Source organism: Pseudomonas sp. NPDC087336, from assembly GCF_044744285.1.
Taxonomy (GTDB): Bacteria; Pseudomonadota; Gammaproteobacteria; order Pseudomonadales; family Pseudomonadaceae; genus Aquipseudomonas.
The window spans coordinates 1-57,671 of sequence record NZ_JBIUYA010000008.1 but is presented as its reverse complement, the minus strand read 5'-3'; the positions used below and the strand labels follow the sequence as shown (position 1 = coordinate 57,671).

Genomic DNA, 57,671 nt, shown 5'->3' with positions numbered 1-57,671 from the left:
GCTCATCGAGCAACTGCCGGGCCGCCGCGCTGACCAGAGCATCAGTGAAGGCCAGTGGTGCCTGCGTCCGCGCGCAGCATTCCAGTAGCCGACCAAACACATCGTCACTGCGCTCGGGAATGTAGAACACCGCGAAATCCACGCTTCCCGAGTAGCGCCAATGAGTCGCGCAGTGGGCCGGGATCAGCATCGACATGCTGGGCAAGGTGCTCAGGCGCGACGTCTCGTCCGTGCCTTCCATTACCCGCGATCCACCCAATTGAGTGAGTAAGGTCATGCCCCCCACCGGGGCAATGTCGTTGTCCGTTTCGTGCAGGAAATAGCGCTCGGCATACAGCGGCATCTGGTTGCACACCAGGCCGCCGACCATGGGCAGGCCCAACACTTCATGGACTTTCTGTTGCGGTGTCACCGGACTCTTCCTGATGAGCAGATTTCGACAAATATGCCCACTTTTCCAGTGAGTTGTCGACCCTGGGAAAAACAATCATGGCACCCGTGTTACAGGCACTGTGCGGTCGATCGCAGGTCGCAGAAACGGCCCCGGTCCCACACCTGGAAAAGCAACCTTTCAAAAACAAGAGAGACACGAAAATGGCTAAATATCCCGTCGTTGTTTATGGCGCCAGCGGCTACACCGGCATGCTGACCATGGACTGGCTGATCGACCAGAACATCCCCTTCACCGCCGTGGCACGCAATGCCGGACGGGTGCACGAGATGATGGCCCAGCGCGTGGTGCGCCTGGAGTCGGCCACCTATGAAGTGATCGAAGCCGAGCACACGGTCGAGGCGCTGACCGAGGCGTTTCGTGGCGCCAAAGTGGTGTGCAACACCGTCGGCCCGTTCGTCAAATTCGGCCTGACCACCGTCGAAGCCGCGCTCAAGGCCGGCTGCCATCACCTGGATACCACCGGTGAGCAGAGCTACATGCGCGAAGTGCGGGAGAAGTTCGGCCATCTCTATGCCCAGGCCGGCCTGCTGGTCTCGCCTTCGTTGTCCTACATGTTTACCTACGCGGAAATCGCCGCCGAACTGGCCCTGGAAACCCCAGGCATCGACGCCCTGGAAACCTCGACCCTGTGCCGTGGTCCGCGCGATGTCGGTGCGGGTGTGACCGTGGGTTCGACAGCCTCCATCTTCGAGATGTATCGCGCCGAGCAATGCTACCTGTGGGAGAAGAAACTGGTTCCGCACGCCGTCGGCACCTCTTTCAGCATTCCTTCGCCTGACTTCCTGCAACCGGTCTTTGCCCTGCCATGGGGCGGCACCTCATTGCCGGTGTATTTCGAGAACGATCCGCGCGTGCGCTCCTGTGTTTCCTGCGTCGGTTTCTACGACAACGAGGTCATGAAGATGGTGCACGGCCTGGGGCAGAAGTGGGACGCCGAATACAAACACCTGCCGGCCGAGCATCAGGATGAAGTGCTCAAGCAGATCGTTCAATCGACCACACCCAGCATGCCGCCGCGCGAGCGCACCACCACCGTGCGCATGGTCGACACCGCCATCGGCCGCGGCCAGCTGTCGGCCGTGCGCGCCAACGTGCATGGCACCACTGCCTACATCGCCACCGGGGCCTTGCAGGTTGCCGCCGCGATCAAGTTGATCGATGGCGACACCGCCAAGGTCGGCTTCGCTTCCGGTTCCAAGGCGTTCGGGCACCGCTACCTGCTGGGCTTCCTGGAAGAGCGCGGCCTGGCACGCGCCACGGTCACCCAGCTCTGATCGACGGCACGGGAGTCCTTCATGGCCATCATTGATTTCTACGACCGCGGCTGGGGCCTGAACCCGCAAGGCATCGCCTACATCCAGGGCGGGCGGTCATACACCTTCGACGAAGTCGGCGCGTTGTCCTGTCGCATCGCCAACACCCTGCTGGCCTTGGGCTTGCCCAAGGAAACCAAGGGCGCGGTGTGGTCGGCCAACGACGTCACCGCATGGGCCTGCACCCTGGGCCTGTGGCGCGCCAACATGACCTGGATACCGGTCAATGCACGCAACTCGGCGCAAGAGAACCACTACATCCTTGATGCCTTCGATTGCGAGGTGATGTTCTACCAGGACGAGTTCGCCACGATCATCGACGACCTGCGTCCGTCGCTGCCGAAGATTCGGCACTGGGTCTGCATCGATGCCGAAGGTCGCGATGCGCCGTTGCTGCAACACTGGAGTGCGGAGCAACCCTCGACCCGTCCTGAAGTCAGCTACGACATGGACGACGTGATCCTGCTCTCGCCCACGGGCGGCACCACCGGCATGCCCAAGGGGGTGATGAATACCCACCGCAGTACGCAGACCTTCATCGCCCACTTCATGCTGGCCTGCGCTTACCGCGATGGCGAAACACCGGTGAACCTGGCCGCCGCGCCCATGACCCACACCGCAGGCTTGTTGGCCGTGCCGTGCACGGCCCAGGGCGGCACCGTGGTGGTACTGACCAAGCCTGAACCGGCGGTCATGCTCGGCGCCATTGTGCAGCACAGGGTCACGGAGTTTTTCCTGCCGCCGACCGTGATCTACAAGCTGCTGGAGATTCCCGGCATCGAAAGGCTGGACCTGTCCTCGGTCAAGTACCTGATGTACGGCGCGGCGCCCATGTCGGTGCAGAAGCTGAAAAAGGCCATCGAAGTGTTCGGCCCGATCATGGCCGGCGGTTACGGCCAGACCGAAGCCCCGGCCAGCATCTCCTTCCTGCGCCCCGACGAGCACCTGGTCGACGGTCAACTGGCCGGCGATGAGCGCCTGTCCTCGGTCGGCCGTCCGTATCCGCTGATCCGCGTGGAAGTGATGGACGATGACCAGCGGATCCTGCCACGCGGTGCCACCGGCGAGATCTGCGTGCGCGGGGACCTGGTCATGAAGGGTTACTACAAGCAGCCGGACAAGACTGCTGAAACCCTCATCGACGGCTGGCTGCACACCGGCGACATCGGCCACATCGATGCCGAAGGCTACTTGCACCTGACCGACCGCAAGAAGGACATGATCATTTCCGGCGGCTTCAACGTGTACCCCAGCGAAGTCGAGCAAGTGCTGTGGAGCCACCCGGCGGTACAGGACTGCGCAGTGATCGGCGTACCGGACGAGAAATGGGGCGAAGCGGTCAAGGCCGTGGTCGAGCTTAACCCCGGGCAGAGCGTCAGCGCCCAGGCACTGATCGATTTGTGCAAGGAACGGCTAGGCGGCGTCATGGCGCCCAAGTCGGTCGACTTCGTCGACAGCCTGCCGCGCAGCCCTGTGGGCAAGGTGCTGAAGAAAGACCTGCGCCAGCCCTATTGGCAAAACCTGGATCGCAAGATCTGACGTAACCGGCCCAGGCCTGCGCCGTCGATTTCGTCCGGTGCCGGGCCCGAGCCCCCCGATTGCTTGACCCTTCCCACCACAAGGAATTCTCATGAGCACCGTCTATATCGCCGGCATCGCCATGACCGTCTTCGGCCGACACCTCGAACGCAGCCTCGATGACCTGGCGCGCGAAGCGCTCAATGGCGCATTGCAGGATGCCGGGTGCCGCACCGAAGACCTCGGCATCGCCTTTTACGCCGGCATGACCAATGGCCCGTTGCAAGGCCAGATAGCCATTCCCGGGCAAGTTGTATTGAGCAAGGTCGGCATCGAAGGCATTCCGATCTACAACATCGAAAACGCCTGCGCCTCAGGCAGTGCCGCCTTCAATCTGGCCGTGCAGAGCCTGAAGGCCGGCACCACCGACGTGGCGCTGGCGATCGGTGCGGAGAAGATGAACATCGCCGACAAGCTCAAGGCCCTGTCGATTTTCGAGGCGGGCTGGGACATCTCCCGCGCCGAGCAGAACTACCAGACCCTGGTGCAAATGGGTGAAGGGGTCGATGTGCCCGAAGGCAGCGAATCGAACAAACCCTACAGCAAGTTCATGGCCATCTACGCAGCGATGTGCCGACACCACATGCGTACTTATGGCACCACGCAACGGCAGATTGCCGCGGTGTCGGCGAAGAACCACACCCACTCGGTACACAACCCTTACTCGCAGTTCCGCCAGCCTTTGAGTATCGAAGAGATCCTGGCCGCGCCACCCATTACTTACCCGATTACCCTGCCGATGTGTGCCCCTCTGTCCGACGGCGCTGCGGCCGCCATTCTGTGCACCGAGGAAGGCCTCAAGCGCATCGGTGCCGACAAGAGCCGTTGCATCAAGGTCGCGGCCAGCGTCATGCGCAGTTTCAGCAACCGCCGCCTCGACCAGCCCGAACGCCACGTCGGGCGCCTGGCCGCCAACCTCGCCTATGAGCAGGCCGGCCTGGGGCCGCGCGATATGCACGTGGCGGAAGTGCACGACGCCTCGGCCATGGGCGAGATCATCCAGGTGGAAAACCTCGGCTTCGTCGCCCCCGGCGAAGGCGGCCCGGCTGCCGAGCGTGGCGAGTTCACCCTGGGCGGGCGCCTGCCGGTCAACACGTCCGGCGGTCTCGAATCGAAGGGCCACCCTTTGGGCGCTACCGGCATCGGCCAGCTCTATGAGCTGGTGACGCAGTTACGCGGTGAAGCCGGTAAGCGCCAGGTCGAAGGCGCGCGGCATGCCATTCAGGAAAACGGCGGCGGTCTGCAGGGCGTCGAAGAAGCCGCCGTGGCGATTCACATCCTCAGTAAATAACCGAGTCCCTACTCAACCTGACTGCCCCTTCGAGGAATACTCCATGTCCAATGCCAACGCCCGTACCCTGTTCAGTACCGCCGCCGGCTTCAACATCCTGGCGGGCCTGCCCCTACTGGTGGCCACACAACCTGTGGCCCGATTGATGGGCTTGCAGACCACCCCGACCGCCGCCTTGTTCATCCAGATCAGCATGATCGTGGTGCTGGTTTTCGGTTGGGCCTACTGGATGATCAGCCGCGATCCCGTGCGCTATCGCCCCTTCATCGTGCTGGGGATCATCCTGAAGATCCTCGTGGTTGCGGTCATCGGCAGCCACTGGCTGGTGGGCAATGTCGCCTGGCCGTTGCCGACGCTGGTGGCGAGCGACATCGTCTTCGCGCTGCTGTTCTGGCGCTATTTGAGCAGCACCCGCTCGGCACAGGCCCTCACGCAATTGCACTGATTCAAGGTCACGCGCATTGCCCACCCCCCTCGCCGCCGGGGGGGTAATTTCTGCCCACTCCCGCACGATGCCACCCAGAGCATCCACCTGCCGCCAACGGCCCCATCCGAGGAGTACCACCATGCTGTACGAAAGCATCGATACCGCTGCAATCAACGCCGACGACCTGCCCTGGGTGCCTTTCGCGCCTTACAACGATGACGTGTTCATCAAGTACATCAAGTGCGATCCGGTGCGTGGCGAAGTCATTACCCTGCTCAAGGCCCCCGCCAGCATGACCCTGCCCAAGCACCACCACTCCGGCACCGTGATCGTCTACACCATCAAGGGTGGCTGGAAATACCTCGAACACGACTGGATCTCCACCGAAGGTGGCGTGGTGTTCGAAACCGCTGCCACCAGCCATACGCCCGTCGGTCTGCCCGAGTTCGGCGATGAGGTGATCACCTTCAACGTCACGCTGGGCGACCTGATGTACATGGACGAGAACGACAACATCGTCGCCATCGAGAACTGGAAGACCAGCGTGCAGCGCTACCTGGCCTACTGCGAAGCCAATGACATCCAGCCCAGGGACATCACCAGCTTCTCGGTCTGACGACGCCTGGCGCCCCTCCCCGAGAGGGGCGCTCCACCCACTGCGCCAATAACAAGAACAGGAGTCATCCATGATTCAGAAGCTTCCGCGCGCCGGGCATTTCACGCTGAAGGTGAGCATGCTGCTGGCAAGCTCCGTCGCCTGCGCCCAGGACACCCTGCCCTTCGCACCGACGCCTTCGGCCAGCACCGCCGGGCCGACCTTGCAGGATTCCCATCATCAGAAGCGCCAGGCTCAGTCCCACGTGCCGGCCAATGCCCCGAACATTCTGGTGATCATGCTCGATGACGCCGGCTTCGCCCAGGCCGACACCGTTGGCGGCGCCATCCACACCCCGACCTTGAGCCGGGTGGCCGACAGCGGTGTGCGCTACAACGCCTTCCATACCACGGCCATCAGCTCGGCCACCCGCGCCGCCCTGTTGACCGGACGCAATCACCACCGGGTCGGCAATGGCGTGATCGCCGAGCTGGCCACCGATTGGGACGGCTACACCGGCAAGATTCCCAAGAGTTCGGCGACCATGGCCGAAGTGCTCAAGCAATACGGCTACAGCACCGCCGCCTTCGGCAAGTGGCACAACACGCCGACTGCGGAAACCACCGCCGCCGGACCTTTCGATAACTGGCCGACCGGCTATGGTTTCGAACATTTCTATGGCTTCATGGCCGGGGAAACCTCCCAGTACGAGCCGCGCCTGTACCGCAACACCACGCCGATCGAACCGCCTCACGATCCCAAGTACCATCTTAGCGAAGACCTGGCCAACCGCGCGGTGAACTGGCTGCAGGACCACAAGACCTACGCCCCGGACAAACCCTTCTTCATGTACTGGGCTCCGGGTGCCGTGCATGGCCCGCATCAAGTCAACGCACAATGGGCCGACAAGTACAAGGGCAAGTTCGACGCTGGCTGGGATGTGTATCGCGAGCAGACCTTCGCCCGCCAGAAAGCCATGGGCTTCATCCCCAAGGACGCCAAGCTGACCCCGCGCCCCGCCGAACTGCCGGCCTGGGACAGCCTCGACGCCGGGCAAAAGCAATACCAGGCGCGCCTGATGGAGGTTTACGCGGGCTTCCTCGAGCATGCCGACACCCAGGCCGGGAAGATCCTCGACGAGCTGGAACTGGAGGGTAAACGCGACAACACCCTGATTTTCTACGTGCTCGGCGACAACGGCGCCTCGGCAGAAGGTATGGAAGGCACCATCAACGAACTGCTGGCGCAGAACGGCATTCCGGTGCCCAAGGAGCAGCAGCTCAAGGTACTCAATGGCAGCTACGGTGGCCTGTCAGCCCTCGGCGGTCCGAAACTTGAAAGCATGTATAACGCCGCTTGGGCCTGGGCGGGTTCAGGCCCTTTTATAGGGACCAAACTGGTGGCGGGCTACTTCGGCGGCACGCGCACGCCGATGGCGGTCTCCTGGCCCAAACAGATCAAGGCCGATGTCAAGGTCCGCGGACAGTTTCACCACGTCAACGACATTGTCCCGACCGTCTACGACATCCTCGATATCAGCGCCCCCAAGGTGGTCAACGGAATCGAACAGGACCCACTGGACGGCGTCAGCCTGCGCTACACCTTTGCCGATGCCGATGCCAAGTCGCGCAAGCCCCCGCAGTACTTCGAAGTGCTCGGCAGCCGTGGCATCTACAAGGACGGCTGGATCGCCTCGGTGTTCGGCCCGCGCAAACCCTGGGTGCAAGGCTTTGCCCAGTTCATGGGCTGGAACCCGGACAACGATCAATGGGCGCTGTATGACCTTGGCAACGACTATTCGCAAGCCACGGACGTGGCCGCCAGCCACCCGGAAAAACTGGCTGAGCTGAAGGCCGAGTTCGATGCGCAGGCCAAGGCCAACCACGTCTACCCGATCGGTGCAGGCCTGTACCCCTTCATGACGCCTGACGCACGCCCGGCGAATGACCTGCGTGAATGGCATTTCAGCGACCGCACCCAGCGTCTTCCGGAGTTCACCGCCCCCAATCTGCGTAACCGCAACAGCAAGGTAGTGGTGACCGCTGAAGTCCCGGCCAACGCCAATGGCGTGTTGTATGCGGTGGGCGGAATCGGCGGTGGTGTCAGCCTGTATCTGGACGATGGCTTCCTGGTCTACGAGTACAACGCCCTGGCCATTGCCCGGGTCAAGTTGCGCTCTGCCGAACGCGTGCCGGCCGGCAAGGCCAGCATCGAAGTGTTGACGCAAATGAGCACCGGCAAACTGGCCGCACCGGCCAACCTCAGTCTGCGCCTCAATGGCCATGAAGTCGCCAGCGGCGTGACGCCATTCACCCCGGCATTCACCTTCACCGCCAGCGAGACCTTTGACGTGGCCCAGGACCTCGGCTCGCCGGTTGCCCTGGATTACTTCGACCGCGCGCCATTCGCTTTCAACGGCAAGGTCGATGACGTGCATGTTGCTTATTTGCCCTAAACCGTTGCCTCGCTCAGGAGATTTCCATGGCCACCACCGAACTCAAGAACAAGAAAGTCCTGATCACCGGCGCCGCTTCCGGCATCGGTCGCGCAGCGGCGCTGGCATTCGCCCGTCGTGGCGCACGGATCATTGCCACCGACATCAATCTCGATGCACTGCAGCAGGTGAAGCTGGAGGTCGAAGCCCTCGGCACCCGCTGCATCATCCATCAACTTGACGTCTCCAGCAGCGAAGCCGTGCGGGAGCTGGCCGAGCAGCTCCATACCTCCGTCGGGGCGCTCGATGTGCTGATCAACAACGCCGGCATCGGTTACCTTGGCCAGTTCCTGCAAAGCGATCTGGCCCACTGGCAACGGGTGCTGGACATCAACGTGATGGGGGTGGTGCATGGCTGCTATCACTTCATTCCGCAGATGATCAAGGCCGGCGGGGCGCGCCATGTGCTCAACGTGGCGTCGGCGGCCGGTCTGTATCCGTCGCCGACGATGGCGGCCTATGCCGCCTCCAAGCATGCGGTGTTCGGGTTCAATGAAGTACTGAAGATGGAGTTGGCCGACAGTGATATCTGCGTGACTACCGTCTGCCCCGGCATCATCAATACACCGATCACCCATGCCCGCAACAACGTCTCGCCCTCGGTCGACGAAGCCCAGCTCACGCGACTGCACAAGTACTATCAGACCAAGGGCTGCGGGCCTGAGGTGGTCGCCGAAGGCATGGTCCGTGCCGTGCAAAGAAACCAGGACCTGTTGCTGGTCGGGCCCTTTGCGAAGGTGCTGTTTCACCTCCGTCGGCTATCCCTGGGACTATTGCGTCGTTTCGTGCTGAGCGACGCGCGCAAGGTCGGATTTCTCTGATGGCGAGCGCTTCTCCCGTGGTGCAGGGGTTGCACCTGATGGCCAAGCCGGTCGGGCCCATCTGCAACCTCGATTGCAGCTACTGCTTCTACCTGGAAAAGGAGCAGTTGTACCCGCCAAGAGAACGCTTTCGCATGTCCGACGAGGTGTTGCGCGCGTACATCCAGGGTTACATCGCCGCGCAACCCAGCCCCGAAGTGGAGTTCACCTGGCAAGGCGGCGAGCCGACCTTGCTGGGCCTGGATTTTTTCCGGCGGGCGGTGGCCTGCCAGCGCGAGTTTGGCGCTGGCAAGGTCATCCGCAATACCCTGCAAACCAACGGCACCGTGCTCGATGACGAGTGGTGTGCCTTTCTTGCCCGTGAGGATTTCATGGTTGGCCTGAGTCTCGACGGGCCGCGTGAGGTCCACGACCTTTACCGTCCGGACAAGCGTGGTCGCTCCAGTTTCGATGCGGTGATGGCTGGCCTGGATCTGCTGAAGAAACATGGGGTGCAGTTCAACGTGCTGGTCACTGTGGCCCGCGATGTGGCGAACCATCCGCTGGAAATCTATGGTTTTCTCAAGGCTCAGGGCGTGCGGCATATCCAGTTCAACCCGGTGGTCGAACGCCTTCCGGGGGCAGCGGACGTCAAGCAGGGCCTGAGCTTCGCGACACCGCCGGAGCTACGCCTGCATGCCGTGGGCGAACCTGGCGTCGTCACGACGCAGAGTGTCGAGCCCGATCGCTATGGCGATTTTCTCATTGCCATCTTCAATGAATGGGTACGCCATGACGTCGGCGACATCCATGTGATGAACTTCGAATGGGCGCTGGCGGCCTGGTGTCAGTTGGCCCCTTCGGTCTGCCTGTTCAGCCCGCGCTGCGGCAAGGCAGCGATCGTCGAACATGATGGCAGCGTCTATTCCTGCGACCACTTCGTGTACCCGGAGTATCGCCTGGGCAACCTCCAGGAGGACGCGCCGGCCGCCCTGCTCGCCTCCCCGGCACAGCAGGCCTTCGGTGCGGCCAAGGAAACGACGTTGCCGACTTTGTGCCGGCAATGCGACTACCGCTTCGCCTGCCACGGCGAATGCCCGAAAAACCGGTTCATGACCGCGCCCAACGGTGAGCCCGGGCTGAACTACCTGTGCCCCGCCTACAAGAAATACTTCCGCCACCTGACGCCCTACATGAACGCCATGGCCCAGCTGATCAGCCATGGCCAGCCCGCTTCGCTGATCATGCAGGCCTTCGACGGCCCGCTGATCGTGCCGCTCAAGCCTGCGCGATAAAGGATTGGGCTTCTCTGGTAGCGGGCTTGCCCGCGAAGGCAGCCTGACAGGCGACCCGGGATGTATTGCCTGAGTGCCTATCCATTTCTGCGGCAATAGCCACAGGCGGTTACCGCAGGAATGGATATGTACACCCTCAAAATATTTGTCGCCTGACACTCAACCATCGCTGGCAAGCCAGCTCCCACAGGGTCCTGATACATCCGCCAAAATCAGATCGCCTGGCAGACCTCCTCGTTTTGGCTTTGGCTTTTGATCTTCTTGCCCCCCGTGAGGCTTCGTGCCGGTTCTGCGTAGTGTGGTTAGCCGCCGCTGGCCATGGATGGCCGAGGGCGGCGGGCTCTGTAGGAGCGAGCTTGCTCGCGAAAAACCTGAGAGCACCGCGGGGTGTCAGGCTCCCCGCATGATCGTTGATCTCCATCGCGAAGCAAGCTCGCTCCTACAGGAGATCGCAGGCAGATTAGCGAGCCTTCCTGAGCAGGAAGTGCGACAGCGCCGGTATCAGCACCAGCGCACCAATCATGTTCCAGATGAACATGAAGGTCAGCAGGATGCCCATATCCGCCTGGAACTTGATCGGCGACCAGGCCCAGGTGATGACGCCCGCCGCCAGGGTGATGCCCACCAGAGCGACCACCTTGCCGGTGAACGCCACCGAGTTCTTGTAAGCCTCGGTCAACGACAGGCCGGCACGCTGCTGCGCCAGTTGCACACTGAGCAGGTACAGCGCGTAATCCACACCGATCCCCACGCCCAGGGCGATCACCGGCAAGGTGGCCACTTTCACGCCCATGCCAAGACAGACCATCAACGCCTCACAGAGCACTGACGTCAGCATCAACGGCACCACCGCCACCACGACCGCGCGCCAGCTGCGAAAGGTGATGAAGCACAGCACGATCACCGCACCATACACGTACACCAGCATGGTGCGGTTGGCCTCGCGGACCACGATGTTGGTCGCCGCTTCGATCCCCGCGCTGCCGGCCGCGAGCATGAACTGGCGTTCACCGTTGCTATGCTCGCGAGCGAAGGCCCCGGCGACACTGACCACATGTTCGAGGGTCTGTGCCTTGTGGTCGGCCAGGTAGGCCACCACCGGCATCATCGAGCAGTCGCTGTTGAACAGTTCGGGGTTGTTCACCGAAGCCTGCTGCGCGCCATAGTTGAGCACGTCCTGATTGCGCGCGATGGTCAGCATCTTCGGGTTACCTTCATAGGAACCCGCGGTGATCTGCCGTACCGCGTTGACCAGCGACACGGTGGTCTGCACGCCCGGTTGCTGTTGCAGCAGCCAGCCGAGACGGTCGGCCTCGACCAGGGTCTCGTACTTCAGGCAACCCTCGCTCGCGGTCTTGACCATCACGGCGAACTGGTCGCTGGACAGCGAGTAGTTATCGGTGATGTAGGCGTTGTCGCGATTGTAGCGGGAGTCTGCGCGCAGCTCGGGAGCACCCGGGTCAAGATCGCCGATCTGCAACTGGGTGCTGACCATGAACCCGCCCGCCGCCAGCAGCCCGGCGACGATCACGGCGACGGTGGCCCAGCGGCGCTCGGTAAAGCGGTCGAGCAGGCTCCACAGATTGCCCAGGCCCTTGCCGCGCAGTTCCTTGTCTTCCTGACGCAGGCTGCGCGCCGCCGCCTTGCGGCTGACACCGCAATACGACAACAGCACCGGCAACAGCACCAGGTTGGTGAAGATCAACACCGCCACACCGATGCTGGCGGTGACGGCCAGGTCCTGGATCACCGGGATGTCGATCAGCATCAACACCGCAAAGCCGACTGCATCGGCGAGCAAGGCCGTCAGCCCCGCCAGGAACAGGCGGCGAAAGGTGTAGCGCGCCGCGACCAGTTGGTGCGTGCCGCGCCCGACATCCTGCATGATCCCGTTCATTTTCTGCGCGCCGTGGGACACGCCGATGGCGAACACCAGGAACGGCACCAGGATCGAAAACGGGTCGAGCGCATAGCCCATCAGCGCGACCAGCCCCAGTTGCCAGGCCACGGCGATCACCGAGCAGAGAATCACCAGCGTCGTGCTGCGCACGCAGCGGGTGAAGAAATAGATGATCGACGTGGCGATCAGCGCAGCAGCGCCAAAGTACATCATCACCAGCACCAGGCCGTCGATCAGGTCGCCGACCAGCTTGGCGAAACCGATCACGCGGACCTTGATCGGCCCCTTGCCCTCCTCGCCCCGGGCATGGGCATCGCTGCCGCCGGCGAACTCGTACTTGTTACGCAATTGTTCTTCGAGAACCCGCGAGAACGCGTGGTAATCGATGGCCTGGCCGGTGACCGGATCCTTCTCCAGCAGGGGCACGAAAATCATGCTCGATTTGAAGTTGTTGCCCACCAGGCTGCCGACGATGCCGGATCGGGCAATGTTCAAGCGCAGCTGTTCGACGCCCTTGGCCGAGCCGTCGTAGGCATCGGGCATCACTGGCCCGCCGCGAAAACCCTCTTCGGTCACTTCGGTCCAGCGCACCGCCGGCGTCCACAGCGACTTGACCCAGGCGCGGTCCACACCCGGGGTCACGAACAGGGTGTCGTTGATCTGCTTGAGCACATCGAGGTATTGCGGGTCGAAGATATCGCCTTCGGTGTTTTCCACCACCACCCGCACCGCATTGCCGAGCCCGCGCAAGGACTGGCGGTTTTCCAGGTAGTTCTGAATGAACGGCTGGCTTTGCGGCAGCATTTTTTCGAAGCTGGCCGTCAGGCTCAGGCGAGTGGCCGCGAAGTAACCGAGCAGCACGGTGATCACCAGGCAACTCAGCACCACCAGCAGGCGGTTGTTGAAGATCAAGCGTTCGAGCAGGTTGCCGGAGCGGGCGTCGAAGCCCTTGAGCTCCCGCACCACCGGCATCGTATCGAGTTCGTAGGTACCCATATCGTCTCTTGTCTCTTTTGTTGTACGCAGGTGGGCTTATTCGAGGGGTAGCTGGCGAAGACCACGGGCGCCGGCCAATACCAGTGCACCGGCCGTTGACACTTGCGCCGCGGCCACCGGCGCCAGGCCGTTTTTCGCCTGCAGCTTGAAACTTGCGCCATCGTCGTTGCTGACCAATACATGGCCGGCCTGGCTCAACAGGATGATCCGACCATCAGTAGTGACCGTGCCGGCGGTGATGCTCAGGGACAGGCCGAGTTCGACCTTGTTCCAGCTGGCGCCGCCATCGACGCTGCGGTAGGCGTTGCCGCGCAGACCAAACACCAGCACCGCGCCGGGCTTGCCGACAATGCCGAAAAAACTGCCGTTGTAGGGCGTGGGGGTGGCCTTGAAACGCTCACTGGCCGGGTCGAACTTGAGCACCAGGCCCTGCTCACCGACAACGAACAGTTCATTTCCGGCCGGGCGCAAGGCGTACAGGTTCAAGGCCGTGGGGTTGTCGCTTCGGTCCAGCCACGGCGTCCAGCTGCGGCCACCGTTGTCGGTACGGAAAATCAGGTTGAAGGCGCCGACGATGTAACCGACCTGTTCATTCTCGAACCACACATCGAGGAACGGCTTGTCGGCGCCCTCTTCGAACATGCGCTCGGCATCGACCAACAAGCCGGCGACCGCCTCGTCGTCCGGCCGAGCCGCAGCCTGCTTGCGGTAATACGCGAGCAGGGTCGAGCCGACGTCGCGGCCGTCGAATTGACGGCTCCAGCTTTCGCCCGCGTCGCTGCTGTGCAACACCACGCCGTCATGACCGACGGCCCAGCCCTGGGACGGACTGGGGAAATGCACGGCCACCAGGTCAGAGCTGACCGGTACCTTGGCCTGATGCCATTGCTGGCCTGCATCGTCGGAATAGAAAATGTGGCCGCGCTGGCCGACCGCGACCAGGCGCCCGCCGGCACTGGCCAGTCCCGTGAAAATGCCATGCAGCGCCTTGTCGGTCTGCAACGCCGGCCGGTCGAGTGTGTCGGCGAAATCCGCCGCCACCACGGCACGGGTGAAAGGCAAGGCCAACGCGGCACCCAGTGCAATGAGCACTATCCATCTGAATTTATTCATCGCTGTTTCCCGGATAAAAAAAGCCACCGGAAGAGGTGTGGCCTCTCCCCGATGGCAAATACCACATGGAGTCCTGTCAGCGGATTCCGGCACCGGCCAGCGATTCCGGAGCCCACTGGGCCTTGGAGAGTGGCTCGATGTATTTCACACCACCGTACGGCCCGTACATCCCGGTAATGTTGTAGCTGCCGGTGATGAAGTCGTAGAACAGATGGTTGTCCGAGTTCGGGGCCTGCACGTCGTAGCTGTAGGCCATGTGGGCAAAGGCGCCGCGGTACAGCTTGCCGCTGGCGTCGTATTCGTCCGAAGCCAGGGCAATCCAGCTGTCCTCATCGAGGTAGAAGGTGCGCTTGCTGTAGATGTGGCGTTTGCCCGGCTTCAGGGTCGCTTCCACGACCCACACGCGGTGCAGTTCCCAGCGCATCAGGTCGGGATTGACATGGTTGGGAGTGGTCACGTCCGCAGCCACCTTGTGGTAGTTCAACTTGTAAGTGTTGTACGGGACGTACATTTCCTTCTTGCCCACCAGCTTGAAGTCGTAACGGTCCAGGGCACCGTTGAACACCCAGGAGTCGTCATAGGTCGAACTGCCGGCCGACCCCGGGTTCGGCGTGTCGTAGGCGATGTCCGGCGCCAGTTTCACCCGGCGTTGACCCGGCAGGTACTGCCAGCCACGGCGGCCTTGCTTGAGCGGGTTGACCGCATCGACCACCAGAATGGCCTCGCCGGCCCGACGTGCCGGGCCCTGGTAATACAGCTTGGTCTTGAAGAACACGTCGCTCTCGTTGGCCGCGCTGGTACGGGCCGGGTCGTACAGCGGGTACTCGATGTAGGCGTTGCCGGTGGTGGCCAGGGTCGCCCTGCCCGAGGAATCGACGTTCCAGGAGTCGTACTTGGAGTTCAGCGCAAAGCCCTGATAGCGCAGCAGGTGGTTCCACATGGCTTCATAGCCATCGGCGGGGATCGGGAACGGCACGCCGGGCAACGCATTGTCCAGGGCTACCCCGCCCTCGGTGGTTTTGGTCCCGACCGCGTTTTTCGCCGTGTTGTCCAGCAATCGCTGAGGCATGGCCACGGTACGGTGGGTCGGGTAGACATCGACGCGGAACGACGCAAAGCGCTTGAGAAGCTCCTGGGTCGAGGCTGTCATCTTGCCGGCGTACTGGGCGGCGTTGCCGGCGTTGATTACCGTTACCGGCTTTTCATTTTCGAAGGGGTCGGGGCGAAACGAGCTGCCCGCCTGGTAGCTGGCCGGTGCCTGGGTCAGGCCACCGGTATAGGCCGGGATGCTGCCGTCGGCATTGCCGGCTTTTTCGGCGCCGACGCCGGTCAATGTGCTGCCAAGCCGGGCGGCCTGGTCGGACGATACGGCCGCGTGGGCGGCACCGGTCACCGCCAGCGCAAGGGCTGCGGCCAATACCGATTGTGCATATTTCATGGGGTCTCTCCTGTTGCCGGGCAACGTTCGATCAGATAGTCGTTTTGAAGGTGAAGGTGACCATGCCGCGATCCTTGAGCTGGGCCGATGTACCGCCAAAGGCGGTGGCCTGCCCCGGAGTGCAGTTGTACTGGCCGTTGGCGCCGGGTGCGGCACCGTCTCCCTGGCTGCCGGCATTGCCGGCGCGGTCGCAGGTATCGAACGGACCGAAGTTGTCCACGTACTTCAGGTCGAAGCGATACTGGTTGCGTACGTCCATGCCAATGCCGATCGAATAGCTTCCGGAGTCTTCGTTGCCCCCCATCTGGACTGCGGAGTTGCCATTGAGGCCGACGTTGTAGGTGGCCGGCATGTAGAAATCGATGCCGGGGAAAACCTGATACCAGGTCGGGTTGAAGTTGACGCCGACGACGTAGTTGTCCTTGGTGACCTTGTCCACGCCGCGATACCAGTCCTCACCCTTGAACAATTGCTTGTTGTCGGTGACGTCCAGCCAGCGGCTGTAGCCAAGCTCCACCAGCAGCGAGGCGCTGTCCCACACCGGCGTGTCGGCGAAAGTGGTCAGGCCGTTGAGCACCGCATGCACGGTGTTGCCTCGGGCCACGCCGTTGTTGCCATCGAAACTGCCAATGAATCCGGGCAGACCGGCGGCGGCCGCAGCCGGGCTGACGGTGGCGGCGACACTGGCCAGCGGCATATTTTCGCGGTAATTGAGGTCGAAACCGACGCTGACCCCGGCGATGCTCTTGGACAGGCTGATGCCGTAGATATCGATGTCGTCGACGTAGAACTGGTTGTAGCTGCCGATATTTCCCGAAATCAGCTGCGCCGGACCCACCGCCGTCGGCTGCAAGACCAGGTTGGGCAGGATGTCGGAGGTGTTGCGGTAGTAAAAGCCCAGAGTCCCGTCCAGCCATTCCGGGCTCCACTTGGCCATCAGGCCGAAGTCGCCGTGATTGTCCGGGGTGAAGGTGTGGCCGTTGCTCAGGCGCAGGAACTCATTGACGCCGACGGGGCCCGGGGCACCGAAGAAGGGATTGCGCCCACCGATCAGCGACAGGTTGTGCCCGCCACTCTGGATGCCGTCGTTGAACCCCAGGTAGGTGCCCGATTCCGGCAGGCGCGAAGCGTCCCAACCGAGGAAGTATTGGGCGCTCAGAGTCAGTTCCGGGCCAAAGGTCAGGCTGCTGGACAACTGGTTGCGCGGGATGAACAGTTCCTTGGCTTCGGTGCCCGGCACTGTCAGCCCCTTGGTGATGTCCAGGCCCGACTGGCCATAACTGTTGCCGTGGGCGAAGGCCAGGATGCTTTCACCCCAGTACTGGGTATGGCTGCCCAGCTTGGCGCTGAGCAGGGTTTCATCGCCAACCTCGGTGCTGCCAAACACGAAGGCATCGAGGATTTCCGAAGAAGGCCCGTTGTAATAGCGGTCGGCATAACCACTGATGTGACGCGAGTCAGGAACGCCGTTGTTGAGCTGGTTGGTCGAGGTGTTGGCACTGCCGACATTGTCATAGGCATGGTCATACCAGCTGTTGGCACTGACGCGAAAACCGGCCTTCTGCCTAAAGACCACGTCCAGTTCGGAGAGCACGTCCAGGCGCTGGGACACCGCACTGCCCGACGAGAAGTTGCGGTTGCCATCATTGTTGTTCCAGCTGTTGGCCAGCTTGCTGTTGGCGGTTTCCACTCGCTGGCCGTAGTTGAGCTTGAAGGTGTTGTCGAAACGCACTGACAGGTCTTCATTGCCCGTATCGATTTCCAGGGCTTGTGCAGGCGCGATGCCCATCCCGGCCAGAATTGCTGTAGCCAAAAGCCCTCGACGCAGGTTTGCATGGCAGATCTTATTGTTGTTGTTCATCTAACGGGCTCACCTTCTCTGTGGTTCATGAAAACGCATTGAAACGACACTGCGACGCTGTCCTTAAGTGCGCTGCAGAATGGTTACCGATACCGAACGACCCAGCGCCGCGTTGTGCGCAAGTCCCGTCCGGGCTCCGTTGTCTTGCCTTAACGGCGCGGTGCCGCGCAGTTGCCAGACCAATTCAGTTATTTGCGCCAGCCCCGTTGCTCCCGGTGCATGACCGCGACCGAGCAGCCCACCGGAGGCGCAGACATCGACCGGATTGCCACGACTGTTGCGCCGTTCGCGCACGAAGCCGTCGATACACTCTTCCCGGCACAAGCCCAGGGCGGCGCTGTACACCATGAAGTCGCCGACGCTCTGATCGTGCAGCTCCACAGTCTCAATCTCGTCGACACCAAGTCCTGCGTGCTCATACGCCAATTGGGCAACGCGCCGGGTCGAAGCGCGCCCCAGCACATCGAGCACGCAACCGGCCTCCTGCTCGGAGGCCATGTCGCTGCCGCGCACACATGCCAGTACTTCCACACCACCCCGGGCGCCGTAGCGGGCCAGAAAACCCGGTGTACACAACAGCACCGCCGCAGCCCCGCATGCCGGCGGGCAAAGGTAACGAGCCCGCCAGCCATCGAGCGCCGTGCAGCGGTTGAGCACCGCCATCGGGTTGAGCATGGCTTGGGCCCGCGCCCGGCTGAGAACGTGTTCGAAGCTCGTTTGCGCCACGCCCATGCGGGTCAGCAACCAACTGGTCTGGGCCGCGAACAGCGCAGCCGGATTCTCGCGCCGGGCAAAATGAGTCTGGCAAGCGTCGACCTGACCGAGGCCGTCCCAGGCTTGCGGTGCGCTATCATCCAGACCAAAGAAGGCGCGGTGGGTAACGTTCGCCGGCATGCACTCGAAGCCCAGCGCCAACGCGCACTCGGCCTGGCCGGACAACACGCTGTGCCGTGCCAGCTGCAAGGCACTGCTGGCTGCCGCGCAACCGTCCGCGAGCGAAAACACCGGGACTCCGGTAAGGCCGACCTGGGCCAGAACCTGTTCGCTGCAACCCGCTGCGCCACTGACGCAAGCGCTGAACACCTGGTCGACCAGATCGTAGTCAATACGCGCATCGTCGAGCGCCTGGCGGATCGCCCTGCCCGCAAACGTGGCGACACTGTCGCCAGCGCCCAGCGGGACGAACGGGGACATGCCCACCCCCGCAATCAGCACGCTTTGACTCATACGCCTTACCTCGAAAGTCGGCCGGTGCCGATCCACTCTTGTCATCGAGCAACGCTCGGCAGGCGGCAAATGCATCGGCCGGGTTGGCTCCATTGAGGTCCAGACTATCGATTGGGCGTGATCCAGCCCCCCCATCGTCAGGGGGGGCTGAGTAAATTCAGGGGGGAAAAAAGGGCGCCTTTGCGGCTCGGAAAAATGCGCGGCTGTTTCAGCTTGCCGGATCGAGGATGCCCAGCATGTAGGCACGATCCACCACATGCTTGCGAGTGCCGGCCTGGAACTTGCCGAACAGGTTCTTCAAGTGCCATTTCACGGTTTCTTCGCCGACATTCAGCGCCAGCGCGATCTGTTTGTTCGACAGGTTACGTGCGAGCAATTGCAACACTTCGCGCTCCTTGGGTGTCAGCAATCGGCTGGGCGAAACCGTGCTGGTCGCCACGGGTGCCGGCGCGGCAGAGGGTGCTGTGTATTGATCTTCGATCCGGGGCATTTCTTGCTGGACCTTGCGCATCCATTTGAGCAATTGCGGATGGGTGTCTTCGACGATCCGCCGCAAGCCGTTTTCCTCCGCCAGACTGATCGCTTCACGCAGGCAGGCCAGGCCGTTGCCGCCCGATTCCTGGAGCGCCAAAGCCTTTAGCAGTTTGATCTGCACGATTTCACGACCGCGACGAATGCGCTCGGCTGTTTCGTTGGCACGCTCCAACAGCTCCAGCATCCCTTGCCAGTCACGTTGCACGTGGGCGACATAGGCCTTGGCCAGCATTGCCATCAAAGCCAGCTCCGGCCCGAGTAAACCTGTTTGTTCACGCGCGATCTGCGGTACCTGAGCATCGAGCCGGCGTCCCAATGCAAGGCAGGTGTCGGCCCGCCCTTGCAGGGCGTGCAGGCGAATCTGCTCGGCGAGTGCGGCAATACAGAAACGCGCAATGCCGCGCTCCTCGCCGAGTACGAACAGCGCCTCAAGCAAGTCATAACCCCGGTGGCCCTGCCCCTGCAGTATCGCCAGGCGAGCGGCGGTGAGATAGCCCATCACGACTGCATCCGGAGAGGCCAGGCGCTCGACCACATCAAGGCGGTTGGCCAGAACCGTGGCGGCTTCTTGCGGCTGATCACGCTCGAGCAACACCGTGGCCAGTCCGCTGGCCAGCATCACCGCCACCGGGCTGCGTCGACCGATGTCCTGCTCGGCGCGTGCCAGGCTGTCGCGCAATGCCCTCTCGGCCGGCACAAGGCGGCCTTCGGTCACGTAGCTGAGGCCCACCACCCATTCGCCGAAACCCCGAATGGCGTCCAGGCCGGAGCTCCAGGCATACAACGGCGCCCGCTGAAAGATACGTCGGGCTTTTTCCGGCTGGCCCTGGAACAGGGTCAGCCGCGCGATCTGATTGGCGAAGACCGCCTGTAACTTGATCTCGCCGGTCGGCAAGGCGTCCACCCAAGGGGTCACCAGCGCCAGCGATTCGTCCGGCCGGTCGGCAAAATAGGCGGCGGTGGCAACAATCATCGCGGCTTCGCAACGTGTGCTGTCATCGGTCGCCGGGTCCTGCCGGATACCGGCAACCAGACGCACCGCTTCCTCATGCCGTTCGCTCATGGCCAGGGACCAGGCGGCCGCCAGGCACATGCGCGACCGCGATTCGACCTCCTGCGCCGGCAGCTCCTCGACCCACTCCAGAACCCGGCTGAACTGTCCGCGCAACATGATTTCGTAGAGGCATTGTTCGATCATCTGGTACGCCTGGCTGGTACGCCCGGCCAACAGGTAATGACGAGCCGCCTGCTCGGAGAATTCATGGGCTTCGAGCCAACTTGCCGCCCGCTCATGCAGATCCCGGCGTCGGGTTTCGGGCAGTCCGGCAAAGCGCCCCAGAAGAAACTCTCGGGCCAGCGGGTGAATTCGCACCCACTCACTGTCCACGTTTTCGACAAAAATCGGCGTTGCCACACACAGTTCCCGCAAGCGCAACCCGGCCTGCTCGTCGCCGGTCAGGGCGATGCACAGGGAAGGATGCAGCATCTCCAGCAGGGCAATGCTGGTGAGAAACTCAATCTGCTCGCCGGGCAGGTGGGCGATCAGGGTGTCAACGAAATAGCGTCGTATATCACCGGTCCCCGCCGACAGCTCTTCGACCGCAGCAACCACACTCGGGCTTTTTTCGATGGAAGCGATTGCCAGTTGCAAGCCAAGTGACCAGCCCTCGGTGGCCTCATGCAAGCGCACGCACAGGTCCGGGTCGATACGATGGCCGAAACGAGCGCTGAGAATCGCTACGGTTTCCTCCACGCGCAGGCGCAAGGCGTCCGCGCCGATGGCTACATAAAAGCCGCGGGCTTGCAGGTCGGCCACCTGCAGGTTCAAGCGCCCGCGCGAGGCCATGATGATGCGCAGGTTCGCCGGGGCATTGTGCAGCAGGTAGGCCAGGCAATGCCGCACGGTGGCTTCGGGCAATCTTTCGGCTTCGTCGAGCAACAGCACGATTTCGCCGCCCAGGTCGGCGACTTCGGCCAGCCAATCAGTCAGCCCCTCCAGTTCATCGCGCCCGCGCCCGGGCGTGCGTTCCAGAGAGCCGGCAAACGTCGCCCGGCCGCTGCCAACGGCCATGGCCGCAGCCAGCCCTTTGGCGAATCGAATGCCATCGTCATGCTCGTCGAGCGTCAACCAGGCCACGACCGCACCACGGGAGAGAAACTCCCGGCGCCACTGCGCCAGCAGAAACGTCTTGCCGAACCCCGCCGGGCCTTGCACGGCAATCGCTGTCTTGTCCGCCAGGGCTGCGCTGTCGATGCTCAACCGCTCACGCATGTGAGCGGTTTTCTGACTTCGCGGTGGCGTGGTTTTCAGGACCAGTTCAGGTGCAATGCGATCCATGGGTGAGGCCCTTTGGGCTTGATTACAAGATATCGCTGGTTATAAACGATAGTCCCGGAACTGTTCGCGCAATTTCATTTTTTGCACTTTGCCCGTTGCCGTATAGGGCAGTGCTTCGACGAAGGCCACGGCGTCGGGTAGCCACCACTTGGCCACGCGTCCCTGCAAAAAACCGAGCAGATCGTCCCGTGTCGCCAGCATGCCCTGCTTGAGCACCACCACCAGCAATGGCCGTTCCTGCCATTTCGGGTGAGGCACGCCGATGACCGCCGCTTCTGCCACCGCCGGGTGACCACAGGCGGCGTTCTCCAGGTCAATGGAGGAAATCCATTCACCACCGGACTTGATCACATCCTTGGCGCGATCGGTGATCTGCAGGTAGCCATCCGGGTCGATGGTTGCAATATCACCCGTTATCAGCCAGCCCTGCTCATCGAGCAAGGAGCCGGCCTCACCCTGGTAATACTGGCTGGCGATCCACGGTCCCTTGACCCGCAAATGGCCGGACGCCTTGCCGTCGCGGGGCAGTTCGGCACCGTCTGCATCAACGATTTTGATCGTAACCCCGAACAACACCCGCCCCTGTTTCGCTTGCAGGTCAATGCGCTCGTCGAGCGAGGCGTCGCGGTGCTTGGGCAAGGCATTGCAAACCGTGCCCAAAGGCGACATCTCAGTCATACCCCAGGCTTGCAGCACCCGGGCGCCAAAACGAGTCTCGAACGTTTCCACCAGGCTGCGCGGCGCCGCGGCCCCGCCCATCACGACCCGGTTCAGGCACAGGTCCGCGGTCGGCATCAGCCCTGCGTTCTGCACGTGCTGTTGCAGGGTCATCCACACCGTCGGCACGCCCAGGGCCAGGGTTACTTTTTCGCGCTGCATCAAGTTATACAGGCTGGCCCCGTCGAGGTCCGCGCCGGGCAGGACCAGACGCGCGCCGCACATCGCCGCCGAATAAGGCATGCCCCAGGCGTTGACGTGGAACATGGGCACCACCAGCAGCGCCGTATCGGCCGATGACAGGTTGAACCCGTCCGGGGTGCAGGTGACCATCGAATGCAGCAAGGTCGAGCGATGGGAGTACAGCACCCCTTTCGGATTTCCGGTGGTGCCTGAGGTGTAGCACAGGGAGGCCGCCGCGCGTTCATCCAGACGGGGCCAGGCGAAGGTCTCGGGCTCATCGCCAATCAGTTCTTCGTAACACAGCAGGTTGGGCACAACGATAGGCGGCATCTCGCAGCGCTCGGCCAGGGCAACGAAAGCCTTGACCGTGGTGAGTCGTGGAGCAAGTTGCTCGATCAGCGCAGCAAACGACAGGTCGAAAAACAGGTACTGGTCTTCGGCATGGTTGGCGATGAACTCGATCTGTTCGGCAAACAGCCTTGGGTTGATGGTGTGCAGCACCGCGCCCATGCCCGAGACGCCATAGAACATTTCCATGTGCCGGTAGCCATTCCAGGCCAGTGTGCCGATCCGCTCGCCGGGCTGCACGCCCAGGTTTGTGAGGGCATTGGCCAATTGCATGGCACGCCGGCCGATGTCGGCGTACGTGCAGTGATGCACCGTGCCGTCCTGCAAGCGCGAGGCAATCTCGGCATTGGGGTGCGAGCACAGCGCGTGTTCGAGTACAGAAGAAATGAGTAAGGGGTGATCCTGCATCAGACCCAGCATGACAATCGCTCCGTTGTGGTTTTTGTAAGGTTCGGGCTGTCGTATTCTGCGCAGGCGTCGAGCATTTATTTGATAAAACGTGCCAGTCACTTGATACTTCGCGCCATTAATCTTCAAAGACGCGGGGGCCATGGATACTCATCTCATTCGCAGCATGTGCCTGTACGGCGCCCGCGAGCTGATCGCCGATCTGCACGGCGATCCCTGGCGAGTGGCGCATGGGGCATCGATCGCATCGCAGTCGCTGGACCAGTTGGACCTGCTCTTGCCGGTACCCAAGGTGGTGCACTTTCTCGAACTGGCCGCCCGGGAAACCGGTCGTGAGGACTTCGGGCTGTTGCTGGCACAAAAGCAAGGGATGGGCGTATTGGGCAGTGCGCTACTCGACATCGTCAGCGAAGCGACCACGGTCGGCGAGTGGCTCGATCGGCTGTCACGCTACTTTCACGTGCTGATGTCCGGTGCCCTGGTGCATCTGGAGCAACATGAACTGGGATTGACTGTGCACTATGAGGTGACCGCGACAGCCGAAATCGACGAAACCCAGTCCGTACATCTGGGCCTGGCCCTGCTCGCGCGCAAACTGCGAAGCGACCTGTACCCCCAGTGGTCGCCCGAGCGCGTGATGCTGCGTTGCCGGGAACCGCACAGCCGTGCAAGCTATACACGGATGTTCGGGCAGAATGTGTTCTTCAATCAGGAGTGCAACGGCATGCTGCTCAGCCATCAGGTGCTGGCGCACCCACTGACGGTGAAACAGCACTTCTCCCGTCCCGCCCTGCTTGACTACCTGCGGGAAAACCAACAACGACGCAACCGAAGCCCGGCCTCGGCCACCGAAGACTCGGTGCGCAAACTGCTGGCCAGCAGTGGCGCGCCCCTGGAGGCCGTCGCCCTCAATCAACTGCAAAGCCGCCGAACCCTGCAACGCAGGCTGGCCGGCAGCGGCACCACCTTCCAGGCCATCAAGCAACAGACCAAGCTGGATCTGGCCCGCAAATACCTGAGCCAGACCGACCTTAAGCTTTCGCAGATCGCCGAGGTACTGGGGTTTTCCAGCCTGAGCGCCTTCAGCCGCTTTTTCCACAAAGCCCAGGGCTGCGCGCCCAAGACTTACCGCGCGCAGGCAGCGGGTATCAACGAGCGGTTCAGTGCGCCTTAGGCAGCCTTTGAATTGTCGTTACTGCTTCACTCGGGAAAGTCACTTGCCAATGTTCATCAGCGCCGTGCGCAACGGCGCATCGGAGACATGGATGATCCCGATGTAAGGATGCGCCATGTCGACCACCAGAAAGACCGCCGCGGCCACCGACAGGGAGCAGATGAGCATGACGCCTATCACGGTGGGATTGGCCGGCGCCTGCAGGCCGAACGTCGCGAATAGCCAGGCCAGCCAGCAGGTCAGGATGACGAGAAATGGCGTGGGCAGTCCCTCCGTATTGCTCTCGACCAGTATCCAGTGGGCTTCCGCCAGCTGAGAGCTGACCTCCAGTGCGCGAACCTGAAGCATGCGTTGCGGTTCGTTGCCGGGCGTTAGTGCCCGCAGCACAACCTGAACCGGTTCGATCCCCGGCGACTCGTCAAAAGGATTGACCGCCGTCGACTCGGCGGACGAATTGCCCCAACCCCGGTTCAACCGCGTTTCAATCAATTGACGCAGACGCGTTCGGGCCTGCGCGGTCTCCGGTCCGTACTGGGCCATGACCCTGTCGAGCAGGACGATGCGTGCGGCCGATGTCCGCACTTCAATCTCATTACTGTCGTAGACGTTTTTTGCAGACGCAATCAGCAGCCCGAGCGCCAGTGCGGACAGCGTCCCCACGACGGCCGTTGCCAGGCGAATGACGTCCTTGGATTCGACATCCAGGTGGTGATTCGGTAGTCGCAAGCGCAACAGCATCCCCAGCATCGCGGCAGCGAACAGGCAGGCGAAAACCATCGCGCCAATGATGATGGAGCTCAATGGCTGATCTCCCTGGTCATTGCCCGAATCAGCAGTACCGACATGACTGCATGCAAGATGACCACCGGCCATAAGAGAACCCCACTCGCGTGTCCCATCAAGCCAACATAGGAAAGATACAGCGTAACCGCTGCGTTATAGGTCAGCATGCCGAGTATGGGAGGGCCGGGCCAACAGGCGGCGGCCAATGCAATGAGGGCGATCCCGGCTATGCGGACGATGACACCGCTGAGTTCGATGCCAAGCAGCAGATGCCCGACCAGCGACGGGATAAGCAGTAGGCCCACGCCCGCAGTGGCCTCGATGATCGCGGCGAAAACCAACAGTCCTTTCATCACATGGGCGCTCCATCCCGGGCTGTGCCGGCGATTGACTGCATTATCCCGAGCAATCATTTAATCCGATTGCGACTAATGCTTAGTTCCTATCGTGATTAGCCTCGCTGGAAAGTTCCGGCCCAGCAGCAATACTCCAATCTGCTTCGAAAACCAATCGAGTATAGCGTGGGGCACCAAGTCATGAACTTGACCGTGAGTGAAGCGAAAGCGTCTCGACTTTCGTTAATCAAGCGATGCCTTCGCCAGCCGTTACTGCACTTTTTAATCGCCGGTTTTGCACTCTTTGGGCTGTATGGCGGTTTGCACCGTTCAACGGTCAGTCAAGACCCGCAACGCATCGAAATCACCCCTGAAGTTGTCCAGCGGATCGCCGTTTCCTGGCTGGCGCGCTGGCAACGACCCGCCTCGGAGCAACAACTGCAGGGCCTGATCGATGAATATGTGAAAGAGGAAATTCTCTATCGCGAAGCCTTGAAGCTTGGCCTGGATAAAGACGACACCATCATTCGCCGCCGACTGGCGCAAAAAATGGATTTTCTCGCCGAGGATGTTGCGTCGCTTCGCGAACCGGCACCCGGCGTACTTGAGGACTGGTACAACCAGCATCAAGACCAGTATGCCCCGCCGCCACTGGCCACTTTTCACCATGTGTTCTTCGCCTTTGATAAACGTGGCTCGCACGCTCAGGCGCAGGCTCAGGCCGCGCTGAGTGAACTGACAGGCAAGAACGATGGTGAAGGCGATGCCTTCATGTTTGAAAAAGCCTACACGGAACAATCCCGGGATCAGGTGGCACGGGTCTTTGGTTCACAGTTTGCCATTTCGTTGCTCAAGCAAACTCCCGGGCGTTGGGTCGGGCCTGTGGAGTCAGGATTTGGCTGGCATCTGGTGTGGATCGATGCGCTGGCCACACCACCGGCACCGCCCTTCGAGACAGTGGCCCAGCAGGTCAAATCCGATTGGCTGTCCGAGCAACGCAGCGAGTCGAAGCGCACGAGTTTCGATGCACTGAAAGCCCGCTATGAAGTCGTGGTGCTGATGCCGGCACCCACCAGCGCGATTGCCGCCACTCAAGCGGAGCGGCCGTGATGAGGCGCTCGGTCTGGCTGTTGCTGCTCCTCTGGTTCATGGGACTGACGGCCACGGCGCACGAGGCGCGCCCCGCTTACCTGGAGCTCAACGAAACGGCTGCCGGGCGCTATGACGTAGTGTGGCGCACACCAGTACTGTCGGGCATGCGCTTACCGATTGCCCTGCGGTTTGCCGACGGTGTGCGCACGGTCGTCGAGCCGGTGGAAAGCCCGCTCAACGATTCACTGATCGAGCGCCGGATCATTGATGCCGGCCCCTCGGGGCTGGTCGGACAGCGCATCGACTTCATCGGCCTGCAAGCGAGCATCACCGATGTGCTGGTGCGTGTCTCGCGCCTGGACGGCAGCCTGACTACCACCCTCGTCCACCCCGCGCAACCCTGGATAGAAATCGCCGCGACGCCGGGCCCGTTCTCGGTGGCCGGTGCGTTTCTGCTCCATGGCATCCAGCACATCCTGGGCGGTTTCGATCACCTGCTGTTCGTCTTCGGCCTCCTGCTGCTGGTGGGCAATGGCTGGATGCTGGTGAAGACCATCACCGCGTTCACCCTCGCCCACTCCATCACCCTGGCGCTTGCGGCACTGGGTGCGGTACGACTTCCCGGCCCGCCGGTGGAGGCGACAATTGCGCTGAGCATTCTGTTGCTGGCAGTGGAAATTGCCCGCAAGAACCGTGGACAAACCAGTTTCACCCTTCAATGGCCATGGGTGGTGGCGTTCTGTTTTGGCTTGTTGCATGGCTTTGGTTTTGCCGGTGCGCTGGCGGAGATCGGCTTGCCGCAGCGTGACCTGCCCCTGGCGCTGTTCACTTTTAACGTCGGCGTCGAGATCGGCCAGCTGCTGTTCGTCGCCATGGTCCTGAGCCTGCGCGCGTTGTTGCTGCGTTTTCGTCTGCCACAGCCTGCGCTGCTGTATGCACGTCCGGTTGCATCGTACGTGCTGGGTACGCTGGCAGCCTTCTGGTTTTTCGAACGAGTGTCGAGCTTCTGGACCTGAATTGCACCCTGTCACTGCCGTATTCCCAAGAGGTGGGATATGAAAACCCATACACACACCACCGCGCCGTCACTGTTCGGTTGCGCCGTGCTTGCTGTCAGCTCGCTGGCCCTGGCAGAGGGCAACCCGGATCGCGAGGTCTACTTTGGCCAGACGCACTCGCACAGCTCCTGGTCGATTGATGCCTACCTGATCGGCAACCATCAGGTCGATCCCGAGCAGGCGTACCAATACTCACTGGGCATGCCGGTCAAGCATCCGATGGGTTTTGAGGTGCAGCTCAAAGGCCGGCCGCTGGACTTCCATGGCGTGACCGATCATTCGGAGTATGTGGGCGTGATCGCCCTGGCCAACGATCCGAAGTCAGAGTTCAGCAAGCAGCCCATCGCGCAAAAGCTGATTGTTAAAACCCCGGAAGATTTCAACCGGGTGTTCAAGTGGATCGCCGGCAGCTTGAGCCACCCGATCAAGGAGCTGATTGATCCGAAGGTTGCCGGAAATATCTGGCAGCAAAACATCGCCATCGCCGACAAGTACTACAAGCCCGGCAAGTTCACCACGTTCGTCGCCTATGAATGGACCTCGGCACCGAACAATCAAAACATGCACCGCAATGTGTTTTTCCGTGACTCGAAGAAGGTGCCGGACTTGCCCTTCACAGCGCTCGACTCGGACAAGCCCGAGGACTTGTGGGGCTGGATGGACGATCAACGCAAGAAGGGCAACGAGGTGCTGGCGATCTCCCACAATGCCAACCTCAGCAACGGCCTGATGTTTCCGGTAGACGTTGACGACCGTGGTCGTCCCATCGATGCCGCATGGGCGCAAGCGCGGATGCGTAACGAATCGCTCACCGAAATCCACCAGGTCAAGGGCACCTCCGAAACCCATCCGGAGCTGTCGCCGACCGACGAATTTGCCAATTATGAAATCATGAGTTTTTTGCTTGGTATCGACAACAGCACATCGAAAATCAATGGCAGCTACATCAGGCAAGCTTGGCAAAACGGCATGGCCCTTCAGGAAGCACGCGGATACAACCCTTACAAAATGGGCGTGGTCGGTGCCAGCGACTCGCACAACGGGGTGATCCCCTATTCGCAGAACAACAACTTCGGTTCCCACGGCTTTACCGACAGCACCCCGGCAGCGCGTATTTCCGGCAAACAGAACTCGGGCATGATCGCCCTGCAAACCAGCACGTCGGGGCTGGCCGGTGTCTGGGCGGAAGAAAACACCCGTGAATCGATTTTCGATGCCATGAAGCGTAAAGAAGTCTACGGCACCAGCGGCGTGCGCATCCCGGTGCGCCTGTTTGGTGGCTGGGGTTTCGACGACAGTGTATGGAACGAAAAAGACTGGGTGCAGGCCGCCTACGCCAAAGGCGTTCCCATGGGCGGCGACTTGCCGGCAAAACCGGGCAAACAGGCGCCGTCCTTTGTAGTGTGGACGGTCAAGGATGCCGATGACGGTAACCTCGACCGCATCCAGATCATCAAGGGCTGGACCAAAAACGGCCAGACCTTCGAGAAAATCTACGACGTCGCCTGGTCCGGTGATCGCCAACCGGACCCGGCTACCGGTAAGATCCCGCCGGTGGGCTCCACGGTCGATGTTTCCAAGGCGACTTACACCAATACCATTGGTGCCACCGAGCTGAAGAAAGTCTGGGTCGATCCGGATTTCGATCCGGCCCAGCACGCGTTCTACTATGCCCGCGTGCTACAGATCCCGACCCCGCGCTGGAGCACCTATGACGCGGCCAAGCTACAAGTACCGCCGCCGGCCGACGTCTCGGCCACTGTCCAGGAACGCGCGTGGACCTCGCCAATCTGGTACACGCCGAATGCTGAAGACAGCAAGCTGGCCGCTGCAGGCAAAACCATTGACCAGCTGAAAACCGCTGGGGCCAAAGCGCTCACCAGCGAACAGCTGCAGGCTTACGTGGTGGGTAAAACCATCAAGGTGCGCAATACCGTCACCGGCCAGACCTTCGAGATCATCTATGGCACCGACGGCCAACGCCTGGTCGCCAGCGTCGATGGCAAGCCAACTGCGCAAGGGGAATACCTGAACATGCTGCATGACGGCCAGTTTGGCGTGCCGGCCAAGTATGAAATCAAGGACGGACACCTAGTGACGACACTCGGCGGCACGCCCTTCGAGGCCACGGTGTTCGAGCAGAACGGCAAATACGTGGCCGCTCGCAGTAATGAGTTCGGTTATGTGAATTATGAGGTCGAGGAGGTCACTGAGGCCCCAGCCCCGTAGGAGCGAAGTTCTCTTGAGTTCTCACTATTATCTGAATTTTTTTATTGAAGGTTGGACTTGATCGCATTCCGGCCGGAACCAATGGATAAATCGCATTTCGGAGATCTGATTTTTTGAGAGGGCTCAAGACACTCGATACCGCCGAAGGTTTCTACAGGCGTTTCGCTTTTGAAGTAACCTCGGTCAGCCACTACCGACAACGTATCTGCCGCCATCGCCTCGCGGGCCTGCTTGGCCATTGAGCTGAGTTGATCGCGGTCGGAACCGACGTTGGTCACCTCGTGCGCAACGATCAAATGGTGCTGCGTATCGACCGCTGTCTGCACGTTGTAGCCAACGATTCCCGTGCCGCGCGTCATCATGGAGCGGCTGTCTGGATCAGACAGCCCCTCGGTTACCTCAGTTTGAACGCTGGTTTATCGCCGGATTGGCGCACTTCTACACCACAGCCGTTGGCGGGGAACCTGAGGGAGCTATTAGACTCCTCGGGAGAAGGGATGATTTATCGCCACTGCTATTCGACACCGGGGATCCGCCTAGTTTGGCTTGATCCGAATGATGCATCGAGGCTGATGACCTCATCGCTGGCAAGCCAGCTCCTACAAAGATCTTGCCGATCACAAATCCCGTGTACACCGCGAACCTGTAGGAGCTGGTTTGCCAGCGATGGCCGCGACTCGGTCCCAAGCCAGACTTGTGCAAATCCGGAAACACACAATTGCCATCAACCGGGCTGATTGCCTCCCGATGCAAGGCGCAGGCTAGAGAGCTGCCCAGGTCTCTCCTATCATTCCGAATGATAGTTACCTTCGCCTCATTCGATTCGTTCGATACCACCCCCGCCGCGCATCATTCGCCAATCTTAATACATTGGCGGATGCATCCATGGAACAGTCACTCAAACATTTGCGCTTGCCGTTGGCCGTGTTGGCCGTAGTGGTGATGAGCGCGTGCGGCAAGGCGCCAGAGACTGCGGCTACGCCGCCCGCAGCCAAGGTCAGCGTGGCCAAGGTGCTGGAGCAGCCGGTCAACGAGTGGGACGAATTCACCGGGCGCCTGGAAGCGCCGGAAACCGTTGAGATTCGTCCACGGGTCTCGGGCCAGATCGATGAAGTGACCTTCACCGAAGGCGCCCTGGTCAAGAAAGGCGACCTGCTGTTCCAGATCGATCCGCGTCCGTTCCAGGCTGAAGTCCGTCGCCTCGAAGCCCTGGTGGCCCAGGCCCGCGCCAATGCCACCCGCAGCGAAAACGAAGCCCAACGCGGTGAGCGCCTGCGCACCAGCAATGCGATTTCCGCCGAGCTCGCCGATTCGCGTACCAGTGCTGCACAAGAAGCCCGCGCCGCCGTCGGCGCCCTGCAAGCACAGCTTGACCTGGCGAAATTGAACCTGAGCTTCACCCGCGTCACCGCCCCCATCAGCGGTCGCGTCAGCCGTGCGCAAATCACCGCCGGCAACCTGGTGACGGCCGATACCACCCCCCTGACCAGCCTGGTGTCCACCGACAAGGTCTACGCCTACTTCGATGCCGACGAGCGCGTGTTCCTCAAGTACACCCAGCTCGCCCGCCAGGGTAAACGCGGCGCCACCACCCCGGTGTACATGGGCCTGTCCAACGAAGACGGCAACCCGCACCAGGGCGTGATGAACTTCGTCGACAACCAGGTCAACCCGAAAACCGGCACCATCCGCGGTCGCGCCGTGTTCGACAACAGCGACGGCAGCTATACCCCGGGCCTTTACGCTCGCCTGAAACTGGTGGGCAGCGGCACCTACAACGCCATGTTGATCAACGATGAGGCGGTAGGTACGGACCTGGGCAAGAAGTTCGTGCTGGTGATGGATGCCGACAACAACACGGCTTATCGCGCCGTGGAGCTGGGTCCGAAAATCGAAGGCTTGCGCATCGTGCGTAACGGCCTGAACAAGGGCGACACCATCATCGTCAAGGGGCTGCAGCGGGTACGTCCAGGGTCGCCTGTCACCCCTGAAGTGATCCCGATGGCCACCGAGCAGACCCTCGCAGCCCTGGCCCAACAACGACAAGCGCTGGAAGCCAGCAACCTGCCCCAAGTCGCGCCTGCCAAGGTCGCGCCGGGCACCGTTGTGAAACTGGCTGCTGCGAACCCACGCGGTTAAGGGATAACGACTCCGATGAATTTTTCCCAATTCTTCATTTCACGGCCGATCTTCGCTGCGGTGCTGTCGCTGCTGATCCTGATCGCCGGTGCCATCTCGCTGTTCCAGCTGCCGATCAGCGAATACCCGGAAGTGGTGCCGCCGACCGTGGTGGTGCGCGCCAACTTCCCGGGGGCCAACCCCAAAGTCATCGGTGAAACCGTGGCCGCTCCCCTGGAGCAAGCGATCACCGGCGTCGAGAACATGCTGTACATGTCCTCGCAGTCGACCGCCGACGGCAAGATCACCCTGACCATCACCTTCGCCCTGGGCACCGACCTGGACAACGCCCAGGTGCAGGTACAGAACCGAGTGACCCGCACCGAGCCGAAACTTCCCGAGGAAGTGACGCGCATCGGTATCACCGTGGACAAGGCGTCGCCCGACCTGACGATGGTCGTGCACTTGACCTCGCCGGACAAACGCTACGACATGCTGTACCTGTCCAACTACGCGATCCTCAACATCAAGGATGAGTTGGCGCGCCTGGGTGGTGTCGGTGATGTGCAGCTGTTCGGCATGGGCGACTATTCGCTGCGCGTGTGGCTCGATCCCAACAAGACCGCTTCGCGCAACCTGACCGCCACCGATGTGGTCAACGCCATCCGTGAACAGAACCGCCAGGTGGCTGCCGGTGCACTGGGCGCGCCACCTGCGCCGAATGCGCAAAGCTTCCAGTTGTCGGTGAACACCCAGGGCCGTCTGGTCAGTGAGGAAGAGTTCGAGAACATCATTATTCGCTCTGGCGACGATGGTGAAATCACCCGCCTGAAAGACATCGCTCGTGTTGAACTGGGCTCTAGCCAGTACGCCTTGCGTTCCTTGCTCAACAACCAACCGGCGGTGGCGATCCCGATCTTCCAGCGCCCGGGTTCCAACGCGATCGAGATCTCCAACGAAGTTCGGGCGAAAATGGCCGAACTGAAGAAGAGCTTCCCCGAAGGCATGGACTTCAGCATCGTCTACGACCCGACGATCTTCGTACGCGGCTCCATCGAGGCGGTGGTCCACACCCTGTTCGAAGCGCTGATCCTCGTCGTCCTGGTGGTGATCCTGTTCCTGCAGACCTGGCGCGCCTCGATCATTCCGTTGGTGGCGGTGCCGGTATCGCTGATCGGTACCTTTGCCGTGATGCATCTGTTCGGCTTCTCGTTGAACGCCCTGTCACTTTTTGGCCTGGTACTGGCGATCGGTATCGTGGTGGACGATGCGATCGTGGTGGTGGAGAACGTCGAGCGTAACATTGAACTGGGGCTGACCCCGGTCGAAGCCACCAAGCGTGCCATGCGCGAAGTGACGGGGCCCATCATTGCCACGGCGCTGGTGCTGTGCGCGGTGTTCGTGCCAGCAGCGTTCATCTCCGGGTTGACCGGGCAGTTCTACAAGCAGTTCGCCCTGACCATTGCGATTTCGACGGTGATCTCGGCCTTCAACTCCCTGACCCTGTCGCCGGCCCTGGCCGCCGTGTTGCTCAAGGGCCATGACGCGCCGAAAGACCGTTTCTCCAAGGTCCTGGACAAGCTGTTCGGTGGCTGGTTGTTCCGTCCGTTCAACCGCTTCTTCGAAAAGGCCAGCCATGGTTATGTCGGCACCGTTGCCCGCGTGATCCGCTCAAGCGGCATCGCCCTGCTGCTGTACGCCGGCCTGATGGTGCTGACATTCTTCGGCTTCTCGAGCACCCCGACCGGTTTCGTACCCGGCCAGGACAAGCAGTACCTGGTGGCGTTCGCGCAATTGCCGGATGCGGCGAGCCTGGACCGCACAGAAGACGTGATCAAGCGCATGTCCGACCTGGCCCTGAAACAACCTGGCGTGGAAAGTGCGGTGGCCTTCCCTGGCCTGTCGATCAACGGTTTCACCAACAGCCCGAACGCCGGCATCGTGTTCGTGACCCTCAAGCCGTTCGACGAACGAAAAGACCCGAGCATGTCCGCCGGTGCAATTGCCGGTGCCTTGAACGGCCAGTTCGCCGGGATCCAGGAAGCGTACATGGCAATCTTCCCGCCGCCACCGGTACAAGGCCTGGGCACCATCGGCGGTTTCCGCCTGCAGATCGAGGACCGGGGCAACCTGGGCTACGAAGAGCTGTACAAGGAAACCATGAACGTCATCGCCAAGAGCCACAACGTGCCGGAACTGGCCGGCCTGTTCACCAGCTACACGGTGAACGTGCCCCAGGTCGATGCCGCCATCGACCGGGAAAAAGCCAAGACCCACGGCGTGGCCGTCAGCGACATCTTCGACACCCTGCAGATTTACCTGGGTTCGCTGTATGCCAACGACTTCAACCGCTTCGGTCGCACCTATCAGGTCAACGTCCAGGCCGAGCAGCAGTTCCGCCTCGAGTCCGACCAGATCGGCCAGCTCAAGGTGCGCAACAACAAGGGCGAGATGATCCCGCTGGCGACCTTCATCAAGGTCAGCGACACCTCGGGGCCGGACCGCGTGATGCACTACAACGGCTTCATCACCGCTGAAATCAACGGTGCCGCAGCCCCGGGCTACAGCTCCGGCCAGGCGGAAAAAGCCATCGAGAAACTGCTCAAGGAAGAACTGCCCAACGGCATGACCTACGAATGGACCGACCTGACCTACCAGCAGATCCTGTCCGGCAACACCGCGCTGTTCGTGTTCCCGCTCTGCGTACTGCTGGCGTTCCTGGTATTGGCGGCGCAGTACGAAAGCTGGAGCCTGCCACTGGCGGTGATCCTGATCGTACCCATGACCCTGCTGTCGGCCATTACCGGTGTGATTGCTTCGGGAGGCGACAACAACATCTTCACCCAGATCGGCTTGATCGTACTGGTGGGGCTGGCCTGCAAGAACGCGATCCTGATCGTCGAGTTTGCCAAGGACAAACAGCTCGAAGGCATGAACCCGCTGGCTGCGGTACTGGAAGCCTGCCGCTTGCGTCTGCGGCCGATCCTGATGACCTCCTTTGCGTTCATCATGGGTGTGGTGCCTCTGGTGTTCTCCAGCGGTGCCGGTGCCGAAATGCGTCACGCCATGGGTGTGGCGGTGTTCTCCGGGATGCTCGGGGTGACCTTCTTCGGTCTGCTGCTGACGCCGGTGTTCTACGTACTGATCCGCAACTTCGTCGAACGCGGTCAAGCGCGCAAAGCGGCCAAGGCCTTGAAAGTGCAATCGCAACTGGAGTCGCATTAATGAGCCTGAAAGCCTTTTTGCCGAGCCTGCTGGTACTGGCGCTGAGCGCCTGTGCCGTCGGCCCGGACTACAAGACCCCAGCCACCGAGCCTGCCAACATCACCACGGCCACGGCGGGCGCAGCCGGCCAGAAGAACTTTGACCGCTCACGTTTCGAAGGCATCTGGTGGCAGCAATTCGAAGATCCGACCCTCAACCAGTTGGTCACCGAGTCCCTCAAGGGCAACCGTGATCTGCGCGTCGCCTTCGCTCGCTGGAAGGCGGCCCGGGCGATCCGCGATGACGTCAGCAATGACGCCATGCCGACCATCACCAGCCGGGTCAGCAGTGACTTGGGCAAAGGGCAGATCCCCGGCGAAACCACTGACCGGGTCAACAGCGAGCGCTACGACCTGGGGCTGGACATGGCCTGGGAGATCGACCTCTTTGGCCGCATCCAGCGCAACCTGGAGTCGGCCGATGCCGAACAACAGGCACTTGAGGCTGATCTGTATCAGCTGCAAGTGACCATGATTGCCGAACTGGTGGACGCCTATGGTCAGCTGCGCGGTGCGCAACTGCGGGAAAAGATCGCCCTGGCCAACCTGAATAACCAACAGGAGTCGCGCAAGATCACCATCAGCCTGCGTGATGCCGGCGTCGGCGATCAGCTCGATGTGGAACGTGCCGATGCGCGCCTGGCTTCGGTCGAAGCCAGCGTGCCGCAGTTGCAGGCCGAACAGGTGCGGCAGAAAAACCGCATCGCCACCCTGCTCGGCCAGCGCCCGGACAAGTTGGCCGTGGACCTGAGCCCCAAAGACTTGCCGGCGATCGCCAAGGCCCTGCCGATTGGTAATCCCGCCGAACTGCTGCAACGCCGTCCGGACATTCTCAGCGCCGAGCGCAAACTGGCCTCGGCCACGGCGCGTATCGGCGTGGCCAAGGCTGACCTGTTTCCGCGGGTGAGCCTCAGCGGTTTCCTCGGCTGGACCGCCGGGCGTGGCTCGCAGATCGGCTCCTCGGCGGCTAACGCCTGGGCACTGGGCCCAAGCATCACCTGGGCCGCGTTTGACCTGGGCAGTGTAAAAGCCCGTATACGCGGCGCCGACGCCGATGCCGAAGGCGCCCTGGCGACCTACGAGCAGCAGGTGTTGCTGGCCCTGGAAGAATCGGAAAACGCCTTCAGCGACTACGGCAAACGCCAGCAACGGCTTATTTCGCTGATTCGCCAAAGCGAATCGAGCCGCTCCGCGGCCGACCTCGCGCAGATCCGTTACCGCGAAGGTACCGCCGACTTCCTCGTGCTGCTCGATGCCCAGCGTGAGCGCCTGGCAGCAGAAGACACCCAGGCCCAGGCCGAAGTCGACCTGTATCGCGGCATCGTCGCGATCTACAAGGCCCTCGGTGGCGGCTGGCAACCTGAGACGGTCGCCAGCAACTGAGCGTTTCTACAGAGCTCCTTTGGTTGGCCGCAACCAACCAATTTTTTGCCCCGCGCCCCATTCGGTCGCGGGGCTTTTTTTGCGATTTTAGAAAACACTGCGCCCACATTGGTTCAGCGGTGATCTTTGGAGTTGTGGGTTTCCTGGACGGTGACGGTGGCCGTTGTCCCCGCTCGCAGCTTGTCTTTACCGGCGTAGTCGTCGTCAATCCGTATCCGCACCGGCACCCGCTGCGCCAGTTTGACCCAGGTGTAGCTGGGGTTGATGTTCGCCAGCAAGCGCCCGCCCGGCAGGTTTTCCCGGTCGGCAATGGCAAAGGCGATGCTTTGCACCGTACCGCCAAATCGTTCGCCGCTCATCAACTCAATGTCGACCCGATCTCCCTCCCCGATCCGCGGCAGCTTGGTTTCTTCGAAATAACCACTGACGTAAAACGAATCGCTGTCCACCAGTGCCACCAGTGCACCGCCTGCGGTGGCGTAGTCGCCCTGGCGGGTCAGCAGGTTGGTGACGTAGCCGCTGACCGGCGATACGACCCGGGTGCGTTCCAGATCGTGCTCGGCTTCGGCTAACGCCGCGATCGCCAGTTGCACATTGGCCTGGGCAAACCCCAGGTTAGCCTGGTTTCGCAGCAAGTCGGCCTGGGCTACCGAGACATCGGTGCTGGATTTTTCCCACTCTTCACCGGAGATGGCCGAGCGCTCCTTGAGGGTGCGCCGGCGCCGCTCCTCGCTCTGCCGCTGGCGCAGCAACGCCTGGCTGGCAACGATGGTTGCTTCGGACTGCCCCAGTGAGGCCTTCGCCACGTCCACCGAACGCTTGGCGTGCTCTACCGCCAGGGCGTAGCGCGAAGGATCGATTTCCAGCAGCAACTGGCCCTTCTCCACATGCTGGTTATCCTGCACGCCGAGGCTGACGATGCGTCCCGCGACATCGGCGGACAAGGTCACCACATCGGCACGCACCCGCGCATCGCGGGTCCAGGGTGCGCGGGTGTAGTGCTCCCAGGCAAACCAGCCGAGCACAAAAGCCAGCACCACCACCGCCACCGTGGTGAGATGGGCAAGGATTCTCTTCACGGCATCAGGCTCCCATCACCAGGATCAACGTTGCGCACACGCAGACGTACAACGCACCTTCGAACAAGGCTTCATGCCAGACGAACTGCATCACGCCCAAGCGCCGCAGGATCCAGTCCAGCACCAGGAAAACCGGCACCCCCAGCAGCAATGCCTGGGCGATCGGCGGCAGGTAGACGCCGCCTATTTCCAGATCAATGGGCAAGCTCGGGTACTCCTTGCAAAGTGGCGGGTTCGAAGTGGCCACGGTGGCGTTCCAGGAACGACACCACGATCAACAGCGCCACGCGCATGCGAAACACCGACCAGAGGTGTTCATGAACACTGGAATGCAGCGCGTCCAGTTCATCGCCCAAGGCGTGCAGGCGACCGAGCACAGCGTTCACTTCAATGTCGGGCCGGCCGGCCACCAGCCTCCCGGTTTCGCGTACCGTGGCGAACAATCGACTTTGCAACTGCGCACTGAGCAACGTGTTGTTCTGCCCCTGTTGCCGCAGCTGGTTCAAGGCGATCCCCAACGCCATGCACCCCAGGCTGACGTCGAACAGATCGCGCGATGGCTTGTCCTGCAGGGCCGGTAACAGTCCCAGCATCATGGTCAGGCGGTCGACCATGCGGCTCTCGAAGGCAAACTGGTTCTGATCGGTGGCCGGGGTTTTCAGCAAGGCGTAGACCTGTTCGCAGTTCTCCTTGAACAAGCGGCGCATCCGCAGCACTGGCCTGAAGGGAAAGATCAAGGCATAGACACTCAACGCCAGTGTCGCGGCGCACACATAAGCACCGGCAAACTCGAACCACTGGATGGCGCTGTTTTGCCCGATGCCGGTGTTTTGCGGGCCCAACAACAGGCACGTCATCAGCCCCAGGCCAATCCCCGTACCCGTCGTGGCCGGGCTGGACAACCCCACCGCGACGGCATACAGCAATGGCGCCAGCAACAGCGCCAGGAGCTCGAAACTGCTGATCATCGGCACCAGTGCAAACTGCAGCACCGACGACACCACCAGCGCCAGCGCCAGCCCCCGGACAAAACTCTGGGCAGCCAGCAGTGGCCGGGGAAACGTCGCCATCAGCGAGCAAAGAATCCCCACCACGACCATTCCGCCCCGGGCGCCGTCCCATCCGGTTTCGATCCAGATCAGCCCGGCCACCATCAGTGCGCAGTAAGCGCGGATGGCATTCATCGTCGCCAGGGTGAAATCCAGGTGCAAAGGATTGGCCTGGCCGCGAAAAACGCTGCTGGCCTTGCGCCCGCTCTGGATCACGTCGCTCAATTCCAGAATTGTTTCAAGCTGCTGCAGCATGCGCGCCTGCTCCCAGCGCAACGACCAGGACAGCGAGCGCAAGGTGGCCTTCAAGGGCTCGACCAGTTGCTCCGAGCGGTACGCCAGTGCATCGAAGCGCTGTTGCAATGCAGCAAACTGGCGCCTCTGCTCGCCCGGCATCGCGCGCCCCTGCCGGGCCAGTTCATCGAGCAAGACCAGTTCTTCGTCAAGCAGCTGCCGTATTTCCCCGGGTATCTCGCCTTCCCAGCGTTCGAGCAGCAGCTCGCGCTGATGGCGCAAGGCGGTGAGCCTGGCCGTCAGGAGCACCAGTTGGTTGCCGAGCAACTGCACCAGGTCGTCGGCGCTACGCAAACGCGGCGCGTCGTAATACAGATGCCGACGTACCCCCTCCAGCGCGCTGATCTGCCCCAGCAACTGCATTTGCCGGCGGTGGAAGTCGGCTTCGCTTTCCTCGGTGCGGATAACGGCGCTGGCGTGGGTCGCCAGCAACTTGATCACCTGGTCGATCCTGTCGAAATACTCCTTGGCCACGGCCTCGGGGCGCGCGGTCAGCAGGCTGACCACGCAGACGCAGGCCACCGCCAACAGCGTCTCGGTCACGCGGGTCACGGCCAGCAAGAAGGTAGCGTCCTGATCGGGCACCGCCAGAAGTCCCACGACCACGGCCGTGTAGCCGCTGAGGACAAAGGCCTGGGAGCTGGTATAGCGCAACAAAGTGCCACCGGCGGTGCACAGCGCCAGCCACAGGGACAAGGTCATAATGAAAGGCAGCGGCGCCTGGGGGAAGATCGCCATGATCACCACGGCCACCGCCGCCCCAAGGGTGGTGCCGATGACCTGGCCGAAACTGCGGGCCAGCACCATGCCGGCCAAGGGTTGACTGATGATGACCACGGCCATGATCGACCACTTGGGCTGCTCGAGGTCGAATACAAACGCCAGGTACAGGGTCAACAGCCCGGCTGCGATGGTTCTCAAGGCGAACAGCAGCACCCCGCGCCCGGGGTTGAGCATCGCCTTGAAGTATTGCAGCAGCGCTTGCATGGGTTCACCCGTCCAGTCCACTCCAGCAAGCGTAGACACAGCATCGGGGTCTGGACAGGTTTGCGTATCGCAGTCAGGGTTTGACTCAAGGCCCCGCCTGACCGAAGCTGACAGCTTTGCCAAAGCCTGCCAGCTTCCGGATTCTGCATGCCCCAGTCCCGCCGCTACCTGCTCATCAGCCTCTGCGTCCTGTTTGCCATCGGCCTTGCCTGGATGTTCCTGCGCACCAGCACCCCGGTGGTCCCCGAAGCAATCAAGCGCGGTTACAGCGAAGCACTGAATGCGGCCCGCAACGGCCAACCGGGGGCCGCGCGGGTGCTCTACCAGCAATTGGCCCGCCCGGACATTTCACCCAAGCGACGCGTCTGGCTGCATGCCGAACTGCCCAACTACCCCAGCTCCGTGGCGCTGAAGCTTGCGGATGCGGATTTGCAGCATGAGTCGCCCGAGGTCCGCATCGCAGCGATCAAAAGCATCAGCGCACTGGTGCCCAGCGGCCAGCGAAGCCTGTTGCTGGGGCCGTTGCTCGATGACGGCGAGCAGAACGTGCGACTGGCCGCCGTCAATGCTCTGCTGGGCTTGTCGCCCGATGATCTCGGCCTGTATTTCGGCCCTCTGGAGCAGGCCATCGACGCCTGGCAGCAGGTGTTGAAAAACGCGCCTGAAAGCGCCGACAACCAGTACCAGCTGGCGCGGCTGTACCTGCACAACGCCCAATTGAAAGAGGCGCAACAGGCGCTCGAACACTCGTTGCGCCTCGATCCTGGCAAGCTGCCGGCGCTGGTGATGCAGATCGAAGTACTGGACAAACAGGGCCAGGCCGACGCCGCCCGCCAACTGTTGGCCAAACAACTCAAGGCCCAGCCCGACTCGGCCTATCTGCAACATGCACTGGGGCTTTGGCTGCTGCATCACGGCCAAAGCGAATTCGCCCTGCTCGGTTTATCCAAGGCCGTGGAGCTTGAGCCGAACAACAAGGATTACCGCTACGACCTGGCCACCACGCTGCATGGCGAACAGGAGCTGGAAGCGGCGCAGAAACAGCTGCAGGAAATCGTCCAGCGCCACCCGAACGATCGTCGGGCGCGGGTGTTGCTGATCAATTACTGGAAAGAAAGCGGACAGTTGCAGAACGTGCAGATACTACTGGCGCAGCTCGAACAACTTAACCCTGACGACCCGGCCCTGCAGCAAGGGCTGTAGGAGCCGGCTTGCCGGCGAAGGCGCCCCTGAGATCGCCTTCATCTGCAGGAGCGAGGCTTGCCCGCGAAGAACGAAAACGCGGTGCAACGGATACACCGCAGCGTCCGGTTCGCCGGCAAGCCAGGCTCCTACAGGGGGCGTGTACACCAAACGTCTCCCTACAAAAAGTTGAACGCTCGTTATGGCCCAGGGTCAAGTGAACAGGCAGCCCGTCACCAGCTGCCTCGTTTCCCCTAGTCATGAGAGGGCATTTTTTGACTACACTCAACGAGTTGACCAGCCTAAAAGCCGCCACAGGGATTGATGGTCTCGATGACATCCTCGATGGCGGACTGTCCCGCGGCCATGTGTTTTTGCTTGAGGGCGAACCCGGAACCGGCAAAACCACGGTCGCCCTGCACTTTTTGCTGGCCGGCGCCCAAGCCGGCGAGCGCTCGTTGTACATCACCCTGTCCGAAACCGAACGCGAATTGCGTCAGGGTGCGCGCTCCCATGGCTGGGAGCTGGACGATAACGTCCATATCTTCGAACTGACGCCCCCCGAAAGCCTGCTGACTGCCGAGCACCAGCAATCGCTGCTGTACTCCTCGGACCTGGAACTGGGTGAGGCCACCAAACAGATCTTTGAAGTGGTCGAACGCGTCAGGCCGACCCGCGTGGTGCTCGACAGCCTTTCCGAGATTCGCCTGCTGGCGCAAAGCTCGCTGCGCTATCGCCGGCAGATCCTCGCCATCAAGCACTATTTCGTGCGCTACGAGGCCACGGTGCTGCTGCTCGACGACCTGACCACCGAATCTTTGGACAAGACCGTGCACAGCGTGGCCCACGGCGTGATTCGCCTGGAGGAACTGACGCCCAACTATGGCGCCGAGCGCCGACGCGTCCGTGTGGTGAAATACCGTGGCCAGAAGTACCGCGGCGGCTTTCATGATTTCACCATCATGAGCGACGGCGTACACGTGTTCCCGCGCCTGGTGGCCGCCGAACACCGTGGGGACTACCTGCGCCAACAGTTGACCAGCGGCATCCGCGAAATGGATGCGCTGCTCGGCGGCGGTATCGAGACAGGCTCCAGCACGCTGATCCTCGGCCCGGCTGGCACTGGCAAGTCGCTGATCTCGATGATTTTCGCCGCCGCGGCCGTGAGCCGAGGCGAAAAAGCCGCACTGTTCATCTTCGATGAGGAGCTGGGCCTGCTGTTCGCACGCATGAAGAACATCGGGATCGACCTGAGTGCGCTGCAAGACAGCGGCAATTTGCTGATCGAGCAAGTGGACGCCGCTGAACTATCCCCCGGCGAGTTCTCCCACCGGGTTCGTCGCTGTGTCGATGAGGGCGACATCAAGACCGTGGTGATCGACAGTATCAACGGCTATCAAGCGGCGATGCCGGAAGAAAACGCCCTGGTGCTGCACATGCACGAGCTGCTGCTGTACCTCAATCGCAAAGGCGCAGCGACCTTCATGACTGTCGCCCAGCATGGCCTGGTCGGTGACATGCAGACCCCGGTGGACATCACCTACCTGGCCGATACGGTCATTCTGTTGCGCTACTTCGAAGCCCTGGGCAAGGTACGGCGAGCCATTTCGATCATCAAGAAACGTACCGGTAGCCATGAATCGACCATCCGCGAGTACAAGATCAGTTCCAACGGCATGACCATTGGCGAGCCGCTGGAAACCTTCCAGGGCGTATTGCGCGGCGTGCCGACCTACCTGGGCGCGAGCAATCCCCTGCTCAGGGATGAGACACCGTGACAGTCAATCAAGCAACATGCGAGCGTGCGATCATTCTTGCCCCCCTGGGGCGTGACAGCCAGATCGCCTTGACCTTGCTCAACGAGGCGGGCTTCGGCGGGGTCGTCAGTAAGGACCTGGCGGGGCTTTGCCACGAACTGCAGCAAGGCGCCGGCCTGTTGCTCATGTCCAGCGAGGCCTTGCTGCGCAGCGATCTTGAGCCGCTGCTGGTGCTGATCGAGCAGCAACCGGCATGGTCGGATCTGCCGATCGTGTTGCTGACTCACCATGGTGGCCCGGAGCATAACCCGGCGTCACGTTTTGGCCCTCTGCTGGGTAACGTCACGTTCCTTGAACGCCCCTTCCACCCGGAAACCTTGATCAGCATGGTCACTGCGGCCCTGCGCGGTCGAAGGCGACAGTATGAAGCCAGGGATCGGTTGGTGGACTTGAGCATGAGTGAACTGCGCCTGCAGAACACCCTCGAGACCCTGGAGCAACAGGTCGAAGAGCGCACCGCGCAGCTGCGCCACAACGAGGAGGTACTGCGCCAGTCGCAAAAAATGGAAGCGGTCGGCCAACTCACCGGTGGCATCGCCCATGACTTCAACAACATGCTGACCGGCATCATCGGCAGCCTGGAGTTGTTGCGCCGGCGCCTGGCCCGTGGGCGCACAGAGGATCTGGACAGCCTGATCGACCTCGGCGTGACGTCCGCCAATCGTGCGGCGAGCCTCACCCACCGTCTCCTGGCGTTCTCCCGTCGCCAGTCGCTCGACTCCAAGCCCGTGGATATGAATAACCTGGTGATTTCCATGGGCGAGCTGCTGCAACGCAGCATCAACGAAAGCATTGACCTGGACATGCAGTTGAACGAGCAGCTATGGGTCGCCGAAGCCGACCCCAACCAACTGGAAAGCGCCCTGCTCAACCTGGTCATCAACGCCCGCGACGCCATGCCTGATGGTGGAAAACTGTTGGTGCAGACCTCGAACCGCAAGTTGGACGCCGATTTCACCAGGCCCCACGGTAACCTCGCGCCAGGCGACTATGTGGTACTGAGCGTCACCGACAATGGCTGCGGTATGCCCCAAAGCACGATCAATAGAGCCTTCGACCCGTTCTTTACCACCAAACCCATCGGCCAGGGCACGGGCCTGGGCTTATCGATGATCTATGGTTTCAGCAAGCAATCGAACGGGCATGTCGCCATTCAAAGCGAAGTCGGCCAAGGCACCACGGTGAACCTGTATTTGCCGCGTTTTGGCGGCGACCTGCCCCAGGACAACCCGATCGACATCGAACATGCGCCTTACGCGCAAAATGGCGAGACCGTGCTGATCGTCGAGGACGATCCGGCGGTACGGTTATTGGTCAGCAACGTACTGGGGGATCTGGGGTATGCCTTTATCGAGGCCAGCGATGCCGACAGTGCGATGCCGATCCTCGACTCGACCCAGCGCATCGACCTGCTGATCAGCGACGTCGGCCTGCCTGGCATGAATGGTCGGCAACTGGCGGAAATCGGCCGGCAACTGCGGCCGGAGCTGAGGGTCTTGTTCATTACCGGGTATGCCGAACATGCGGCGGTGCGCGGCGGATTCCTGGATCCGGGCATGCAGATGATCACCAAGCCGTTTACCTTCGATCTGTTGACGGCCAAGGTGCAGGAGATGATTCGCCTGTAGGAGCCGGCTTGCCGGCGAAGGCGTACTCATGGGCGCCAAAAGCTTCGCTGGCAAGCCAGCTCCTACAAGGGGCCAGTTCTATCTGTAGGAGCCGGCTTGCCGGCGAAGACGTCCTCATGGGCGCCAAAAGCTTCGCTGGCAAGCCAGCTCCTACAAGGGGCCAGTTCAATCTGTAGGAGCCGGCTTGCCGGCGAAGGCGTACTCATGGGCGCCAAAAGCTTCGCTGGCAAGCCAGCTCCTACAAGGGGCCAGTTCAATCTGTAGGAGCCGGCTTGCCGGCGAAGACGTCCTCATGGGCGCCAAAAGCTTCGCTGGCAAGCCAGCTCCTACAAGGGGTCAGGACAGCATTTCCTGCATCAGTTCCTGCAACTTTTCCAGATCGAATGGCTTGTCCAGAATCGGTGCCTTGCGGGTGATCGGGCTGTCCGTTTCGCGGATTTCCTGAGCGTAGCCACTGATGAAAATCACCTTGAGCTCGGGCCGCAGTTTCACCGCGGGCTCGGCGATCTGCACGCCGGAGATCCCGCCGGGCAGTCGGAAGTCGGTGATCATCATGTCCAGGTGGGGTTTGCTGGCGAGAATCTCGAAGGCCTGCTCGCCGTTTTCGGCCTGCAGCACCCGGTAGCCCTCGCCCGACAGGTAGGCCGACAGCACCATCAGGATCGAGGGGTCGTCCTCGACGACGAGGACTACATCTTGTGCATCTTCACTCATGGGAAGCCTTTGTTCGGTCAATAGCTGCTGAATACGACCCCGGGGTCGATCAGAGGTTGCGTTTATCGCACTGTTTTCCTACAGCGGCAGACAAACGCGAAACAGGGCGCCTTCGCCAATCCGGCTCTCGACGGTAATGGTACCGCCATGGGCGGCAACTATCTGTTCGGAAATAAACAACCCCAAGCCCAGCCCGGCGGCGACATGGTTGGCCGAGACGCGCTCGAATTGCTGGAATATCCGTTGCTGGTTCTCTTCACTGATGCCAATTCCGTAATCACGGACTTCCACCCGCGCTTCATTGTTCTCACTGTACACCTTCAGCGAGATCGGGCTCTTGGCGCCGTAACGCAGGGCGTTGGTCAGCAGGTTGGAAATCACCTGTTCAATGCGAAATTCGTCCCAATCGCCCATCACCGGTTGCTCGGCATCCAGGCTGACCGACGCCTCGGCGGCTTCGATCTGTTGGGCAAAATTGTGCAGTAAACCGCGAACCAGCGCCGCCAGATCAAAGTGTGTCGGGCGGATCGACAACTTGCCGGTACGAATGCGTGACACATCGAGCATGTCTTCGATCAGGCGGATCAGGCTTTTGATCTGCCGTTCGTCGCGATCGACCATGGCGTGCATCTTGTCCAGGGTGAAGGCGGCGGCGTTGTCCCGGGCCAGGTGCATCTTGCGCAACTGGGTTTCAAGAATCAAACCGTTGAGCGGCGTGCGTACTTCATGGGCAACGATGGACATGAAGTCATCGCGCATGCGCACCGCCTGCTCCAGCTCAAGCTGGGTACTGCGCAACTGCTTGAGCAGCGCTTCCTGCTCCCGGCGACTCTGCTCCAGCGCTTGGACCTGCTGCTTCATGGCCTTGCTCTGGCGATAGAGGTCGACGAAGACATTGACCTTGCTCTTGACCGCCTGGATATCCAGGGGCTTGTGCAGGAAATCGACGGCGCCGCTTTCGTACCCTTTGAACGCGTAGTTCAGTTCGCGACCGGCGGCGCTGACGAACACGATCGGGATGTTCCTGGTCTTTTCCGTGCCACGCATCAACTCGGCCAGCTCGAAGCCATTCATGCCGGGCATCTGCACGTCGAGGATGGCCATGGCGAATTCGTGCTGCAACAACAACGACAAGGCTTCGTCAGCCGACAGTGCCTTGTAGACGATGCGATCTTCGCGCTTGATCAGCGCTTCAAGTGCCAATAGGTTTTCTGGCAGATCGTCGACGATCAGCAGTTTGGCCTGGATATTACTTAGCATGCGATTCGTTCCAGCTCGACAAGCAAGCGGCCGATGCCGCGTATGGGGAGTATGTGATCGGGTTGCAGAATATCCAGCGCCGCCTGGGGCATGGTCGCGACCTGGGCGTCGTCCGGGTCCTGGACGATGGTCAGCCCGCCACGCCGCATGACCTGAGACATGCCCTTGGCGCCATCCGGGTTGGCACCGGTCAGCAACACCGCAGCCAGGTGCGGGCCGTAGGCATCGGCGGCGGATTCGAACAGGTAATCGATGGCCGGCCGCGAGTGATGCACACGGTCCTCCAGGCTCAGGGAAAAGCTGCGGTCCTGCTCAACCGACAAGTGATACCCAGGCGTGGCGAAATACAGGGTTCCGGCTTGCACCGGGGTCTTGTCCATGGCCTCCAGGACCGGCAGCGACACACGCCGGGCGAAGACTTCCGCCAAGTGGCTGCGCCGCTCGTCCGGCAGGTGCAGGACCACGATGATCGGCAATCCGAACCCCACACGCAGGGGACCTAGGATGTTGAGCAGCGCCTCAACTCCGCCAGCCGATGCGCCGATCACAATCGCTTCTATGGAAGGTAAACCCGTTGCGCTGTTCATGATTTGCGGTAGATCCGTTCTTGTTTGACCAACGGCGTGAACTGGTTGCCGAAGGCTGAAAAATCCGGGGTTTCCTTGCTGCCCAGCACCAGGAAGCCGCGGTGGCAAAGCGACTCATGAAACAATCCGAAGGCACGATCCTGGAGCTTTTTATTGAAATAAATCAATACATTACGGCATGAAATTAATTGAGTTTCTGAAAATACGCTGTCCGTTGCCAGGCTGTGATCGGCAAAAGTGACGTTTTCGCACAGCGACTTGTCGAAAATCGCGTACCCATAGGCTGCCGTGTAGTAGTCGGCAAAGGAGCACTTGCCCCCGGCCTGCTGGTAGTTTGAAGTGTAGGCGCGGACATTCTCCATGGAGAAAATCCCCTGCTTGGCTTTTTCCAGCGAACGCGGATTGATATCGGTGGCGTAGATAATGGTGCGCTCGAGCAGGCCTTCTTCACGCAGCAGGATGGCCATCGAATAGACTTCTTCACCGGTGCTGCACCCCGCGATCCAGATCTTGATCGACGGGTAGGTCTTGAGCAACGGCACCACCTCGCGGCGGATAGCCAGGAAGTGTGAGGGGTCGCGAAACATTTCACTGACCGGAATCGTCAGCAATTGCAGCAACTGCATGAACGCCGTCGGGTCGTGCAGGACCTTTTCCTGCAACGCCGAGATGGTGTTGCACTCGAACTGGCTCAAGGCATGCGTCACCCGGCGCTTGATCGATGCACCGGAGTAATCGCGAAAATCGTAGCTGTACTTGAGGTAGATCGCCTCGATCAACAAGCGCAATTCGATTTCGCTGCTTCGCTCCCCTGAATAATCGCTCTGCACTTAAATACGTTCCATCTTCGGTAACCACACGCGAATCAGCGAGAACAGGCGATCGAGGTCGATGGGCTTGGCCAGGTAATCGTTGGCGCCGGCCTGCAGGCAGCGCTCCTGATCGTCCTTCATGGCCTTGGCCGTCACCGCGATGATCGGCAGTTTGCGCCAGCGCGCCTCCTTGCGGATCAAGGTGGTGGCTGCGAAACCATCCATTTCCGGCATCATCACGTCCATCAACACCAGATCGATGTCTTCGAATTCATTCAATCGCTCGATCGCTTCACGTCCGTTACGGCCAATGACCACGACCGCGCCCTTTTGCTCCAGCGCACTGGTGAGGGCGAAGATGTTGCGCACGTCGTCGTCCACCAGCAGCACCTTGCGCCCCTCGAACACCTTGTCGCGGCTGCGGGCGGTCTTGAGCATCTTCTGCCGGTCATGGGACAACCGCGATTCGACTTTGTGCAGAAAAAGTGTCACTTCGTCCAGCAGGCGCTCGGGAGAGCGCGCGCCCTTGATGATGATCGAGCGCGAATACCGGTGCAGTTCGGCCTCTTCGTCCCGGGTCAGGTTGCGCCCGGTATAGACGATCACCGGCGGAAACGAGCAGATGTCTTCGGTGGACATGCGCTTGAGCAGGTCGTTGCCAAGCATGTCCGGCAGCTTGAGGTCGATGATCATGCAATCGAACACGGTGGTGCGCAGCAAGGCCAGGGCGTCCTGCGCCAGGCCAACGGCGGTGATCTCTATGTCATCATCGCCGATCAGCCGGGAAATGCTCTCGCGCTGCAAGTCGTCGTCCTCGACCAGCAACACGCGCTTGACCTTCTGGGTCAGCTTGGCTTCAAGGCGCGCGAACACGTCCTTGAGCTCTTCGCGGGTGGTCGGCTTGACCGCATAACCGATGGCCCCCATGTGCATGGCCGCTTCGACCCGGTCTTCGACCGAAATCACATGCACCGGAATATGCCGGGTCTCGGCGTGTTCCTTCAGGCGTTGCAGCACCGTCAGCCCAGAGTGATCCGGCAGGCGCATGTCCAGCAGGATGGCGTCGGGAATGAACTGCCTGGCCAGGTCGTAGCCTTCGTCGGCACCGTGGGCCACCAGGCACTGGTAACCCAGTTCATGGGCGAGGTCATAGAGGATGTGCGCAAAATTCGGCTCGTCCTCCACCACCAGGATACACCGCGCGGTGAAAGGTGCCTTGAGGCGGTCATCGGCGAACCGCGCACTCTCCTGGACCACCGCTGGCGCAATCGCGCTGGGCGTGGCCTGGGTTGGCGTGAGGGCCGGCAAGGCGCGCAACGGCGCCACTGGCTCGTCGCCCGGCTCGACGTATTGCTGCGGCAGGACCAGGCTGAATCGGCTGCCCTGCCCCGGCGTGCTGGCCACATTGATCGAGCCGCCGAGCAGCGCGGCCAGGTCGCGGGAAATCGACAGGCCCAGCCCGGTGCCGCCGTAACGACGATTGGTGGTGCCGTCGGCCTGGCGAAAGGCTTCGAAAATGCTTTCCTGTTGATCGTCGGCAATACCGATCCCCGAATCGCTGACGATAAAGGCAATGCCGTCATTCGGCGCCGCCGTCACGGTCAGGGCGACCTGGCCTTTCTCGGTGAACTTCACGGCGTTGGACAGCAGGTTCTTGATGATCTGCTCCACGCGCTGGCGATCGGTGTACATCATGGTTGGCGCACCGTCCTGCAACTCGACCTGGAAGTCCAGCTGCTTGTCCGCCGCCAATGGCTGGAACATCCCGCGCAAGCCGTCCACCAGGCGCGCCACACTGGTGTTTTCCGGGCGTATCTCCAGTTTGCCGGCTTCGACCTTGGAAATATCGAGAATGTCGTTGATCAGGTTGAGCAGGTCGTTGCCGGCCGAATAGATCGACTCGGCGAACTTGACCTGTTCGGCACTCAGGTTTTCCTGCGGGTTTTCCGCCAGTAGCTTGGCCAGGATCAGCGAGCTGTTCAACGGCGTGCGCAGCTCGTGGGACATGTTGGCGAGGAATTCGGACTTGTATTTGCTCGAACGTTGCAATTCTTCAGCGCGTTCTTCGAGCTGGGCTTGGGCCTGATTGAGCTCGATGTTCTTCAGGTCCATGGCATCGCGTTGTTTGGCCAGTACCTGGGTCTGTTCGGCGAGTTGTTCGTTGGTCTGTTCCAGCTCGACCTGCTGGGTTTCCAGGTGTGCCTGGGATTCCTTGAGCACCCTTGATTGTTCTTCAAGCTCTTCGTTGGCGGTCTTGAGCTCTTCCTGCTGCACCTGCAGCTCTTCGTTGAGTTGCTGGGTTTCGGCGAGCACTTCCTGCAAACGCTGGCGATAACGCGCCGCCTCGATGGAGGTACCGATATTGCCGGCAATGAGTTCCAGCAAATCGATATCACGGTCGGTCAGCGGGCGCAGGAAACCCAGCTCGATGACGCCATTGACCCGCTCGTCGTCGCTGGTCGGCACCACCAGCACGCTGCGCGGCAAACCTTCGCCCAGACCGGAACTGACCTTGAAATAGTCGCCGGGCACATCGTCCAGGCGAATCAGCCGGGCCTGTTGCGCCACTTGGCCGACAATGCCTTCGTCACTGTAGATCTGCTGCTCACGCTCCTGCTGCTCGCGGGAAAGCCCGTAGGACGCCACGCGGCGCAGGCCGCCGTGCTCTTCGCGCACATAAATGGCCGCCACGGCAGTGCCCAGGTACTGCGCGCAGAACTGCAGGATGTTGCGCCCCAGCAAGTTGAGCGACAGTTGCCCCAACACTTGCTCGGCCAGTTGGGTCTGGCCATTGCGCAGCCAGGCCTGTTGCTCCAGCCGCTGGGCACTGGCCTGTTGCGCCGCCAGGGTCCCTGCGTACCTTTGCGACAGGTTGACCAGGTCGCGGCGGCCGATGTACGCCAGCAACCCGCTGATACCGGCAATGAACAACAGATAAAGGGTGATGCTCCAGATCGTGGTGCGTCGCACTTCCTCGTTACGCGTGGCGCGCAACTGCTGCTCCATGTCGATCACGTCTTCGTACTGCTTGCGGATCTCATCGGTCAGGCGCTTGCCTTTGCCGGCCCTGACCGCCCCACGGTAGTCACCGTTGCTGCGCTGCAACTCGATCATCGATTGCGCGTAACCGGCCCACTCCTGCTGCAGGGATTCGAGCCTGTGCAAGCGGTCGGTCTGGACCGGGTTGTCGGCGGTCAGTTCGAGCAAGGTCCTGAGCACGACCGCGATGCGTGGCTTGGCCGTTTCATAGGGTTCGAGAAATTTATCATCGCTGGTGAGCAGGTAACCGCGCATGCCGGTTTCCAGGTCGACCGTCAGCTTGACCGCCTCATTGGCGTTATTGATCACCCGGTCGGTGTGCTCGACCCACTGGATCGTCGACAGCAAGTAAGTGATCAGCGCTACGAAGAAAACCGCACTGATGGCACCGACGCCCAGCGGCAGGCCGATGTTGCGGCTCAGGAGCTTGCGAAATCGCTGCTCATCAACCGAAGACTCAGAGGTCATAGTCAAGCCTTGTTGAACGGATGAAACCAAGGAGTTTGCCCCAAAACTGATGCACTGATCGAATTTTCTCACAGGGTTGGCCGCAAAATGCACTACGCAGCGGTTATCCTTTGCCCATACGCGTGCCGCCCCTTCTTTTTATAGCCTATGGGGAACTTGTAGGGACCCGTCACTTACTCATGCAAGAGAGCCGGCGATTCTGAACGGCGAAAAACCCACCCACCCTTCAGAGAACACCATCATGAGCGCCAACGCCCCCTCCCTCCTCGTCGTCGAAGACGATGCCATCGTGCGCATGTTGATTATCGACGTACTCGAGGAATTGGAGTTCAAGGTCCTGGAGGCGGATGGCAGTGAAAAGGCGCTGGAGTTCCTCAAGGACCAAGGCCAGCGCATTGACCTGATGATGACCGATGTCGGGCTGCCGATCATGGACGGCCGGGAACTGGCCAACGAGGCGCGCAAACTGCGTCCCACCCTGCCAATCCTGTTCGCCAGCGGTTATGCCGAAAACATCGAAGTGCCCGAAGGCATGCATCTTATTGGCAAACCGTTTTCCATCGATCAGTTGCGGGACAAGGTCAAGGGCATCCTTGGCTGATCCACTTGCAATCCTGCGCAAATGAATATCCGCTTAGCGTTGATAACTTTGCTATAGCCGGCCAGACACCTGGCCGCTTTAACATCCAGCACCTCAAGGAAACAAAAAGCACAACATACCCTCTGGCCATCTTTATGTCGCCAGCCCTACTCTGCATCGAAAATTTCATAGGCATCAATCACAACCAACAGCCACCTTTTATTTCATAAACCCGCGCAGACCTGCGCAATCATCAGAAAAAGGATTTATTGATGAACACCCTTAGATATGATTATCGAAAAATATCAACATTCGACAACCTTGAGTCCGACATTCGCGCCTTGCTGGCGTTCAACAAAGCAGAGAAAAAATTCATCACCGAGTCACTGGAAGAATATGTAAACAATCTCCCCGACGCCAATGCCGAATTCAAACTTTCAAACTTGCTTATCCCCACCACCCCTGACAGCTCGCTAGAACTGGCTCATCGAGCGGGGCAAGCCAAGTTCAATGAACTGTTGAAGAGCGACGAATTCCTAAGCCTGGAAGAATTATCCAGCCTGCCCGAACGCACCACATACGTGTGTAATTCAAACAAAGAGCTACATATCATAGTCGATGGCACGCCCATGCATATTGACGACCTTCTGAAGGAGAATGAAACCCTCAATCAACACCTGGACGAGCTCAGCGAATACGCGAACAACGCCGGTGGTTTCATATACAGCTGCGACCAGATCAACGTTGAACAGTGGATCAGATTTTATGGGCACCCCATGCCATCTACGGCTCAGCAGCTTGCAAACCTCATGGATTTCTTCAAGAAAGAACGTCCTGCATTATCAGGAACAGGAAAGTATTACGACATCCTTAAAGACCCGGAAATTTCCCCGACCGCATTGACTCTTGTCCAGCGCGAAAAAATCAAAAACACGACGACAACGTTTGGGCTAAGCGATACGGGCCAATTACTGAATAGGTTGGTCGAGCAAAACACCTACTCACAGGTCGATCTGAAGAACGACCCAGCTCAATTCATCAACGATTTCATGGAAGGCATGATCGGTTCAAATCTCGCGCAGGACTGCCTTGAAGCGTTGGAGTGGTACGGAACAGACTCGGATGACTCACCTTGCCATGAGGATCTACGACAGCTCCTCATGGCAGCTATCGTAGTGAACATCGATCCGAACATAGGTGAGATTGAAAGCAAAGGTCGTGTACTGGGCTACGCACTTTACCAACCGGCAAACGCGGATCTGCACCCTGCGCAAATTTTACTGAATCTGGAAAAACATATTGTCGCCAACGGCATCATTGACGCCAAAGCAGCTCCCTTGGCGGTGCATATTCTTGTAGCTGATGAGGCGCCTGAATACCTTGTAAAAGAAATTCCGGAGAGTATGACAATCAGCTCGCCTGCGTGGGTCGTGCACAGCTTTGCTGTCGCAAAGATCGAAACCATTGCCCCGGGGTCATCACGTGCGATGACCTACGAACAAGTACAGTGTTACGCGGACTTAGGGCCATTCGACCAGCAACTTGAGCAACTCTTCGGGCTAGACATTATAACGCACATGCTTAACTGGGGCGCCGTCAATGGGCTGATCCCCTACAGCCCTGAAGGCGAATACACCACTGATAACTTCTACACCACCGAAACTCACTACAATCAATATACAGAAGCCTTGGAACAATGCAGCAATGCGTTTAACACGCCACTTCCGACGCGCGAAGAAGTCGCCTTGACCGAGCTTAAAAGAGCCATTCCGGATGGTGGCTACTTTACCAACAAACATTTCGGACACACGGAACTGCCAAGAAACAAAGCAATATCGATTCATGAGTTATACATGTCCGGCGATTTGATGCATCAGGGCTGGACCGGGACAGACATATCTGCAAATATCTACACCCTTGGATATAATGACGGAATGCCATGGGCCAGCCCCCACGTCTACAAACTTCGAAATGTTCAAGTATTATACGCCCACTTATTCAGCGACTATTATGAAAAAATACAGCAAGGTACAGTCACCGCACTAAAGCTCGCCCTGTCAAAAATGCCTGAAACAGATCGAATTCGACTGGAGTATGGCGTTCTCAGCTTTTACACAGTCCGCGAAAAATTTTCTGATCATGCAACGAAAGAGACACAACGACTGAGGGATAAATACAGGGGGCGCTATGGTGTCATCATATGCGCAGAGCACGACGCTCAGAAATATTACTACGAACTGTTTACGCTGCGAGCCGAGTGCTTCAGCCGCCAGGACCTGGGCGATATTTTCCTGACCACCTCGATTGAATATTTCGACCCCAGCCTTTGGGCTGATAAAGACCAGATGCAATGGCAGGCGCAAGCCCTTGATTGGCCCTTGGACATTGACGCGTACCTGAAGGGGACGGCGCCCGTCAGGGGCGTCACCCATAAACTGGTCGTCGAAAAACTATGGCAATCAAATGAAGCCCCACCGGGTTCCCCCAGCACCAGAAGTCAACTTGAAACCTTCTTCTCCCAAAGAACCAACAAAACTGTAAGAACTTTACTTGAACATTTCCCGCCGGCCACCTACGAAGAACTTTACGATACCGGTTATGGTGTAGCGCCCCTTGAGGCTGCCAGGCAGAACACCAAAGAAAATATTGACCTGGTTCTTAATTTAATTATCCCGTTCAAGGGCTGCATCGAAGATCTGACGTCGGGTGATCCTGACCGCGAGGCATCCGGAGTTGTTGGATGCGCACTCGACGCGCTGGCGGTTGTGGGCGCTGCAGCGGGCGTCGCGTCAAAATTTGCGAGCGTCGCCTTGAAATCCGGGAGTCTTCTTTCGAAATCCGTGAAACTGGTCAGACTCAGTGGCAGTTTTGCATTGAGCTTGGTCAACCCGCTGGATAATGTGTCAAGCCTCATGAAAAAAGGCGGAAATCTCACTAAAAACGGCGTGTTACTCATCACTGGACAAGGCGTCAATACCTCCGAAAAAGCCACCCGACAAATTCGCTCCATAAGCGGAACGCTCGATGCGCTTAACGCAGTAAAGTCCTTGAACATTGCGGATGTGAAAATTGCACGTCTGGAAGGTATTGGTGAACTGTTTCAGGCAACGGATGTATTGATCTGCAAACAAGCGAACGATTGGTATCAACTCTCGCTGAACTCCAATTTGGCGCGAGGGGGCAAGATAACAAATTACAAGGAGATAAGCGGAATTATTCAACTCGCGTGATTTGCAACAGGAGTGGGTGCCTACGGGCGGCGCGAATCAACCTGGCGCACAACAACTTGACGTAGGCCCTTTGTTGAACCTCGCCTCCGGTCATGCGCCAGCGATTCCCGGCAAATACCCGCCGGTATACTTCAAGGACCGCTGCCGCAGGGCGACCCGCGGCGGCGGGGTTTCACTCAGTATCGTCCCACCTGTGGTTTAATTGCGCCCTCTCGATTTCTACCCGATAACCTGCCCGAAGGAACAACAATGACCCTGCCCCACGCAACCAAAATCCTGGTCATTGGTTACGTCTGGCCCGAGCCTCGCTCTTCGGCAGCCAGTGGGCATATGCTGCAAATTCTCGAGACGTTCTTGCAGCAGGGGTGGGACATTACGTTCAGCAGCCCCGCCGGTACCGGAGAGCATCGGGCTGACCTGACAACCCTGGGTATTCGTGAAGTACCGATCGAATTGAACAACAGCAGTTTCGACGACTTCGTCCGCGAACTGGCTCCAGATATGGTGCTGTTCGATCAGTTCATGATGGAGGAACAGTTTGGCTGGCGTGTAGAGAAGCACTGTCCTGACGCGTTGCGGGTGCTTGAAACCTCGGATTTGCAAAGCTTGCGGCACGCTAGGCATCAGCGACTCAAGGACCGTTTGAAGGCCAGTGACGACAACAATGATTTCAACGAACTGTTCGCCATCGCGTTGCGCGAAGAATTCGAATTGATGGCTGATACCGACCTGGCGAAACGTGAAATTGCCGCGCTGTATCGTTGCGATTTGAACCTGATGATCTCTGAAGTGGAAATCGAGTTACTGGTCGAACAGTTCAACATGCCGCGCAACTTGCTGCACTGGTGTCCGCTGATGGTCGAACCGCCCTGCGTGCCGCCGGCCGCGTTTGAAGATCGTGCACACTTTATCAGCATCGGTAATTTTCGACATGCACCGAACTGGGATGCGGTGCTTTGGATGAAAACGACCATCTGGCCGTTGATCCGCGAACGACTGCCCAATGCCCAATTGCATATCTACGGTGCCTACACGCCACCTAAAGCCACGGCCCTGCACAATGCGGCGCAAGGTTTTCATGTCATGAACTGGGCAGAGGATGCATTGCAGGTCATGTCGGCGGCACGGGTTTGCCTGGCACCTTTGCGATTTGGTGCGGGCATCAAAGGCAAAATTGTCGATGCCATGCTCTGTGGAACGCCCTGTGTCACCACACCGATAGGTGCCGAAGCCATGTACGGCGAACACCCGTGGCCGGGCGACATCGCCCAAACAGCACAAGCGTTCGCCCATAGTGCGGTTCAGCTCTACAAGGATGAATCATGCTGGAAAGACGCCCAGGCTTTTGGACAGACGCTCCTGAGCGATCGTTATCAACGATCGATACATGGCCAGGCACTGATAGAAAAACTACTGTATTGCCAGCGCAACTTGTTGCAACTTAGGAGGGATAACTTCACCGGCAGCATGTTACGCCACCACCACAATAAAAGTACCCAATATATGGCGCAGTGGATTGAAGCAAAAAACCGAAACCCACTGTAAGCACTCGCACCCAAGCGGTCTACGTCCCTGCTTTACATGCTCGGGCACCAGCGGGACGGCGGAGCGTTGCAAGCTGGCATTGCAGGCCTGGAAAGAGGCATGATCAAGGTGCAATGACAATAAAAAGTGCGCTGACATGACCCGAACCGCCAAAGTCACCGATCCTTCCTATGAACTGATGGACGACCATAACGGGCTGTCCATCATCTATCGCCAGCACGGCTTCCCCTGCCCCCTGGTACGCTGGCATTTTCACAAGGAATACGAACTGCACCTGATCGTCGCCAGTTCAGGCAAGGTATTCATTGGCGACTACATCGGCAATTTCTATCCGCAAACCCTGTTTCTCACGGGCCCCAACCTGCCACACAACTGGATCAGCCAGGTGGCCGAAGATGAGGTGGTGCCCAAGCGCGACATGCTGGTCAACTTCACCGACGAGCTGTTCGACAGCGGTTACCAGGTGTTCGCCGAACTCAGGAGCCTGGCGCCGCTGCTGGAACGCGCGCAGTACGGTATCGAGTTTCGCTGTAAACACACGATCGGCAAGGCGATGGACCGTATCCGCTCCATGAACCCCACATTCCAAGCCGCCATCTGATGCCCGAAGCTATGCTCCCGACTTCTCTACTTGTGGCACAAAATTGCCAAAATT

Annotated in this window: 39 protein-coding genes and 4 pseudogenes (1 of these 43 running past the window's edge); 23 read left to right on the top strand and 20 right to left on the bottom strand. The window is 60.5% G+C overall.

All coding sequences use genetic code 11. The features are described 5' to 3' along the window. On the bottom strand, nucleotides 1-412 hold the start of the coding sequence (locus tag ACIO0C_RS10005; RefSeq protein ID WP_401311035.1) for a helix-turn-helix domain-containing protein. It extends 452 nt beyond the left edge of the window; 412 of the gene's 864 nt are visible here — the first part of the coding sequence; it begins with the start codon at nucleotides 410-412; its stop codon lies beyond the left edge, outside the window. Nucleotides 413-594: 182 nt separating this feature from the next. Here ACIO0C_RS10005 and ACIO0C_RS10000 point away from each other — a divergent pair, with 182 nt between their 5' ends. The 8 genes from ACIO0C_RS10000 (at nucleotide 595) to ACIO0C_RS09965 (ending at nucleotide 10,247) form a co-directional block, all read left to right on the top strand. Beyond that, nucleotides 595-1,728 carry a saccharopine dehydrogenase family protein gene (locus ACIO0C_RS10000; protein WP_401311032.1) on the top strand — a complete coding sequence of 378 codons (1,134 nt, stop codon included), beginning with the start codon at nucleotides 595-597 and terminating at the stop codon, nucleotides 1,726-1,728. A 21-nt stretch (nucleotides 1,729-1,749) separates the two neighbouring features. Next, nucleotides 1,750-3,306: an AMP-binding protein gene (locus ACIO0C_RS09995; RefSeq protein ID WP_401311029.1), complete on the top strand. Its 1,557-nt coding sequence runs from the start codon at nucleotides 1,750-1,752 to the stop codon at nucleotides 3,304-3,306. 91 nt (nucleotides 3,307-3,397) lie between these two features. Then, on the top strand, nucleotides 3,398-4,636 hold the full coding sequence (locus tag ACIO0C_RS09990) for a thiolase family protein (RefSeq protein WP_401311027.1): 1,239 nt from the start codon (nucleotides 3,398-3,400) through the stop codon (nucleotides 4,634-4,636). Nucleotides 4,637-4,679: 43 nt separating this feature from the next. After that, entirely contained in the window at nucleotides 4,680-5,081 is a 402-nt protein-coding gene (locus ACIO0C_RS09985) for a hypothetical protein (RefSeq protein ID WP_401311024.1), read from the top strand. Between the two features lie 121 nt (nucleotides 5,082-5,202). Continuing rightward, on the top strand, nucleotides 5,203-5,679 hold the full coding sequence (locus tag ACIO0C_RS09980; RefSeq protein ID WP_130931558.1) for a 2,4'-dihydroxyacetophenone dioxygenase family protein: 477 nt from the start codon (nucleotides 5,203-5,205) through the stop codon (nucleotides 5,677-5,679). A 70-nt stretch (nucleotides 5,680-5,749) separates the two neighbouring features. Continuing rightward, nucleotides 5,750-8,113 (top strand): arylsulfatase, encoded by a 2,364-nt coding sequence (locus ACIO0C_RS09975; RefSeq protein ID WP_401311021.1) that lies wholly within the window; start codon nucleotides 5,750-5,752, stop codon nucleotides 8,111-8,113. 26 nt (nucleotides 8,114-8,139) lie between these two features. Beyond that, nucleotides 8,140-8,973 (top strand): SDR family NAD(P)-dependent oxidoreductase, encoded by an 834-nt coding sequence (locus tag ACIO0C_RS09970; RefSeq protein ID WP_401311018.1) that lies wholly within the window; start codon nucleotides 8,140-8,142, stop codon nucleotides 8,971-8,973. Beyond that, entirely contained in the window at nucleotides 8,973-10,247 is a 1,275-nt protein-coding gene (locus ACIO0C_RS09965; protein ID WP_401311015.1) for an anaerobic sulfatase maturase, read from the top strand. The genes ACIO0C_RS09970 and ACIO0C_RS09965 overlap by 1 nt, the downstream gene beginning before the upstream one ends. Before the next feature lie 343 nt (nucleotides 10,248-10,590). Here the strand turns inward: ACIO0C_RS09965 and ACIO0C_RS09960 are convergent. The 8 genes and pseudogenes from ACIO0C_RS09960 to ACIO0C_RS09925 all read right to left on the bottom strand — a co-directional run. Beyond that, nucleotides 10,591-10,702: pseudogene (locus tag ACIO0C_RS09960) on the bottom strand (outer membrane lipoprotein carrier protein LolA); the annotation flags it as partial. A 5-nt stretch (nucleotides 10,703-10,707) separates the two neighbouring features. Then, complete coding sequence (locus tag ACIO0C_RS09955) at nucleotides 10,708-13,143, bottom strand: RND family transporter (protein ID WP_401311012.1); 2,436 nt, start codon at nucleotides 13,141-13,143, stop codon at nucleotides 10,708-10,710. A 36-nt stretch (nucleotides 13,144-13,179) separates the two neighbouring features. Further along, the gene (locus tag ACIO0C_RS09950) at nucleotides 13,180-14,256 is read right to left on the bottom strand and encodes a YCF48-related protein (RefSeq protein WP_401311009.1); all 1,077 of its coding nucleotides are present in this window, start codon (nucleotides 14,254-14,256) and stop codon (nucleotides 13,180-13,182) included. 76 nt (nucleotides 14,257-14,332) lie between these two features. Then, nucleotides 14,333-15,694, bottom strand: coding sequence for a DUF1329 domain-containing protein (locus tag ACIO0C_RS09945; protein WP_401311006.1), 1,362 nt, complete (start codon nucleotides 15,692-15,694; stop codon nucleotides 14,333-14,335). Nucleotides 15,695-15,725: 31 nt separating this feature from the next. Then, a complete protein-coding gene (locus ACIO0C_RS09940) occupies nucleotides 15,726-17,555 on the bottom strand; it encodes a DUF1302 domain-containing protein (protein ID WP_401311004.1) in 1,830 nt (609 codons plus the stop codon). 63 nt (nucleotides 17,556-17,618) lie between these two features. Next, nucleotides 17,619-18,782 (bottom strand): thiolase C-terminal domain-containing protein, encoded by a 1,164-nt coding sequence (locus tag ACIO0C_RS09935; RefSeq protein WP_401311001.1) that lies wholly within the window; start codon nucleotides 18,780-18,782, stop codon nucleotides 17,619-17,621. 208 nt (nucleotides 18,783-18,990) lie between these two features. After that, nucleotides 18,991-21,654 carry a LuxR C-terminal-related transcriptional regulator gene (locus tag ACIO0C_RS09930; RefSeq protein ID WP_401310998.1) on the bottom strand — a complete coding sequence of 888 codons (2,664 nt, stop codon included), beginning with the start codon at nucleotides 21,652-21,654 and terminating at the stop codon, nucleotides 18,991-18,993. 39 nt (nucleotides 21,655-21,693) lie between these two features. Further along, nucleotides 21,694-23,322: a 3-(methylthio)propionyl-CoA ligase gene (locus ACIO0C_RS09925; protein ID WP_401310995.1), complete on the bottom strand. Its 1,629-nt coding sequence runs from the start codon at nucleotides 23,320-23,322 to the stop codon at nucleotides 21,694-21,696. A gap of 130 nt (nucleotides 23,323-23,452) precedes the next feature. Between ACIO0C_RS09925 and ACIO0C_RS09920 the strand changes: the two genes are divergently transcribed. Continuing rightward, nucleotides 23,453-24,484 carry an AraC family transcriptional regulator ligand-binding domain-containing protein gene (locus ACIO0C_RS09920; protein WP_401310992.1) on the top strand — a complete coding sequence of 344 codons (1,032 nt, stop codon included), beginning with the start codon at nucleotides 23,453-23,455 and terminating at the stop codon, nucleotides 24,482-24,484. A gap of 39 nt (nucleotides 24,485-24,523) precedes the next feature. On the opposite strand, the gene ACIO0C_RS09915 is transcribed toward ACIO0C_RS09920, so the two are convergent. Both ACIO0C_RS09915 and ACIO0C_RS09910 read right to left on the bottom strand, forming a co-directional pair. After that, complete coding sequence (locus tag ACIO0C_RS09915; protein ID WP_401310989.1) at nucleotides 24,524-25,285, bottom strand: DUF4239 domain-containing protein; 762 nt, start codon at nucleotides 25,283-25,285, stop codon at nucleotides 24,524-24,526. Further along, entirely contained in the window at nucleotides 25,282-25,620 is a 339-nt protein-coding gene (locus tag ACIO0C_RS09910) for a hypothetical protein (RefSeq protein ID WP_401310986.1), read from the bottom strand. Before ACIO0C_RS09910 ends, ACIO0C_RS09915 begins: the two co-directional genes overlap by 4 nt. A 183-nt stretch (nucleotides 25,621-25,803) precedes the next feature. Between ACIO0C_RS09910 and ACIO0C_RS09905 the strand changes: the two genes are divergently transcribed. From ACIO0C_RS09905 to ACIO0C_RS09895, 3 genes are read left to right on the top strand one after another with little or no spacing between them, the layout of a single operon-like run. After that, nucleotides 25,804-26,712 carry a peptidyl-prolyl cis-trans isomerase gene (locus ACIO0C_RS09905; protein WP_401310983.1) on the top strand — a complete coding sequence of 303 codons (909 nt, stop codon included), beginning with the start codon at nucleotides 25,804-25,806 and terminating at the stop codon, nucleotides 26,710-26,712. Beyond that, nucleotides 26,712-27,710: a HupE/UreJ family protein gene (locus ACIO0C_RS09900; protein WP_401310980.1), complete on the top strand. Its 999-nt coding sequence runs from the start codon at nucleotides 26,712-26,714 to the stop codon at nucleotides 27,708-27,710. Before ACIO0C_RS09905 ends, ACIO0C_RS09900 begins: the two co-directional genes overlap by 1 nt. A gap of 39 nt (nucleotides 27,711-27,749) precedes the next feature. Continuing rightward, nucleotides 27,750-29,981, top strand: a complete 2,232-nt coding sequence (locus ACIO0C_RS09895) for a DUF3604 domain-containing protein (RefSeq protein WP_401310977.1) — start codon at nucleotides 27,750-27,752, stop codon at nucleotides 29,979-29,981. A 161-nt stretch (nucleotides 29,982-30,142) separates the two neighbouring features. On the opposite strand, the pseudogene ACIO0C_RS09890 reads toward ACIO0C_RS09895, so the two are convergent. Beyond that, nucleotides 30,143-30,367 (bottom strand): annotated as a pseudogene (locus ACIO0C_RS09890) (transposase); the annotation flags it as partial. Nucleotides 30,368-30,421: 54 nt separating this feature from the next. Here ACIO0C_RS09890 and ACIO0C_RS09885 point away from each other — a divergent pair. The 4 genes and pseudogenes from ACIO0C_RS09885 to ACIO0C_RS09870 form a co-directional block, all read left to right on the top strand. Then, nucleotides 30,422-30,514 (top strand): annotated as a pseudogene (locus ACIO0C_RS09885) (methylmalonyl-CoA epimerase); the annotation flags it as partial. 352 nt (nucleotides 30,515-30,866) lie between these two features. Continuing rightward, entirely contained in the window at nucleotides 30,867-32,120 is a 1,254-nt protein-coding gene (gene mexE / locus ACIO0C_RS09880) for a multidrug efflux RND transporter periplasmic adaptor subunit MexE (RefSeq protein ID WP_401310974.1), read from the top strand. A 15-nt stretch (nucleotides 32,121-32,135) separates the two neighbouring features. Continuing rightward, nucleotides 32,136-35,324, top strand: a complete 3,189-nt coding sequence (locus tag ACIO0C_RS09875; protein ID WP_401310972.1) for an efflux RND transporter permease subunit — start codon at nucleotides 32,136-32,138, stop codon at nucleotides 35,322-35,324. After that, nucleotides 35,324-36,745: an efflux transporter outer membrane subunit gene (locus tag ACIO0C_RS09870; RefSeq protein ID WP_401310969.1), complete on the top strand. Its 1,422-nt coding sequence runs from the start codon at nucleotides 35,324-35,326 to the stop codon at nucleotides 36,743-36,745. Before ACIO0C_RS09875 ends, ACIO0C_RS09870 begins: the two co-directional genes overlap by 1 nt. 113 nt (nucleotides 36,746-36,858) lie before the next feature. On the opposite strand, the gene ACIO0C_RS09865 is transcribed toward ACIO0C_RS09870, so the two are convergent. Genes ACIO0C_RS09865 through ACIO0C_RS09855 form a run of 3 tightly spaced genes read right to left on the bottom strand, consistent with a single transcriptional unit; the run spans nucleotide 36,859 to nucleotide 40,154 of the window. Next, complete coding sequence (locus ACIO0C_RS09865; protein WP_401310966.1) at nucleotides 36,859-37,824, bottom strand: biotin/lipoyl-binding protein; 966 nt, start codon at nucleotides 37,822-37,824, stop codon at nucleotides 36,859-36,861. A 4-nt stretch (nucleotides 37,825-37,828) separates the two neighbouring features. Then, nucleotides 37,829-38,029, bottom strand: coding sequence for a DUF1656 domain-containing protein (locus ACIO0C_RS09860; protein WP_401310963.1), 201 nt, complete (start codon nucleotides 38,027-38,029; stop codon nucleotides 37,829-37,831). Continuing rightward, on the bottom strand, nucleotides 38,019-40,154 hold the full coding sequence (locus ACIO0C_RS09855; protein WP_401310960.1) for an FUSC family protein: 2,136 nt from the start codon (nucleotides 40,152-40,154) through the stop codon (nucleotides 38,019-38,021). Before ACIO0C_RS09855 ends, ACIO0C_RS09860 begins: the two co-directional genes overlap by 11 nt. Nucleotides 40,155-40,301: 147 nt before the next feature. On the opposite strand from ACIO0C_RS09855, the gene ACIO0C_RS09850 reads away from it, so the two are divergent. From ACIO0C_RS09850 to ACIO0C_RS09840, 3 genes are all read left to right on the top strand, one after another. Next, a complete protein-coding gene (locus ACIO0C_RS09850; RefSeq protein ID WP_401310957.1) occupies nucleotides 40,302-41,357 on the top strand; it encodes a tetratricopeptide repeat protein in 1,056 nt (351 codons plus the stop codon). A gap of 254 nt (nucleotides 41,358-41,611) precedes the next feature. Then, the gene (locus ACIO0C_RS09845) at nucleotides 41,612-43,114 is read left to right on the top strand and encodes an ATPase domain-containing protein (protein WP_401310954.1); all 1,503 of its coding nucleotides are present in this window, start codon (nucleotides 41,612-41,614) and stop codon (nucleotides 43,112-43,114) included. After that, nucleotides 43,111-44,781: an ATP-binding protein gene (locus tag ACIO0C_RS09840; protein WP_401310951.1), complete on the top strand. Its 1,671-nt coding sequence runs from the start codon at nucleotides 43,111-43,113 to the stop codon at nucleotides 44,779-44,781. Before ACIO0C_RS09845 ends, ACIO0C_RS09840 begins: the two co-directional genes overlap by 4 nt. Before the next feature lie 336 nt (nucleotides 44,782-45,117). Here the strand turns inward: ACIO0C_RS09840 and ACIO0C_RS09835 are convergent, their stop codons facing one another. The 5 genes from ACIO0C_RS09835 to ACIO0C_RS09815 form a co-directional block, all read right to left on the bottom strand. Further along, complete coding sequence (locus ACIO0C_RS09835) at nucleotides 45,118-45,495, bottom strand: response regulator (protein WP_401310949.1); 378 nt, start codon at nucleotides 45,493-45,495, stop codon at nucleotides 45,118-45,120. Nucleotides 45,496-45,573: 78 nt separating this feature from the next. Continuing rightward, nucleotides 45,574-46,755 (bottom strand): ATP-binding protein, encoded by a 1,182-nt coding sequence (locus tag ACIO0C_RS09830; protein WP_401310946.1) that lies wholly within the window; start codon nucleotides 46,753-46,755, stop codon nucleotides 45,574-45,576. Next, complete coding sequence (locus ACIO0C_RS09825; RefSeq protein WP_401310943.1) at nucleotides 46,749-47,342, bottom strand: chemotaxis protein CheB; 594 nt, start codon at nucleotides 47,340-47,342, stop codon at nucleotides 46,749-46,751. Before ACIO0C_RS09825 ends, ACIO0C_RS09830 begins: the two co-directional genes overlap by 7 nt. Next, nucleotides 47,339-48,172 (bottom strand): CheR family methyltransferase, encoded by an 834-nt coding sequence (locus ACIO0C_RS09820; RefSeq protein ID WP_401310940.1) that lies wholly within the window; start codon nucleotides 48,170-48,172, stop codon nucleotides 47,339-47,341. Before ACIO0C_RS09820 ends, ACIO0C_RS09825 begins: the two co-directional genes overlap by 4 nt. Next, nucleotides 48,173-51,661 carry a response regulator gene (locus tag ACIO0C_RS09815; protein ID WP_401310937.1) on the bottom strand — a complete coding sequence of 1,163 codons (3,489 nt, stop codon included), beginning with the start codon at nucleotides 51,659-51,661 and terminating at the stop codon, nucleotides 48,173-48,175. It lies immediately after the preceding gene. Between the two features lie 241 nt (nucleotides 51,662-51,902). On the opposite strand from ACIO0C_RS09815, the gene ACIO0C_RS09810 reads away from it, so the two are divergent. The 4 genes and pseudogenes from ACIO0C_RS09810 to ACIO0C_RS09795 all read left to right on the top strand — a co-directional run. Next, nucleotides 51,903-52,262 (top strand): response regulator, encoded by a 360-nt coding sequence (locus tag ACIO0C_RS09810; RefSeq protein ID WP_401310934.1) that lies wholly within the window; start codon nucleotides 51,903-51,905, stop codon nucleotides 52,260-52,262. Between the two features lie 251 nt (nucleotides 52,263-52,513). Further along, nucleotides 52,514-55,471, top strand: coding sequence for a hypothetical protein (locus tag ACIO0C_RS09805; protein WP_401310931.1), 2,958 nt, complete (start codon nucleotides 52,514-52,516; stop codon nucleotides 55,469-55,471). Nucleotides 55,472-55,720: 249 nt separating this feature from the next. Further along, nucleotides 55,721-57,016 (top strand): glycosyltransferase, encoded by a 1,296-nt coding sequence (locus tag ACIO0C_RS09800; RefSeq protein WP_401310928.1) that lies wholly within the window; start codon nucleotides 55,721-55,723, stop codon nucleotides 57,014-57,016. A 136-nt stretch (nucleotides 57,017-57,152) separates the two neighbouring features. Further along, nucleotides 57,153-57,569 (top strand): annotated as a pseudogene (locus tag ACIO0C_RS09795) (cupin domain-containing protein); the annotation flags it as partial. Nucleotides 57,570-57,671: the final 102 nt, after the last annotated feature.

What these genes read in the sequence shown, in the direction of transcription:
- ACIO0C_RS09800 (WP_401310928.1), top strand. Translation starts at nt 55,721, where the DNA reads ATGACCCTGCCCCACGCAACCAAAATCCTGGTCATTGGTTACGTCTGG.
- ACIO0C_RS09920 (WP_401310992.1), top strand. Translation starts at nt 23,453, where the DNA reads ATGGATACTCATCTCATTCGCAGCATGTGCCTGTACGGCGCCCGCGAG.
- ACIO0C_RS09995 (WP_401311029.1), top strand. Translation starts at nt 1,750, where the DNA reads ATGGCCATCATTGATTTCTACGACCGCGGCTGGGGCCTGAACCCGCAA.
- ACIO0C_RS09950 (WP_401311009.1), bottom strand. Translation starts at nt 14,256, where the DNA reads ATGAATAAATTCAGATGGATAGTGCTCATTGCACTGGGTGCCGCGTTG.
- ACIO0C_RS09870 (WP_401310969.1), top strand. Translation starts at nt 35,324, where the DNA reads ATGAGCCTGAAAGCCTTTTTGCCGAGCCTGCTGGTACTGGCGCTGAGC.
- ACIO0C_RS09855 (WP_401310960.1), bottom strand. Translation starts at nt 40,154, where the DNA reads ATGCAAGCGCTGCTGCAATACTTCAAGGCGATGCTCAACCCCGGGCGC.
- mexE (WP_401310974.1), top strand. Translation starts at nt 30,867, where the DNA reads ATGGAACAGTCACTCAAACATTTGCGCTTGCCGTTGGCCGTGTTGGCC.
- ACIO0C_RS09945 (WP_401311006.1), bottom strand. Translation starts at nt 15,694, where the DNA reads ATGAAATATGCACAATCGGTATTGGCCGCAGCCCTTGCGCTGGCGGTG.
- ACIO0C_RS09875 (WP_401310972.1), top strand. Translation starts at nt 32,136, where the DNA reads ATGAATTTTTCCCAATTCTTCATTTCACGGCCGATCTTCGCTGCGGTG.
- ACIO0C_RS09905 (WP_401310983.1), top strand. Translation starts at nt 25,804, where the DNA reads ATGAACTTGACCGTGAGTGAAGCGAAAGCGTCTCGACTTTCGTTAATC.
- ACIO0C_RS09805 (WP_401310931.1), top strand. Translation starts at nt 52,514, where the DNA reads ATGAACACCCTTAGATATGATTATCGAAAAATATCAACATTCGACAAC.
- ACIO0C_RS09925 (WP_401310995.1), bottom strand. Translation starts at nt 23,322, where the DNA reads ATGCTGGGTCTGATGCAGGATCACCCCTTACTCATTTCTTCTGTACTC.
- ACIO0C_RS09955 (WP_401311012.1), bottom strand. Translation starts at nt 13,143, where the DNA reads ATGGGTACCTACGAACTCGATACGATGCCGGTGGTGCGGGAGCTCAAG.
- ACIO0C_RS10000 (WP_401311032.1), top strand. Translation starts at nt 595, where the DNA reads ATGGCTAAATATCCCGTCGTTGTTTATGGCGCCAGCGGCTACACCGGC.
- ACIO0C_RS09810 (WP_401310934.1), top strand. Translation starts at nt 51,903, where the DNA reads ATGAGCGCCAACGCCCCCTCCCTCCTCGTCGTCGAAGACGATGCCATC.
- ACIO0C_RS09850 (WP_401310957.1), top strand. Translation starts at nt 40,302, where the DNA reads ATGCCCCAGTCCCGCCGCTACCTGCTCATCAGCCTCTGCGTCCTGTTT.
- ACIO0C_RS09965 (WP_401311015.1), top strand. Translation starts at nt 8,973, where the DNA reads ATGGCGAGCGCTTCTCCCGTGGTGCAGGGGTTGCACCTGATGGCCAAG.
- ACIO0C_RS09895 (WP_401310977.1), top strand. Translation starts at nt 27,750, where the DNA reads ATGAAAACCCATACACACACCACCGCGCCGTCACTGTTCGGTTGCGCC.
- ACIO0C_RS09970 (WP_401311018.1), top strand. Translation starts at nt 8,140, where the DNA reads ATGGCCACCACCGAACTCAAGAACAAGAAAGTCCTGATCACCGGCGCC.
- ACIO0C_RS09835 (WP_401310949.1), bottom strand. Translation starts at nt 45,495, where the DNA reads ATGAGTGAAGATGCACAAGATGTAGTCCTCGTCGTCGAGGACGACCCC.
- ACIO0C_RS09980 (WP_130931558.1), top strand. Translation starts at nt 5,203, where the DNA reads ATGCTGTACGAAAGCATCGATACCGCTGCAATCAACGCCGACGACCTG.
- ACIO0C_RS09930 (WP_401310998.1), bottom strand. Translation starts at nt 21,654, where the DNA reads ATGGATCGCATTGCACCTGAACTGGTCCTGAAAACCACGCCACCGCGA.
- ACIO0C_RS09910 (WP_401310986.1), bottom strand. Translation starts at nt 25,620, where the DNA reads ATGAAAGGACTGTTGGTTTTCGCCGCGATCATCGAGGCCACTGCGGGC.
- ACIO0C_RS09940 (WP_401311004.1), bottom strand. Translation starts at nt 17,555, where the DNA reads ATGAACAACAACAATAAGATCTGCCATGCAAACCTGCGTCGAGGGCTT.
- ACIO0C_RS09830 (WP_401310946.1), bottom strand. Translation starts at nt 46,755, where the DNA reads ATGCTAAGTAATATCCAGGCCAAACTGCTGATCGTCGACGATCTGCCA.
- ACIO0C_RS09935 (WP_401311001.1), bottom strand. Translation starts at nt 18,782, where the DNA reads ATGAGTCAAAGCGTGCTGATTGCGGGGGTGGGCATGTCCCCGTTCGTC.
- ACIO0C_RS09900 (WP_401310980.1), top strand. Translation starts at nt 26,712, where the DNA reads ATGAGGCGCTCGGTCTGGCTGTTGCTGCTCCTCTGGTTCATGGGACTG.
- ACIO0C_RS09985 (WP_401311024.1), top strand. Translation starts at nt 4,680, where the DNA reads ATGTCCAATGCCAACGCCCGTACCCTGTTCAGTACCGCCGCCGGCTTC.
- ACIO0C_RS09825 (WP_401310943.1), bottom strand. Translation starts at nt 47,342, where the DNA reads ATGAACAGCGCAACGGGTTTACCTTCCATAGAAGCGATTGTGATCGGC.
- ACIO0C_RS09990 (WP_401311027.1), top strand. Translation starts at nt 3,398, where the DNA reads ATGAGCACCGTCTATATCGCCGGCATCGCCATGACCGTCTTCGGCCGA.
- ACIO0C_RS09815 (WP_401310937.1), bottom strand. Translation starts at nt 51,661, where the DNA reads ATGACCTCTGAGTCTTCGGTTGATGAGCAGCGATTTCGCAAGCTCCTG.
- ACIO0C_RS09975 (WP_401311021.1), top strand. Translation starts at nt 5,750, where the DNA reads ATGATTCAGAAGCTTCCGCGCGCCGGGCATTTCACGCTGAAGGTGAGC.